Source organism: Desulfosporosinus youngiae DSM 17734, assembly GCF_000244895.1.
GTDB classification, from domain to species: Bacteria; Bacillota; Desulfitobacteriia; order Desulfitobacteriales; family Desulfitobacteriaceae; genus Desulfosporosinus; species Desulfosporosinus youngiae.
This window is the reverse complement of the sequence record NZ_CM001441.1, coordinates 2,439,478-2,497,148: the sequence shown is the minus strand read 5'-3', so window position 1 is coordinate 2,497,148 and position 57,671 is coordinate 2,439,478. Positions and strand designations below refer to the sequence as shown.

The following is a 57,671-nucleotide window of genomic DNA, read 5'->3' as shown; positions in this document are numbered from 1 at the left end:
TTAATGAACTGGTTGTTAAGAAATACAATGGTTCACTGAAAGCTGAACATGGAACCGGACGGAATATGGCTCCCTTCGTCGAACTGGAATGGGGAAGTAAAGCCTATCAGCTGATGAGACGGATTAAATCCGCCTTTGATCCCCATGGTCTGTTAAATCCCGGGGTTATTATCAATGACAACAAAAATGTTTATCTTGAAGACTTAAAAATGATGCCCCAGTCTCATGAAACTATCGACCGGTGTACCAACTGCGGCTTCTGCCAGGATATTTGTCCTTCCAAAAATCTGACCACAACCCCACGGATGCGGATTATTCTGCAGCGGGAAATTTCCTACCTAAAAAGAACGGGCAAAGATCTGCAGCGGTTAATGCGCTTGCTAAAAGATTATGACTATGCAGGAAATGCCACCTGTGCTACGGATGGACTCTGTGCCAAAGCCTGTCCCCTCTCCATTAATACCGGCGACAATTCCAAATATCTGCGTTCCCGGGCCATTACTCCCACCACTAACTTCCTTGCCCAACGTCTGGCCAAAAATATGAATGGGGTAACGACCTTTATGCGCTTTGGACTGGGGGCAGTGAATGCTGCTCATTCAGTCCTGGGTACCCGGGTGATGGATAAACTTGCTTCTAAGGCCCACCGGGTAACGAAGAACCAGATTCCCCTCTGGAACCCCTGGATGCCTGGCCGGGGGTCTGCTCCCCGGGCGAGATCCGGTTCCGCAGCGGGACCTTTGGCTTCGGAGAAAGCCCCTTCCCCAGGGACAGAACCCTTGAAGGTGGTCTATTTCCCCAGTTGTATCAGCCGCTCTATGGGACCTGCTCGTCAGGACAAGGATCAAAGGCCTCTCCATGAAGTGATGCTGTCCATCTTAGCCAAAGCCGGCTATGAAGTCATCGTCCCGCCGAACATGTCTAACTTATGTTGCGGTATGCCCTGGGAAAGTAAAGGCTTCTTTCAGATAGCCGATGAGAAAAGTGACGAACTGGAAAAGGTGCTCCTCAAGGCCAGCGACTATGGCAAATATCCTATCCTCTGCGATACCAGCCCTTGTCTCTATCGCATGAGGCGGGCCTTTAAGTCCGGAGTTAAGCTTTATGAACCCGTGGAGTTCACCCACGATTTCTTGATGGAACGTTTAAAGTTCAGACAGGTTCCGGAAACGGTGGCTGTGCACGTGACCTGCAGTTCCGTTAAGATGCAGATCAGCGATAAGTTTAAAGCTCTGGCCGAATCCTGTGCGGAAAAGGTGATTATGCCTGATGATGTCCACTGCTGCGGCTTTGCCGGGGATCGGGGCTTTTCCTTCCCTGAGCTAAATCATTCCGCCTTGGCCGGACTCAAACCCTCCCTCCCCAAGGAGTGCACTTCAGGTTATTCCAACAGCAGAACCTGTGAGATCGGACTTTCCCTCCACAGCGGAATCAGCTATCAGTCGCTGATGTATCTGGTGGATCGTGCTTCATCGGCGCTGCCGCTTTAGTAATAGCATTAGCCCGGAGACAAAATCTCCGGGCTAATGTACTTTTGACAGGATAAACAGCGCCGTGTTGCTCCAAGCGTTGCACGGCCACAAAAAGGGCTCTATGACTGTCATTAATGCTTGCCAAGATGTATTCTTTGGAGTTGATATTTCATGCTTCTCTCTATATAATAGTTTCCAAATAATGAAGAAAACACAATGATTAGCCAATAATTTGAAGCTAAATTTCTTCAGGAGGGGGAAACATTGAAGAAAGCCCTAGTGGTTGACGATACCAAATCAAATAGGCTATTTTTATCTAAATGCTTGGAATCTGAAGGCTATCTGGTCAAAAGCGCCGGAAACGGCAAACAGGCCATGGACCTACTGAAAGCTGAGAACTATCATATCATATTTTTAGATATAAAAATGCCTTATATGAGTGGGACAGAAGTCTTTAAATGGCTAACGCAACAGGGTATTAAGGCCCCCGTTGTCATAACTACAGCATATGCCACTGTAAAAAATGCAGTGGAATGTACTCAAATGGGTGCCGTCGCTTATCTTCAGAAGCCCTTCACCTTAGCTAGGTTTAGGGAACTAGTGCTTGAAATCGAGCAAAAAATATCCGGCAGCACGGTGAAAACAAACTTTATTCCTGACCCTGTTATTGAAAATCAAGAGGATTTTCAAGTCGTCAAAAGAGATTTGGAATGCGATAATCCAGCGGCAGCTTTAATATATCTGAAACAAGCACTTTCTGAGGATCCTGCGAACCCGGAAATATATCGATTATTAAGCGAGGCCTATTATTCAATCGGAAATAAAGACTACGCGGAAAAATTTATGCAAGCCTCTGAAGTTTTTAAGGTAAGGGATTTGATCTAAAAATGACTTATTTAATAAATGACAACCCTGAAACCCAATTTGCACCTGCTGCCCGTTTAGCTGATGACCTAATCTTGGGACAAGCAGAACAAATAAAACAACAAGCTTTGATTCCTGACCTCTTTAATATCCTTCCTTATATTATCCTTGTTTTGAACAAAGAACGACAAATCATCTATTCAAACCATGTTTTATTTGAGACCTTGGGAATTACATCACAAGAGAATCTAATAGGTCTGCGCCCCGGAGAGATCTTAAACTGTGTTCATTCTCACGAGACCCCAGGGGGCTGTGGAACCACGGAATGCTGCAGTGTTTGTGGAGCTGTCCTGGCAATCCTGGAATCACAGCAGACGAAAGCCCCTGTCGCCAAAGAATGCCTTCTTTCTGCAGGAAGCGCCGGCGATACAAAAAGCTTTGAACTGTCGGTTTATGCTGCTCCTGCCGGAGTTATCAATGGCGAGTATACACTCCTCATCGTCAGAGATATCAGCGAAGAGAAAAGACGACAGGTGTTCGAACAGGTATTCTTTCACGACCTGCTGAATACGTCGGGGGCTGTCAAAGGGTTTGTTCAGATAATGAAAGAATCACCAAACTTGAACGAAGTTCAGGAATTATCGACTCACGCCACTGAAGCCGTTGATATTCTCATTGATGAAATCAATAGTCAAAGAGATCTGATAGCCGCTGAAAATGGAGAACTCAAACTGAATCTGTCAAGTTTTTCGGCAAAAGGTTTGGTTGCCAAGCTGGTTGAGTTTTATCAAAACTATGACACAGCGCTTTGTCCCATAGAGATCGCCTGCTCTGAAGATGTCATCCTGGAAAGTGATATTATTTTGGTAAGACGTATTGTTAACAATATGTTAAAAAACGCCATTGAAGCTTCCGATGAGGATACCGATACGGTAACCATAGCAGTTGAAAAAAAGGACGACTATGTTGAATTCAGCGTGACTAATCCCCAAGCCATACCGCGAGAGGTTCAACTGCAAATTTTCAAACGCTCCTATTCCAACAAAGGTAGCGGGCGTGGAATCGGAACCTACAGCATGAAACTTCTCGGGGAAAAATATTTGCAAGGCTATGTTTATTTCTCTTCAAATCAAGGAACGACCTTTGTTTTTGGGGTACCCATCCGCAAACAATGAACTTAGATTGGATATAAATTCCAACGTAAAGAATAACCGTAAAAGATCCAGAGAATCTATGGAACCTGCAGATAAACTGATTCAGGTTATAGATGAACAACAGGATGATTCTTGATAATAACCCTTGTTCGATTTTCACCCTTCATCTCTGTGAGATATAATTAGCTTCGGCAAGGGGAAAATAAAATGGTATATTTCCATAGCAAATGCTGAGATTGCAAGAACTATAATCATAAATTTCTTACCACAAGCCTTAGAGGTTTTAAAGCATTATCCCCTGCCAACAATTAACTTATAATTGTTGGTTTTTTATTTTTGTACACGAATTGAATATAGCAGTTGGAGTTATTTCTCTCACTAGTTTTAGGCAATGAAGGACTGGAAAAAACAATCTGTGGCTGAAGGGGGAATTTTTATGACCTTGATGTTTGCCCGCCAACCGATTCTTAACCTTAATCATCAATTGTTTGGGTATGAGTTTCTATGCCGAGAAGAAGGGAAAGGCAACGCTTATAGCTGTGATAATGGTGATGTCGCTACTTCCAATGTGATGGCAGCCAGCTTCTTGTCGATGGGGGTCAGTGAACTATCGAATCAGAAAAAGGCCTTTATCAACTTTACGGAAACCATGCTTTTGCATGGAGTGGCAACCTTGTTTCCCAGGGAACAAATAGTTGTAGAGGTACTGGAAAACGTCGAGCCAAGTATGGACATCATAGCCGCTTGCCAACATCTTAAAGCAGAAGGATATACCATTGCTCTGGACGATTTTGTGTTCAATCTAAAGTATGAACCATTGATTGAATTAGCCGATATTATTAAAGTCGATTTTATGTTAACTAAAACGGATCATGATCGGAGCTATGTTGTCAAGCAATTGCAAAATAAGAGGGTCCGGTTCCTTGCCGAAAAAGTCGAAAGTTATGCCGATTTTCAGAGCGCGGTTAAAGCTGGCTATACACTCTTTCAAGGGTATTATTTTTCCAAACCTGTCATAACCTCTTCGACAAGAATCCCGCCGGCCAAGGTAAACCATCTCAAATTAATTAATTTGCTGGAAAGTAAAGATCCTAAATTTGAAGATATCTCGCGAATTATTGAAAAAGATGTCTCTTTTTCTTATGAAATTTTGCGAATTGCCAATACCGCTTATTATTATCGGGGCCAGAGCATCTCGTCAATTAGGCAGGCGGCGATTCGAATTGGTCTGGATGAACTAAAAAAATGGGCCTTTATAACGGTGCTCCGCAAAATTGGCGGCAACGGCCAGGATACGATTGTGAATCTTTCTGCCCAGCGTGCCAAAACTCTGGAACTTCTCTGCCGGAAGTTAAGCCTGACTGGGCAAGAAATGGAATTTTTTACTTTAGGTATTTTGTCCATGATTGATGTTTTAGCCGGCTGTCCAATGGAGCTCCTTCTGCCGGAATTGCCCGTATCGGATGAGGTGGTACGGGTACTTTCAGGGAACTATGCTGAAGGAAAAATGTCAGCCTGCTACAAATTAGTCTTAGCCTATGAAAAAGGCAAATGGGATACGATTTTTGATTATGCGGATAGGTATGCCATTAACGTTGAGGATGTTGCCGAAGCCTATTTTAAGGCGGTTGTTTGGACAAATAATGTTGAGCTGAATTAGGGGTTTTACTGCCCAACAATTATCTGTCATCACGCAACATCGGGAACTCAGGAAATTATAGACCCTGTCCCAACTGCCCCGGCAAATGCCGGGAGCCATATCACCCAGAGGAGGATGACTATACTTATGAATCTTAAAAGAAGCATTAAACGTGCAAACTTTCTCAATATCCGCTTAAAGATGTTTTTGCTGATAGTACTGCTCATCGTCTTATCAATTACAGCAATAAAAGTGTATGACTATACTATCAGAATACGGGAAATCGAAACAACCGCGCAGGAAGAACGCTTAAATATTGCTGTATTGACAGCCTCAAAATTAGAAACTGAAATAGTCCGAACTGTATCGGCCCTGGAGACAGCGGCAAATAACACGGCTTTTATATCTAGCGACAATGCCACAATAGTGAACGCACTTCTTTCAATCAAAGAACAAAACCAGATCTTTTCAACGGTTTTTCTTTGCGACGCATCTTTGAGCAGGCTTAATGAAAAAGGGGATATTACCTCCCTTGCCAGCAGAGAATATATGCAAGAGGTTAAAAAAATGAAGCAAACGGTCATTTCTCGGGAGATCCTGATCTCCCAATCTACCAATAAGCCATCCATCATGATTGCAACTCCCATCAAAGTTCCTGGTGCGCCAGAGAGATACCTGGGCATCTCTCTCAATGTCGATAAACTGCAAAGTATTATTGACGGCACGAAAAAGAACGACAGTAATTATTCCTTTGCTTTCGATGCTAAAGACGGGCTGGTGTTTGCTCATCCCATCACAGACTATGTAGGCTTACTAAAAATCATTAACCCCGATGAAAAAGACAAATCAAAAATCCCTCCTGAACAGCAAACAATGGCTAAAGAGGCCGTTTCAGGCCACTCAGGCACCCAAATCTATAGCTTTAATGGTCTAAAAACTATTGCTGCCTATACAAATGTTCCAGGGACTTCGTTTGGGGTTGTCAGCTCTCTGAACTATGACCAGGCAATGGAACCTATTAGAAAAGAACGGAATTCGACTCTTATTATCATCTTGATAACTTCATTTCTAAGTGCCATCATCGCCATGGCAACTGCCAAATTTATTGTCGATCCTATCCAAAACATTGCCAGGCAGGCTAATATTATTGCCTCCGGCGATTTTACCGAGGAAAAAAATATTATTGTGAAGGGGCAGGATGAGGTCGCTCAGCTTCAGAAAGCCTTTAAAAATATGGCAATAATGCTTAAATCGACCATGCAGCAAATCGGACAAGCCGCAACCAATATTGCCTCCTCAAGTGAGGTCCTCGAAATTAGTGCCGAGCAGTCTGCTCAAGGCGCAACTCAAATAGCTCAAACGGTCGCCGAAGTTGCCTCAGGAACAATGGCTCAGGCCAAAACTATCGATAATACTGTGGAAATAGTTAAGGAAATCGGCGATGAAATCAACGAGATCGCCAGCAAGGCTTCCGAGGTAGCCTTGCTGGCCAATGAATCAGCCGCAGTAGCAGCCGACGGCGGGAAGTCCATCCACAGCGCGGTGGATTCCATCACCAATATCAACACCATTGTTCAGGATACTGCTCAGGTTATTCGAGGCCTTGGCACTTATTCTGATCAAATCAGCCAGATAATTGAGACTATTTCCGGCATTGCTTCCCAGACTAATCTTCTTGCCCTGAATGCCGCCATCGAAGCTGCACGGGCAGGAGAGCAAGGACGTGGTTTCTCCGTCGTAGCGGATGAAGTCAGGAAACTTGCCGAGCAATCTAAAGAATCTACCAACACTATCGCCCGGATCATCGGAGATGTTCAATCCCAAACAAATTACGCCATTAAAAAAATGGATACGAGTGCCCAAGAGGTTTCCAGCGGACAGGAGGTTGTTTTAGCCGCCGGTGAATCGTTCAAAAGAATCCAAGGCCAGATAGACAATGTCAACCAAGCTGTTCAAGGAATTTCAGCAACCGTCCAGCGACTTTCAGCCTCCAGCAGCCATATGATTGTTTCTATGGAAGAAATACGAGGAATCTCCCGCGAAACTGCCGCCAGCAGTCAGAGTATCTCTGCCGCCACTGAAGAGCAATCGGCCGGCATGCAGGAAATCGCTTCCTCTATTGAATCTTTAGCTCAATTATCCAACCAGCTTGAGGGAAATCTTAAACAGTACCAGTTTTAATTTTCCGCCCCCAACCTCTGGCTAAAAGCTCATTCCAATTCAGAAAAAAAGAATTTCGAGTCCCATGGTCCCGGCAACGGCTCCTTCATTAATCATTAAAGGTTAAATCCTCCTCATATTCTATCACTACATCATGCCCTTTTTCTAATTGATGTCTTGCCTTGCGGTTTGCCACCGTATCAAAAATAATCGAAAAATCATAATCCTCAGGATAAAGTTCGCTTGCAGGAATAAAAAGCTTAATCCGCTTGTGATTGATAAGCTGCTTCTTATCTTTTATCTGCACTCCCAGCTCGCCTTTTTCATTGGTCCTCTTATAAATAATACCCAGGGTTTTTTGGGGGTAAACCCTTACACTGTCGCCTATATTAAAGCTTTCGCTCCGTGAGGGTGACTTTTTCTTGGGAACGTCTTTTTGAATTTTGCTGTTGTAAACAGTGTCTGCATTAGTGTTAACCTCCTCATTAATGTTATCCTCATCAAACAGCATAGCGGGTCTGTCTCCAGACACAGCGCATCTGCTGCCATAGGCTTCCTTTTCTGCTCTCTTCAGCATATGCCCCGGAAATCCTAATCTTTGGGCAATATATAAGGCACAGCTTTCTCCGGCCTCGCCAATTTGCAGCTTGTATAAAGGCTGTAAGTTTTCGCGGTCAAACTCCATTCGGGCATTCATAAGTCCTTTTGTGTTCTTGGCAAAATCCTTTATTTCCGGGTAATGGGTGGTGGCAACAAAAAGACAGCCCCTCTGATTTAATTCAGCTAAAATGGCAATTGCCAGTCCCATTCCCTCGGCAGGATCTGTACCGGAGCCTAATTCATCCAGCAAAACAAGACTTTCCTTTGATACGTGTTTTAGAATAGCTACAATAGTTTTGATATGGGATGAAAATGTGGATAGATTTTCGGAAATACTTTGCCCATCACCGATATCGCAGAAAATACTATTGTGCATACAAAATACGCTGCCAGGGGACACAGGAACATGAAGCCCGCTTTGGGCCATAAGTGACAGTAAGCCAATGGTTTTTAAGGCAACGGTTTTTCCGCCTGTATTTGGCCCGGTAATCACAACACCATTAATAGCGTCGTCACCTAGATCCCCTCTGATTTCAAAATCAAGCGGAACGCATAGGTCCGGCTTCAATAAAGGGTGTCTTCCCTGCTTGATGATGATTTTTCGTTCCGTTGTAATGGACACAGGAACTGCTTTCATCTCTATAGACAGTTTGGCCTTGGCAAATATAAAGTCCAAGGTTTCCATGCAGTCCTTGTTTATTCTCAACTCATTCATATGCTCATCGACAAGTGCGGTAAGGGTATACAAAACTTTTCTAATTTCATTATCTTCAGCAATTTGTAAAATCTCCAGTTCCTCCTGCAGCTTTCTCACGGCTGTAGGCTCCATAAAACAGGTCCCGCCTGTGCTTGAAGTATCAATAACTGTTCCGCTTAACTGATTTTTATAGCCCTTTTTAACCGGCAATACAAACCGGCCATTACGGATAGTGACATATCCATCTGTGAACCATTCCTTCTTACTGCGCAGTATATCATCAAGCTTCATTTTGACAGCAGATTTAGTGTTCTCTATTTTTCTGCGCAGATCACGCAGGACAGGAGAAGCACTATCGTCAACCGCTTCATTTCTGATACAGCGCTCAATTTCCTCAAAAAGCCTATCAAGCGAACTAAACGAATGACCATAAAAACCTATCTCCGCATTGAAGGCTTCAGCCTTTTTAAGATAGTTCTTCATTCTTTTGCAGGAAGAAATAAAACCACAGATACTTGTGAGCTGTTCAGGGGTCAGCATAGAGCCCTTCACAGTCAGATCCAAAATCTTATCAAGCTCTTTCATTGAGGCTAGGGGCGGTGTGCCTATACCCTCTAAAATTTTGCGCGCTTCCGTCGTTTCCTGCATTTTGGATTTGCACTCCCGCTCACTTAAAAATGGCTTTAGTGAGAGCAATTTTTCGGTTGCCTTTTGAGAAAGTGCGTGTTGGGCTAAAGTTTCAAGTATAGTATTAAATTCCAGTGTATTATTGGCGTTCATTAAAAATCCTCCTTATCACAATGAAAATGCCCACAAGAGAGATTACCTTATTTTTAGGATCATTTAATTCCCAAAAATACGCAGAATACTCCTGTGGGCATAACGCTATTGAGAAACGTAAATAGAGTGCAACAGGACATGCCTGTTACACTCTACAAAACTATACGATAATAATCGCCATAGTTTCAATGTCAGCTTTGTTGAGCTTATCGACAAAGGTTGACACTGCTATAACTCAAATGGTTATTGTAGGAAGTAATCTGTAAGGCGTTATCCAAAAGCGCAAACCCTGCGCTTTCAGAAAGGCACACTTAAAAAAGCAGGTTAAGACCCGCGTTTTAGAAAGCAACCTCTCTCAACTGTTTAGTTGAAAATCACCATTACAGACACATTTAACAAAAAAACCATCCTCTCATTTTGGGTATAACCTAGTTTATTACATTTCTATGGCAAATGTCAATTATCGTTGATATCAACGCGGGCAAACTTATTTTGTCTTTAATGGGTTAACTCTTTACGATCCGCCGTTTGGGGTGATTTATCCAGCCAGCCTAATTCAATGGCTAATTCTGCTCCGTTTTTAGCAAGGCTAAGAATTTCAGTAATAAATCTCATCATAGTTAACCCCAAATCTTTGCGGGCCACAGTAGAAATTGCCTCTCCGTAGGATGTGGCAATAAATGCTGTAACCGCTGTTGCCAAATTAAGTACCAAACGATCACTTATACCCGGTGTTGTGGAATCGGTCATTGGTATTTCAGATATTGCTGGACAGGGTACATCTTCTTCAGTCAGAATGCGTCCTAAGGCATCTAATTGTTTCTCCAGAGTATCCCCGGCTTTTAATAAGTATTGTCTGACATTATCAGATTTAACCGCCTGACTATAGCCTACGTAAAAGGTTCTGATCAGTTGTTCGATCTCCATTATCGAATAAATGTGCCCAATTTCCACCGCGGTTAATGGTCTTTGCTCCCCAAACACACTAAAGTAAGAACCCAAGAAATCTTTGTCGTGAACGATCTCCGCCTGTTCCGGCCGGACAATACTTGGATGCCTCTGAAGTATCCCTTTCGCCAATAAGATTTCAGTATATTTTCGATGACGGTCAGCCGCAGTTTTTATCTGGTTGTGAAAAAAGTCCTGGAAATCCCCTCGATAGGCTGAGGTTACGGCAGGAACCAGATGTTGAATTAACATACGCTGCATCATCCTCGTAAAAAGCAAACAAAAGCTTTGCGAAAATAAAGCCGGTGCATTGATGTCTATATCTTGTTCTCCAAATCCTGCAGGAGCCGGATAATCAATTGACTCAAAAAGAATCTTTATGTCTTTCCAGGCAGTTGCTGCCGCATCTAATTCCATCTGCAAGCATTCTTTTATGTCAGGGTCCGTTGCTTCCTTAGCCCATTTAGTCAGAAAACAAGTCGACATATTTGCTGCTATATAATTGTTCCATAAGAAACCTACCTCTGATGACACCGGCGGCAAATCAGCTAAGTTATGATGGATGGGCTGCTGAATGGATGGCTGATTGTCGTTCATGAATGCCCCTCCCTTTTGCTTTATATCAGGACATTCCTATTATTTCTAATTTAAGATAGAAGTATCCTTTTAATTGAATAAGATTTGAAATCTTCAACGGCAAAAACATCGATGTTCCTAATGAGCGGATATAATTTTCAATCCTATAATTCCTATTACTATAAATCCAACAAAAATTAACCTGCTTGGGTCAATCGGTTCTTTGAACAATATTATTCCCAAAATTACAGTACCGACTGTACCAATTCCTGTCCATATTGCATATGCCGTACCTAAGGGAAGATTTCTTAAAGCTAATGATAAAACATAGAAACTTGCTATCATTCCTAAGATGGTGAAAATACTTGGTACAAGCTTTGTAAAACCCTCCGAATACTTTAACCCTACAGCCCAGCCCACTTCAAAAAGTCCCGCTACAAGTAGCAATAACCATTTCATCATTTTCACTCCTCTTATAAAATTAAAAAAAGCCCAAGAGATTTGAATCTCCCAGGCTTTTATCCTTCCGTGAACACAGTTAAAACTGTGCGTTTTATCTCGGACCAGACCAGTTATTATAACTGCGGAACCCTATAAAACTTAAAACATATTTTAGCGACTCTAGCAATATTAACAAAAGACATCAAGATAGTCAATACCGCTTTTGGATCTTATCCTCATCGAAAGAGGGTAGTTAACTCTTGTCCCATGGTCCCCCTGCATATCCTTTATCATAAAAACTGTTTCTCATATCTCTTGAAAAATTCATAATAAGTACGCACGTTTTCCAGATTCGTCCATTTCTTCACATCAACCGGATTCTCATCAAGATCATATATTTTTGCTCCTCGCAAGGCTAGCAGAAACGGCGAATGGGTTGATATTATAAATTGACAGCTCCAAAACCGTGCGGCATCCTCAATAAATTTCATTAATTCCAGCTGACGTTTGGGAGAAAGACGTATATCCCGCCGCTATTCTAATCCTCATCCGGGGAAGATACTTCTTCTTGACTTTAGTCGGCTATCTTTCATGCGCCTTTATATCTCTCCATAGCTCGCTAAGAATCCCCTCCTGATATCCTGCTCGTTCGGCTCTCAGAATTTCCTCTGCCAAGGGCACCAGCTCCGAGGAAACCACCCGGTCAAGCTGTTTTAAACGCTGAGGACTTATAACCTGCTCCGATTGGGCAAGTTGGTAGTCAGCAACGGTGTAATGCCAGGGCTTTGCCTGGCTGGGATAACGCAATAGGAGACGTTCCATCATTAATAGTCCTTCCGGATCAAAGTCACCGGAGTAATAAATCATTGCCCCACTAGCGGCTAATTTATCCAATAAAAGCAAACTAGCCAGTTTAAATTGTCCGTGACTACATAGGAATGGCGGATTTGGGCTTTCCGCAAGCCCTTCATCCTCACTATATCCGCGGAAACGATCCAAAAGAGCCGAAAAGACACCCGAATTCTCGACTACAAAAACGACCTTGGCCGATTCATTGGGAGATCGTGCTCCAGCGTAAGCATTCCCCATGCGGACAACTTCTCTTAAAGGCAGATTTAAGGTGACCTGCTGCCGGTAAGCCTCTGCTAAATAGCTCAGGTCCTTGTTCTCATGATCCACTGCAGCAGCCGTTATCCCTGTGCAGGTGACAAAATTCCACAGGTCATCCCGCAAAAGACCAAAGGAGTAATAGAGCTCCGTCAATTCCTCGGTCCCGGTTAAGGGGAAGGTCAGAGGATCACGTCCACGTACCTCGCTGTCCAAAATCTTCATAGCCTGAATCAGAAGCCGGCCGGTGTCGCTGTTGGCGTCAAACCCGTGAGGGTCTTTGGTGATTCGCCGGGCAAAAATCGGCAAGCGCTCAATTTTGTCAGGGAGCTGCCGGTTCATATCCGATAAAGCCTTGAGGACGTGATCCATTTGAACCCTGAGCAGCTCCGGGTGAGTCTCATAGGCCGTATGAACCGGACGGGTTCCCGATTTCTTAGCGATAATTGCTTGAAGCCAGCGCTGACAGTAGGGTTGTGGGTATCGAGACAACAGATCGCCAAAAAATCCTGCCTTCATCCGCTCTTTGCCGGCTGTTCGTTCGGCATTAGAAATCAAAGATTCTCCTTGAATCTCTTCAAGCAAGCTGACAGGGGAGACACTGCTGAATTTTGTGAATTCTAAGGCCTTAGCAAAGCGTTCCAGAGAGATCGTAATTGACTTTTGGCGGGAAAAATCTGCTCGGAATAATGCAGAAAAAGCCTCTCGTTCCTCATCTTTGGGAGATGTCAGGGTTACAGATCCACCCCAGCGCCCCAAGCTCTGATATTTTTGAGCCATAGCCTTAAAAAGCCTGGCAAATCCCTTGGTCGAGGTAAAATATGCTTTAGCTTTTTCCAGTTCGTCGGACTGCAAAACATCTCTTCCTTTCCTCAAACGTCCAAGCACCTGACTTTCCCATCCCAGCGGTAGCGGATCACGGTCACGAAGGAGGCATTTTTAGGGCGAACCAGTTCTGCTATGGCCAATTTTGAGACTGTATCATAGTCACCCCAGAGGGCCTGAGAATTCATAATGTAGTTAAAGCCCAGCTTCTCCAGCAAATCAAACATATCCCGGATATTATTTTCATCCACTCCGGCAAAGGCTTCATCAAGAGAAATGATGCGCGGCGCATCGGGGCGGGCATCGGAATAGCGAGAGTAGGCCGCTGAAAAGAGCGGAATATACATGGCCATGGCTTTCTCTCCTCCACTGAACTGATAGAAGGCCCGATCCGTCAATTCACGCCAATTCTCCCCTTCTTTCTGGTAAAACAAGCGGAACTCAAACCAGTGGCGATAATCCAGCATCTCCTTAATGATTTGATGGAAGCTTTCTCCGAAGCCTTTTATTTCTAATTGCTGCTTGGCCCGCTCAATTTTGGCCCGGAAATGGTTGGTGATCCGCGACATATCCGTTTCCTTGAGGAGTCGCGGATCAGATTTCAGCAGCTCAACCAGGTCCTGAGTATCAATCTCATCCTCTTGCTCGGCGGTTCGCGGCTTCCAGCGGATACGAAAGCGAAGCCCGCTGGACGTATCCCGCTCGTCCATGAGCCGGTTCATTTCCTCGACCCAGTGTTCGGCACGCTGAATTCGCCCCCGAATAATCCGGCCAACACTATTCATAATAATTTCTTCATACAGTTCCCGGTCCTTCTCATTGAGAAGCTGACGCTGCAAGGTCATATTTTTCCCTAACTGAGCCTGTAAATAATAGGGATTCACCCGCTTGCCATCGTACTCCAGCATCAGCTGCAGGCGTCTGGCCTTCTGACGAAGTTCTTCCCAGAGCTTAAGCCACAACTCGGGACCTTCTTCCCTTTGCCGACTTAACTCATCAAGGGCTTCAAACAAGGTGTTCTGGGTCAAGCGGTATTCCACCAAATTACCCATTTCCTTGGTAAAGGCGTCATTAATCCGTTCACGCAAGGTTTCCCGATCCGGGGAATTGGAGTTCCTGGTATCTTGAGAACGCAGAAATTCTTCGGCACGTTGCCTGAGATCCCCTAAGTGACTTTCGTGCAGGGGGGCACTGCTCAGAGCGGGGACTTTGGCATGGGAATCGGGTTTCAACTCGCCCTCTAAATCATGGTAAAACGAAGTCTGAAGGGTTTCCTCCGCTTGAAACACCTTGGCCCAGCCTTGATGCAGATTTTCCGCCAGCGAACAATCCCGCTCCTGCTCCAGAATCTTCTGAGTGAAGTCCTCCAGATTCTTCGTGAGCATCGTGATTTGTTTGATACAGGTTTCTATTTCGCCGGGAAGATCACTGAGGCGGCGAATAACGATTTGAATGCGCCTACGAATCTCGTCGGCCCCCAGATCCTGCAGGCGCTGTTCTACCCGCCTCAATAAATCTCTCAAGGTCAGGGACTGGTCTTCGAGCTCGTTAATGTCGCCGCGAAGTTCGTCCACAGCCTCGGCAACATCCTGGTGATGAGATAGAACTGCACTCCGTTCCCTGCGCAGGGAATGCAGCTGCTGATGCCGAGATTCCAGGGTATTCAGCTCATCTTTGTAGCTTCCCACAGCCTCCAGAGCCTTTTCATAAGCAAGCTCATCCAAGGGCAGAGTCAAGGTCTTGCTCAGTTCTTTCACTTGAGCCTTGAGATTTCTCCAGGCCTCTAAGGTTTTAAGCAGGGTTTCATTTTTGCGCTGCACATCTTTTTCCAGCAGCGCCGCCTCTTTGCGAACCGTATAGATGATATCCCAGGCCTCCTGGATGGCTGTTTCCCCGGGAAATCCCCGGTATTCTGCTTCCAGGATTTCACTTCTCTGCTTTAAAGTCTGCAGACGACCTTCGAGTTCCTGAACTTGTTGATCAAGTACTTCACGCTCAGCCTCAAGCTGCTTAATTCTCCGCAGGCGCAGCTGCAGGCGAGCTTCCTTTCCTATATATAAGGCGGATTCCTCCTGAGGAGCATGTCCTTGCAGAGCACCAATCCGGTAAGAGCCGGCCGTGGTTAGAGTGGTGCTGCCATTCCCCTCTGCCCGGCCTTCTTCAACCAGGATCGTGCGCAGAAGGTTATCGATGTCCTCCGCCATCACCTGACTGCCCGCTGCAGGGGTTGGATAAAGATAATCCGCCAGGGTATGGGCAAGGATCTGAGGGTCCGGCTTGAGGACACGGTCATGTACCGGGGTGCTTTGCAGCACCTGCTTCTGTTCAGCCGTTTGGGGAGCAAAGAGTTCCGGGAGAATCAGGGCATCGAGAATGCCCATCTCTTTAAGGGCACTCTCCAGTCGTTCTCTAGTCTCCTGAGGAACCTGATCATGGAATTCCACGGCAGCGTAGAAAGGAACAAAGGGAATACCTGCCCCTTGCAGGCTTTGACGAGCCTGATTCGTCAGATCATGCCGTGACGGCTCGGGGTCCTTGCGCTGCCGCCAGCTCTCGATCTCCTGAATTTTCGCCTTCACGTCCCTTTGAAGTTGGTCCTGCTGGTGACGGGCTTGGAGTATCTCCGTACGAATCTTATCCCGAGCCCGATTGGCCGCATTCTGAAGGGGTTCACGCAAACTATTCGTGCTGACGGATTCCGGAAAGGATCGGGCACGCTGGGCCAAGGTCTGGAGCTCGATATCCTCTAACCATAATTCTTGATTCAAGGGCTGCCAGGCAAATAGATTCTCTACCCATTTGGACTGCTCCTCATGGAGGACATCGGCCCACTTCTTTTCCTGATGCTGAGCCTCATCCCAAGCTTTCTTACTCTCACCCAGCATCAGCTCCGCTTCTTGATATTTTTCCCGCCCTGCTGCCTCCTGGCGAAGGGCTTTGCTCACCCTCTCCAACAAACTCTGGTAGTCCCGAGCCTCTTTCTTCCAAAGTGCAAAGGAAAACAGTTGCTCCAAGTTCTTCTCGAATTCATGAGCCGCCACCTCATGGTTCAGAAAGTCGCTCTCCTCTGCCAAACCCTCGAGTTCTTCAAGCTCCTCATGGATCCTGTCTAAAGTCCGCTGCTCCTTAAGTTCCAGCCCACCGATTTGCTCCTTGAGCTTCCCTTCCTGAGAGACATTGCCGGCCAGCTGTTTCTGTTTAGCAACCAGATTTTCCTGGTTGATCCGTTGCTTTTGCTGAAGGTCTGACCTCTCTTTTTCTGCTTTAAAGACATCATGCTCTTCTAAGGCTTCACGTTCCTGACCCAAAACAAGTTGTTCCCGTTTGAGGGACATCTCGTCTTCCTTCCGTTTGCTTAGGGCGCTTTCTGTCTCTTCCCGCTCCAGGTGCAGACGTTTCAAAGTCTGAGCCGCCGCCAGCAGACGCTGATGAGCTTGCAGGAAGCCTTCCGCCTTTTCCCCTCGGACTTTATGATTGTATTGATCGTAGTAGCGAACCAAGCGTTTTAGCGCTTGTTCTTCCTTCTGAAGCTGATCCAGCTGGCTTTTGATCTGATCCATGGTTTCGATGGTGTCGGAAAGGGGCCGTAGCTCATCATCGGATAAGGAGGGCAATGCTGCGTTCAAGATCTCATAGACCACCGTCGGTCGAAAATCTTTCGAGAGTTTGGGGCTGCGCAATTGAATCAGCAGCTTAATGAGATCATCATAATCCTCAACAGCTTTAAACCCGAAGAGGTAACGGTTGACGCGTTCCATGTAGTCTTTCTGAGTCTTGACCACCTCACCGCCGTCAGCCAAACGATGCTCCAGTTCCCGGCGGGTCAAAGGGATTTTTTCTAAAGTCCCGTTTAAGGCCCGTTCTGTTTTAAAGAGTTGGAAATCCCGTCCAATCCGGCGATTATCCCAGAGGATAAATCCCCAAAAGTCCAGAGTGCCTTGGCGTTTGGCTTTTAAACCGATTCCCGTCGTCAGATATTCCTGAGTACCCGGTCGATGATATTCCAGGTAGAGGTATCCCGTCCGTTCATCGAGATCTGAAACATCTTTCTCTCCCAACAGGTAATCTTCCATGCGACGAGCGCGGGAGCCAAAGGGATCCAGCCGATCGGGAGATTTGCGGCCGTCCAGCAAGACGGGGATCAGACTTTGCATGGTGACAGATTTTCCTGAACCATTGGACCCGCGCAAAAGCAATTTGCCATCGGCAAAGTGAAATTCTTCTTCATCGTAATACCAAAAATTGAACAAGCCCGCTCGGTTTAGCTGCCAGCGCATGTATCGTGATCCTCCCTTAAATATCCTTAATTTCTTCGTGCTCTTCGTCCAAGCTCCCGGCTTTGGCTTGCTGTTTGTTCCTGAATTCCGGAGGATAATCTCCTGCTAAGCGGCCCAGAGCCGGTTGCAGGAGGATGACGTTGGCTTCCTCACTGCGCTGGGCAAAGGTCCAATCCAGGAGAAAGTCCAACAGTTCTTCAGCCGTATTTCGAATCAGACCTTCACGGAATTGCTTACTCCAGCCGAACCCGAACCCCTCTTTGCAAAGCTTCACAGTTTGCTCAAACTCAAGGAGAGTTAAGGCAACCCGGCCAAAGGAATCCAAGGAGTGGAGTCCTTCCTGCACTTGCGTCCTCAGGATGGAGCCAAACTGCAAAGCGATATCCGAGATCCCCTTCTGATTGGGGAAGAGAGTCAGGGCAGATTTGGGTTCCGGGGCAACCAGCAGAGCCGTGTTGCGATAGAGTTCCAACTGTAAGCCGGTGTGTTTTTCCAGGTCATCCTGCAGACGGGCACGATAGTTGCGCAAATAGAGAAAATCCCCATCCTCAGCAGTGCTGCGGTACATGGACGGTGAAAGCAAGAGCTGCCGATAAATCCTATAGCGTCGGCGCGCTCCCAGGAGTTCGTCTTCTCCCTCGAAGACCTCAGCCGCCAGAATATCTTCTTTGGATTGAAATTGGAAGAGGTCCTTGGGATAGGAACGCATGAAATAGCGCGCCACCACCGAAACCTCATAGAGAACCTCGTTCGATTCGTTCTGACCAAAGGTGGAGGTTTCTCCATCGACCACAGTCAGGATTCTTAACTCAATCATCAGCTGGAGAACTCGTACTAAAGATTTGCGATGCTCATAGCTGCGCCAATCAAGGGCCAGTTCTCCCGGATAGAGTGCTTGCACTTCAGTACAGAGATCCGAGAGCAGAAACTGCTCATATCCTGTGATACTCTCCAAGTAAGCCAGCACACAGCACAGCAGAGCATAATCTCTGGGTTGTTGGAAAAGCTCAATTCCCATCCACCCTTCGGGCTGGGCCGGGATTTTTTCCAGCTTGGCGAAATGCCGGTGAACGATCAGATGATAGCCCAGTTTATCCAGGACATAATCCTTGAGAGCGTTTTCCCGATCGCGTATGATTTGATAAGTCTCCGGGTCTTGCTCGCGGAGAATCCAAAAGTTCTCTAAAAGGGCGATCAATCCCTCTCTGGCTACCTCGTCAAAACCTTTCTTTTCACTCATCGGGCCGCCTCCGCTTTTTTTTCAAACACTAAAACGTAATCCGGCATTTCCAGCAGCCCATCCTCACAATTCAGTTGGATGGGACGATCACTGATACGTTTCAGGGAAAATAAGCGTCCGGTTTCCGTTTTTCCTTGACGATCCGGACTTGCCATACATTTACTGATCCAAGTAAGCAGGGTTTTACGGATAAAGGTCGTCAGCTCCGGCAGGCTGCGCAGGACAATCCGGTTATCCTGGATGAGATTTTCCAGAAGTTGTTGTTCAATCTCCTTTTCTTTGAGGTAGGCCTCCAAGGCAGCTTTTCTTCGTTCCGACTGATCCACCACGGCATTCGGCCGGCTTTTTTCCTTATAGCTGCGCACTTTGGGCCGAATCTGAAGTTCGGAGGGGGGTTCATCCCAAACTTCCACTTCAAAACTTTCTGTCTGCTTAGGAGAGTCAACCCATAAATGCCGGGTGTGAAAGACCCCAAACACACAGGCTGAGAGTTCGTGAGCCTCTTGAAGGGTCTCCAGAGAAGCAAACCACTTGGAGATATGTAAATAATCCAGACGGCGGTTGCGCAGGTTGTGATGAGTTTCCCCCAGACGTTGGGCAAAGCGGGTCAGACGCCGGATCGTCTCATTCGTGGCATTCTGGAGATAGATCAGATCACTTTCCCGCCCTCCATCGCCCAGAAACCAGGTTCTCAAGCTCTCCCATTCAGTTTGAAAGCGTTCCATCAATTGTTCCTGGGGAGGGCGCACATCCAAGCGTGGAATCGATAGCTCGTACTCCGCAACGCATTGGGTAAGTTTGCGGGAAAACAACTCCGGGATTTCCATAAGCAAGCCTTCGATCCGGAACGAGGTTTTCTGCAAACTGGTCATGAAATTGCGCAGGTACTCTGTTAAGGCCTCTTTATACACCAGAAAAGCCTCAGTCATCATTTGTTCCTCGACTTTTTCACTGTGCAGATGAGCCAAATAATCAGCGGCGTTATCCGTTAGTTTGTGAAAATTCTCGTATAAATCTTGCCAAAGGAGATACATTTCCTCATTGGTCTTATGAAAGATAGCTTCATTTGCTTCCCAGGCTTGGGTAAGGTCCTTGAGGTTGCCAAGCAGACGGTCAAAAATAGTTCGTTCCAAAGAGCCGCCGAACCCTTCTCCTAACTGCTCAAGACTCAAAACCATCCGTTCAATTTCAATGGTGTAGGGTGTCAACTGATAACGAAATTTCCGTTTCTTAAATTCGGCAATACTGGAGACGCGGCCGGTATCTTGACGGGGGATCAGGTTTTTCCAGGCCACGAGCTGATCCAGATCCTGCTGAAATTGCTCCTCTGTAAGCTCCCGGAAATGAGCGTCCTGCTGCAAATGCTGGAAAATCTCTTCAAGAACAATGTAGTGACGCAAGCGCTCGTGCTGTTGATAGACATAACGTAAAATTGAACGGTAGCGCCAGGCGTTCGGCACCGTCAAGTAGGTTGCTTCTTGAATCGGTTTAAAAAGTTGTTCGTTCATCGAAATTACCTCATAGATCAAAATAAGTAATGCTTCTCTTAATTTCGCCGAATTTTGCTGAAACCCTACTTTATTCACAAAAAAATTCACCGTGCCGGGTTTCCTTTCCGTGACAGAGTAGACCGAAACTTTCTTTGTCAAATAATCAATCATGCCATATTACCATTATTCCTTATCAACTAACCTTGTAAACCATTATTCTTTAAATGCCTTTTATGAAAAGAGCTTTTTGCTCAATAACCCGAGTTTAGTCCACGCATGATTTTCCCTGCTGTGTAGTAGGAGCCCGTCAAGAGATTATCGATACAAATCCTGCTATAACTGAAACTATTGTTGAAATGACGCACAAGGTTGCTGATTGGTGTAACGACAATAAAGATGAAGCAGCTACGATCACTGCCGAATGGATTGGTATTCCCGTAGAAGCTGCCAAAGCGTCTAATATCGTTTATACAACAGCCCCTTCTGAGAAATGGGTAGAGGGCGCTCGCAGGTACTTGGCGGGACTGCCGTACCTTTAACCAAAAATTGATATCTACTCAAAATTACGATACAATAGATGTATAAATATTGAGAGCAAGGAGTGAGGAAGATGCCAAATATTCGTCCCATCTCTGATTTGCGCAATAATGCTAACGAGATTTCTGAATTCTGCCATAACGAACGTGAGCCTGTGTTCATAACTAAGAACGGCAAAGGCGATATGGTAGTGATGAGTATAGAAACCTATGAGCGACAGCAGACATTAATTGAACTCTATAGCAAATTGGCTGAAGCTGAGGCTGAGATCTCAAACGGTGCAGAAGGAAAGGACTTCTTTGAAGTGGCAAAAAAGTTGAGGACTTATGTTCATGGAAAAGTATGAACTGAAGATATTTCCTTCAGCCGAGCAAGATCTAAAGGATATTACTGATTATCTAAATGAGCTTTCACCGCAGGCTGCTCTTAAAATCTATGATGAAATTGTCGATAGCATCGCTTCTCTTGAACAAGTGCCAATGCGCTGTCCACTGGCCAAGAATACTGTGCTGCGTGCGAAAGCATATCGTTTGCTGGTAGTACAGAATTATGTAGTGTTCTTTACTGTAAGCAGCAACACAGTGCAAATACGGCGAATACTTTATGGTCGAAGGCAATACGAATTCTTGTTATAAAAATTACCAGTTGTTTAATATGGACTACCAGAACAATAAAAGGAGCGAAGCCTAAGATTTCCTTAGGTTCACTCCTTCTATTTCCTCTAAAACCCCGGATTAATCCGGGGTTTTACTTTCAGTGCGCCACGCATGGCGATTAACTAGGTAGTGAAAGCCATCGCGAGGTGGAATCTGGTCCTCGACGACAAAATCGCTTTAACTGCTGTTCGCCGTCAATTACTGCTTTTCTGAGGAGATTCTCCGGATACTGCGTGTGATGATTACCAGGAGAGTGGCAACGACGATAACCAGAATTCCTTGCAGCAGCCAGGAATTCTTCTCGCTCCATGGCCGGGTATCTTTAAACCGATACTCGGTATTTTCCCCAGCCTGCCCCAGGAAGGCCTTAGGCGTTTTTGCGTAGTCCAGATTACTCTTAAACTTTTGGATATCATAGACCGGAGCTTTGCTTTGGCTGTCGCCCCAGTACAGAATCATCTCTTTCTCCCGCTCAGCCGGGAAAACCAACAGGGGATTGGAACCTTTAAGGTTCATTGACTTGATGTTCAAGGTTGGATTGTCCTGATTATAAATTTTCAGTTTAATATACCGGAACGGGGTATCAAACTTGAGGACGAGCTGCTTGGCGGTCATTTTATCGAGTTGGTATACGAAGAATTCTCCCTGAGTGATCAGGTTCCAATCCTTGTTGTTGTCACTGGCATAGAGCTCAACGGTCCGGTTGAAATTTACCTCATCCGTAATAATTCCCAATTCCCTGGAGGGCAGATGGGGCTGAAGTAAATCGAGGGTATATTCCTGAACCCCGTCCTTACTGCTTTGATTAAGCAAGGTATAGGGGCGTTCTTTTGTTCCTGAGGCAACTTCAAGTTGTTCTTGGGTAGAAAGGCTGACACCGTCAAAATTGAAAGCGCCTTTTCCTTCGTTATAAATTGTTATTCGCAAATAGGATAAATTAGTGGGTGCCAAATTGACTTCCAAGTGTCGGGCCTTTTGTTCATCGCTCAGATCAAATATTGTACTATCTTCGTTCAATGTCAGCCAATCCTGCTGATTTCGGCTGCCTTCAACCTTTACCCTGCGGATAAAGTTTTTGTCGGAACTGAGCACCGTTAATTGTTTGACCCACTGACTAGACGGAATAAGTATTTCAAATTGGAAGTTTCCGTGGGCATCCTTTCCTTGATTGAGGATTTCTGCCCCTTCGACTTTAGCGGTTGCAGTTAAATCCTGTTCAGTGACCATAGCAAAGGGAATCTCTTGATCACCACTGTAAATCCGCAAATCAGGAGAACCAGCCTGGGTCTGTCCGAGAACCTCATCTGTCAGTTCCAAAAGATTATAGAAGGCAACAGAATCATTGACTGTGACCGGGGCGTGATAGCGAAAGTCACTGACCGCAGCCAGGATCTGGCCCGGGGAAAGTACAGACAGAATCAAGGTACCTAGAAAAAGTCTGATCAGGAAATTGCTTAAAGACAGTTTTGATTGGGGTTTATTGGTTTGTAGGGTCTTCATAATCATCTTCTCCCCTAAGCTGATTTTTGTACCGATGATAGAGCCAAGACACTGTCAGCAGGATAATGCCTAAGGCCATGAACGAAAGGATCCGGTACGGAGGAGTGAGACTAGAAAGATCATAAACGAATACCTTGAAGATAACGATACCCAAGAAACTGAGCCCGAACCAACGGATCCCTTCCAGACGGCGCCAGAATCCCAGCGCAACCAGAACTGCGGCATGTAAACCCCAGATAATCGACAGCACCAGATCCTGAGAATGCTGCAAGAGTGCTAACCCTTGATAGTCAAGCATACGCCAGCGATACTCATAATAAGCATTAATCTCCTTAGTAAAGAAAATGATGATCAGCAGATTCAGCGCCAGCGGCAGACCGAAAATTAGGAAGTGATTCCCTTTGGCATCGGCATTGCGGCTTTGCTTATGATAGAGCCAGCTAATAATCGCCAGGGCTAAGATTACAATAAAATAACTAACCGCAGCCTTGTTCATGAAAATCCAAATTTCCTTTCCGGTGATTCTAAAGGGTTGCCTGAACAGGGATATGATGGACAACCCCAAGATTAGAAAACTAGCTAGTGGGACTTTTATGGGATTGATTTTAAGATTCAGATAAAAAATGATTACTGCTTCGACTGCCCAGACCATGGAAACCCAGTATCCATCTAACTGCAACGGCACCGCAAGCGTAATAAAGCCGGCAGCGACCGCCAAGAGTGTCAGACTCAGGTTTCTGGTTCCGGTATAACGTTGATAAATGAACGTGCCCAGCAGAAGATAGATCAGCCCAAGGAAAACCGGCCAAAACCCAATCCAATCCTTTAAATAATTCAATAATAGGCCATATGAAAAAGCGAAATAGATGACGGCATTAAGCACAATCAGGCTAATGTCCATTCTAAGGAAAGTTTCCTTCAGGCGGAGATTCCTTGTAAAGCTGATTCCCAGGTAGATCAGGAAAAACAAGGTCAAGTAGGAAAAAGAAACAGCGTCGTCGAAGCTTCGGATATTCTTCACAGTCGGGCTGTGGCCAAGTACAATGCCAAAGGTAAAATACGTAAATAGAAATGTAAGGTAATTAAATACCGGCCATTTTTTAAAGTAGGCAACCAGCAGCACCCCCGCATCGAGGATGGCGATATAGGTAAACAGAATAAGCTGGTTGTTCTGACCCGTGCTTAACAGGAACGGTGTGGCAAACCCGCCTACAATGCCGAAAATTCCTACGGCCGGAGAATCATAGCGGATTGCCAGTAAGGAAGCGGCCAGGGTGATCAACACCATCAGTACAAAGGCAATGGGCTGTGTAAGCAAATGGTAAAAAGTAAAAGCCGCAAAAATAGAGAAATATAGGATGGCTATCCCGCCACCAGTGAAACCCTGACCATAGGCTTGAAATTTTTTGCGTTGAAAATATTCGCCGGTTCCCAGGAATGCTAAGCCTAAGATGAGGCCAATGACAATGCGTCCCAGCTCCCCAACCAGATGGTTATCGAAGGACCATTTAAGGAAGAAAGCGACCGCCAATAAGATAGCCAGAATCCCCAAGCGATTAAACCAGGTTCCGGCCAGTTTTTCCTCGCTCATCCCCTCCGGGAAAAAGGGTCTTTTCCGGGGTATCGGTTTTGTCTCCGGAGGGCGAGGGCTTCGCGCCGGGATTTGTTGTTTTGAATCACTTGACTGAGAAAACCCGACTTGTTTTTCAAGAAAGGCAACCCGCTCATTTAATTGCAGGAGTTCGGTTTGTAATTTTTTCAATTGCTGTTCCATATCATTCCCCTATCTTTTATAACGGTATAAAATGCTATAGTTGAGTAATTACCCAAAGCCTTTTGCCTAATTTAGTCGATCTAACTTGCTTTAAAAGTCTCTTCACTAATTTAGGTTCTGTTCATGATACTTGTTAAAATTAAAAATTATCACTATTCTCCCGTTCTTACTTATTTACGATAATCTTAGCACGCCAGAGTGGTTTATTCTGTCGAAGCATAGAACCGTTGCTCGACTTCTTTTTAGAAATCAATCAGTATTCGGGACAGATGAAGGAAGTTAATGAACTGGTTGTTAAGAAATACAATGGCTCACTGAAAGCTGAACATGGAACCGGACGGAATATGGCCCCTTCGTCGAATTGGAATGGGGAATAGCATTAGCCCGGAGAGTTTAATCTCCGGGCTAATGTAACTTTTGACAGGATAATGACTGTTGGGCTATAAAAAAATTAACGTTTGTAAAACCCTCCGAATACTTTAAACTCTTTCAAGCATCTTTTGGTTTTGGTTTATATTGCGTTTTTCCTTCCATTTAGCCAGCACTGTATAGAAAGACGGAACAATGACCAAGGTCATGATCGTAGAATAGAAAAGTCCTGCAATGATAGTTATAGCTAAGGCTCTAAACATCAGCTCTTTACCTGTTGCCAGGGATAATAAGCCAGCTATAGCAGTGCCGGCAGTTAATAAGACTGGCTTCAAGCGTGCTCTGCCGGCATTAATGACAGCCTGCTCCAGAGTCACTCCGGCATGTCGTTCATTCTCGATGAATTCTATTAACACAATCCCATTCCTTACAACAATCCCTACGAGACATATTAAGCCCATGACTGAGCCAAAGCCAAAGGGCGTCCTCGTAATCAGTAGTCCAATCATACTTCCTGCAAAGGCCAGATAAACCGTACTCATCACCAGAATAGGAAGACTCAGTGAGTAAAATTGCATGGCGATGACAATGAGAATTAAGAAAATGGCCACAATCATTAGCCTGCCCATATCCGTAAATATGTCCGTCTGCTCGGAGGTTTCCCCGCCGAACTCCAACGTGTATCCCTCCGGAAGTTCAATGCCTTCCATCAGCGGTTTGATTTTCTCCATTGCCGCTGTTGCTGTAACCCCATCTAAGTCGCAAGTCACCTCTGCCAGTCTGCTCAAGTTTCTCCTTGGCACAGTGTTAAGGCTAAAGGACGTTTCCATCTGGGCAATTTCCTTTAAAGGGATCAGCTTTCCATTAGCATTCGGAACGTATAATCTGTCGAATACCAGCATCGGCTCTGCCTTCGACTTATCTGAATACATCATAATACTAATCAAATCCTGGCCATTGTCAAATTCACTGACCTCAATGCCTTCTGTAGCTAATCTTAAAGTTTTTGTAAGATCATCATATTTGACCAAGTTTTGATTCATCTGAGCCTTATTGATGGTCAATTCGATTCCTGTTGTATCTTGGCCGATAGAACCATTGATATTAACAGCTCCGGGATATTTCAGCAGACAATCTTTTACTTCATCTTCCAGAGTTTGAAGAACCTGCAGATCCTCTCCGTATATTCTGATATCAATGGGAGCGCCAATTGGCGGTCCAAACTTTATCTCTTTAGCTAAGATACGAATTCCCGGATACATTTCATTGAACTTGGCATTCCACTCCTGCACCAATTCTTCAGTGCATTTCTCTTCCGTATCAATTCTCACCACAATCTGAGCAATATTATTGCCTTTGCCTATGGACAAGTCCCCTCTAAACATTGACGGTGCACTATCCCCTGCATAAGTGTTCACGAGAATAATGCCTTCCTGTTTTTGAACCCAGTCAGCAATTTCCTGAACTTTTTGATTGGTACCCTTAAGACTTTCTCCTTTGGGCATTCTTACATCAATCAACATTTCCCCTCGAACAGAATTAGGAAAAAGCTGTACTGGAAGCAAGGGAAATAGGCCATAGGCCAGGGTACTGATCAGCACAGCTATTAAACCAACCTTCATGGGCTTTTTCAAAATTTGAGGCATGAGTTTATCTGCATACCAAACGGCTAGTCTGTCAAGCTGATTTCCCAAAAAGCCATTGCTTTGGGTGAGTCGGGATGGAAACTCAGTCAGCTTTTCAGCTCTCCAGTGCCTAAAGATAGGAACAATCGTCAGAGACATGGCCATTGAAGAAATCATAGATAGGCTAATAATTATCGGAAGGGGCCTGATAAATTGACCGACATTGCCCTGCAAAAAGGCAATGGGGCCAAAGGCAAAGATGGTTGCAGTAGTGGCGGTAAGGATTGAAATAAACACTTCATTTGTTCCTTTGACAACGGCCAGTAAAGGGGGCTCCCCCAGCTCCACAAGTCTTCTCTCAATATTGTCATTAACGACAACTGCATCATCAACTAATATCCCCAAGACGATGATTAAAGCGGCAATGGATACTAAATTCAAGGTAATATTCAGGTTTGGTGTTAACATCAATCCCATGGATAAGGAGATCGGAATTGCCAAGGCAATGATGAAGGAAGTAACCAAGTTCAATCCTAAAGAGCAAACCAGCAGGACAGCTGCTACAGCAAGCAATACCTCTATAGTAAGATCTGAGAAGAGATCATCAATCCGTTCGTTTTGAGAATAGACATGATTAAGCAGAGCCCCCGGAGGCAGTTGTTTCTCTAATCTCTTCATCATTTCATCCACATTTTTTCGCATGCTGGGAACGTCACTGCCAATTTCCCCCTGAACACTGATGGAAATTGCCGGTTTGCCGTTAAAGCTGACTAACGACTCCTCTTTTTCATGAGCTAAAGTAATAGTTGCAACATCCCTGAGGTATACGGGAATACCCTCCTTATTCATAGCGACAACTGTATCATAGAGGGCTTCGGGGTCGTGGTTATCTTTGACTTTGAGCTGATAAAGCCTGTCTTCCTGCTCAATATCTCCTAACGGAGTTCTTTCAATTTCCTTTTTCACTGCACCTGCCACTTGAGTCCAAGGAATTTCCAGCTGATTAATTTTGTGGGTATCAACATCGATTCTAATTTCCTGATCCGGAAGGCCCATTATGCTTACATCTGCCACATTGGGAAGAGTTCTAAGTTGATCCTTCCAGATTTTCAGGGTATCTCTCAAATCATAGACATCTGGATAGGAGCCGGCAGTCACTGCAAAGGTTTCAATAAACGTTTTGCTTAAATCATCGTTTATTTCCGGTTGCTTACAGTCAGACGGAAGGCTGCTTTCTACATCTTTAACTTTATTGCGCAGCTCGTTCCATTTTTCCTTTGGATCCACCCCTTCTTGGAGTTCAACAACGATTTTTGAGTATTGAGGATTGGACTGTGAAGTTATTGACTTTAGTCCCTGTATTTCATTAATTTTCTCTTCAATCTTTTTGGTAACCGTCTGCTCGACTTTCTCCGGTGATGCGCCCGGATATACCGTAAGAACCATTGCAGTGTCAACGACAATATCCGGTTGTTCTTGATGAGCTAGCTGAAAAAAAGTTGTCAATCCATAGACAACCAGCATTACAAAGAACAGCAGGGTGATCTTGCGTTTCTTGATCAAATACTCAATCACAGATCCCCACCCCCGGTTACCTTAACCTGAGCTCCATCAAAAAGGTCATCCACCCCACTGACGATCACTTCTGTCCCTTCATCGAGGGGAGAGAGAATCTGAATCTTATTATCTTTCATCTCTCCAATCGTTACTTCTTGCTTAATGCTTTTTCCATTTCTAACAATATATACATAAGGATTTTTTCCGTTTAAGCTTCGCAGGGATTCCACAGGCAAGAATATTGATTTGCGAGCCTGAGTGACATGGCTGCAAACTGCCACCTGACCGGGAAGCCAATCATGTTCCATATTTTCTATGGTAACTTCAACCCCGATAGTTCCTGTCATGACATTGGTTGCCGATAAAATATTAGTTACCGTGCCTTGTTTCTCTTTGCCATACAGGCTAACCGTAACTGTATCCCCTTTTTTCCAATCCCTAATACTATTGTCAGGAACCGGGAGTGTAAGCTTAAGTAAATCGATATTTCCAAAACGAAAAACCGGAGTTCCTGCTGCTACAAGTTGACCATTTGCAGCTAATTTATTTAACACAGTACCCGGAAAGGGTGCCTTAAGTACAGTTCTTTCTAAAGCGAGCTTTGCTTGGTTGCCATTTTCTTCTGCCAGCTTATACCCCGCTTGTGCCACTTCCTTTAGTTCATCCCGAGCACCCTCAATGGCCATTTCATAGGCCGCTTTTGCTGTCCTCAAGTCACTTTCCGACACACTTAGGCCCATTTGGGCATTTTCATAATCACTTTGCGAAACTGCACCCGCTTTTAATAAAGCTTCCACTCTTTTGGAATCATCCAGAGCTTTTTGATAGACAACACTCGCTTTGTCATAGGCTGCTTTGGCAGTTTCCTTTTCCTGGTCTCTTGAACCATTTACAGCCTGGTTAAAATTTGCCCTGGCCTGGTCAAGGGAAGCTTTGGCAATTTCCGCGTTAATTTCATATTGACTGGAGTCCAATCTGGCAATAACATCCCCGCTTTCCAGGTTGTCGCTCTCCTGTTTTTCCAAAGCGATAATTTTTCCCGGCACTTCAAAGGACAGAACCGCCTCTTCTATCGGTTGCAGCATAGCAGAAAGCTCAAGCTTATCCTCAACCTCAACCAATTTCGCCAATTCAGTTTTCACGATCTTCACACTTGAATCGGTTTCAAATTCGCGATTTTGAAAATCTGCGCATCCTCCAGTCATAACAAGTAAGGAAATAATTAAAACACTGAAGCAAACCACCTTTTTCACAAAATCCACCTCTTTTAATGATGAGATTGCAGACAACTCACTGAACAAAGCAGTTGACGGTAAAAACAACTCTGGTTTCCCGGAGATAGCAAAAAAGGGCAGTTAAAACAACGTTATGTAGCTTTAGCGTTCCAATAATAATCCGTCTAAAAAAATCTTTGAAGCACTTCTGCATAATCTCTCAATATCAACAGGAATCATCTCTCCTTCAAGTCTGCTCTGAACCACAAACAGCCCGATGAGAGATTCCACATACATCAGTGCGGCAATGAAAAAGTCATTTTCTTTAAGTTTTCCCTCGTGATATAAATCAGTTAGTTTTTCCTCTAGAATCTCGATCATTGTTTTAAAGGTTTTAGTTACATTTTTGCTTAATTCAGATCTCTTTTTTGATTCGATGATAGCGACGATTAATACACCTTTACTTTCCACAATACGTTGATAGAGTTCCATTCCAAATTGAAAGAACATTTCTTCCGGCGAAAGATTACTTCGAACAATACTCTTAAGTTTTGAGTGACTATAATTCGTAATCTCCTTAGATATTTCCAGAAAGATTCCTTCTTTGCTTTTGAAATGCCTAAATAGAGTTACCTCATTAACTCCTGCTGTTTGAGCAATCATTTTTGTAGTGGTCCCTTTAAAACCATTCTCCATAAATAATTGTCTGGCTGCTTCAACTATTTTCGCGCTTAGGTTATTGTCTAAAGGATTTTTTAGCTCAAAATTTTCCACCGAAAAACCTCCCCAAAGGTGTTAGCATGGATGCAAGTACATACTTGCATCCATGCTAACACCTTTCCCTTTATATTTCAAGTGCAAAAAGCAAATTCCACATTCTATTACTGCTTATCTGTACCAACTATTTATGACGCGAATACTTTGATCACTTGGATAATAATTCTTGAACTCATCGTCTTTCCCGATAGCGAAAACTGAAAAACCTAAAATCCAACTCTCTTTCTCAAATACTTCTTTGTATGCCTGAAAACCATTGGCCTGTTCTTGCTCATTGACTAGATTAGAAGGCTCAGGGTCCCAAGGATGAATCGTCCCTTTATTTCGCTTTGGAAAGCCCAGTTCCCCGAAAAACACCGGCTTATCCCATTTCATGGATAAACTCTTTAGTTCAGCATAGACATTTTGATGTCGATTAAAAATTTGAGTACTATAAAGCGCGCTCACCAAATTTTCAACCGTGTTGATATCCTGATTCGTCAGTTCAAAATACGCCGCAACTGAAATAAAATCCACTTTTTCCAGGACAGGATTATTCAATTTTGCAGTATAGGTATTATGTAAGCCGTTCTTTTGGGTATCCCACTCTGCGGTATACCACCAGTTGGTTTTATACGTTATTCGTCCAGGATAAACCGCTCTGACGAAATCAACCATATTCGTCCAATAATTCGATTCCTGTTCAAACTTATCAAAATTAGATCCTATACATAATGCATAAACTTTATATGGCTTAGCTATATCATGGATTAGGGGGGAAAGAACCCCTTCCTGCCAATTCGTGAACCATTCATTTTTGTTACTGGGATCTAATTGGGTTTCGTACAGTTCGCCATTTCTTATATAGGGATAGGGTTCTAAAATAATATTGATTCCACGCAGTCTTAACTTTTTAATCAGCTCAATTGCCTTCTTTTGGCTTTCTTCATTGATGACTGCCGCATTAGCAGTCAACGAAGGAATATCGATCTGAACCGGTACGTTAACTGTGTTTAAGCCGAGACGCTCAATATCTGTCAATGCCTGTTCTATGGAGTAATCCACAGAAAGATTGCCCGATTTTATCTTTTCGCCCCAAGGGGTGATAATTCTATTTTTCTCATATTGCTTTTCAATATAAACGATATCGATCAGAACTTCTTTTGCAAAAATTATGGCGCTCACCAAAACCGCCAAGGTAATGTACTTAAACTTATATCGCTTCAAATGAAGCCAAAGCTTGCTAAGCATCCATTTAACCCCCCGAAGTTCTTCATGGTTAATTCAATCTTTATAATCCAACAAATTAAATCGTTTTATATCCGTATCACTAGCTTCTATGATTAATTCAGCATCATATAAAGAAGCCTTAATCTCTTCCAAAACCTCTGGAGGAGGCGGGAGAATATTAGCATTATTTCCTTCCGGGTCAATGGAACCAATGATATAAGTGAGGGTTATCTCTGTCTCGTTACCACTGCGACTAAACCCGCGTCCATCCGGTTGCTTAAAGATATCCTCCGCCAATAAACTGGCCAATTCCTCTTTAGGTTCAATCTTTATCTTCAGATCATCGCCGGATTGGCGAATCAATCGGAGAGGCATATTCTTGAACTTCAAACAATAATTGAGCTCTGTTTGTATAAAGTAAACTGTATCCTTGCCATCGTTTACTAAATACCCGGATTGGTTATCATTTTTTACGACATCTGCCTGAACATCCACAAGCTTCAAAGGACGAAGGAATCCACTTAAGGAACTATAAAGCAGAGTTGACCCCAATATAAGCAGGACAAAGATTTTGGCAATACGAGAATTGACAGCCGGGACAGCGTCCGGTTCAATCTCTTTTCTGGCAATTGAATTTAATAACGTGTATCCGCAAACTACTCCAATTAAAGTAATACCCGTCATATTATACTTGACGTATACTTGTCCAAATAGTGAATTAAGCGGATATGAAAGGAAATAATGAGATAGAATACCCGAAGCGCTGATTAACAAGGTGGGGATTCCGATAATCAAGATCTGTAACCAGTCAACGGATAACCCGCCTTTCCTTCTCAACCTGCTTATAAACCTCGGCAAGGCTATATATGCGCCAATCATGAGAGGATAAACCTGACTGAATTGCATTAATGGAAACGGATCAAAGGTTCTGCCAGCTAAGATGCGCAGTTCTTCCTGATAATTTATACCATAATAAACCAAAAGCATCAGACCCAATACATAACCTAAATAGGCAATAATTTTCCTCATCCAACCCCTCCCTCTTAACTATTTTTGTTCTATTTCGGTAACACATTCGCTTTTGATCTTTTCAACCAGAAATTGCAGGGCATCCACAACATGAGGTCTAATGTCGCCGCCTATCAGCACATACATTATGTCGTCGCCAAGTTCAAGCCGGCCTTCATTAAGCCAAACCCTGACCTGGAAAATACCATCCCTCTTATAAGTTTCAGCAATCGCCGTCTCAACCTTTGCTGCATCATAGGCAAATTCCATTCCGGTTACCAGAGAACCGTCATCAATTCCTTGGCGCACCTTGGCTTTAGGGGTTTGGCGCACAACACCATTATGTACTAAAAACATCCCTTCCTGTAACGCCGCCGGGTCAGTTTTTGCTTCTTTGAGCCATTTATCCATTGATGGGGACAGCTTTTTAAGTTTTCCATTCATCATAAAACACACTCCCATTCTGCCTGCTCTTCAACTTGCTTCATAATTTCGGGCACTGCCTTGAATTCACCCGTAATGCCTCTAATGCGCAAAATAAGAATGAAGTTCATTAGTCTCTTTAGTTAGACTAATACCCAAATAACAATGAAGATGACGACAGCCATTATTCTGTTAATCATTAAATACAGTTCACTCGGCTCGGCATTTTTAAATTTCCAACCTTCAGAAATCATCCATGTAATTCTAGGATTTATTATGGTAATAAGTAGAAATACACTTGCGATTATTTTTATAAATATAAATCCAAGCACTTCAGATTCCTCCCCACTTTTTCATTCCTTAGTACCCAACTGATATTAAATGCCTATATGTTCTTGTTCTTATATTTTAAATTCTTTATTGCACCCCAATATAGCAGCAAACCTAAAAAAGCATCCAGCCTGTCCTCAAAGTTCTTAAACCCTTGCTTTGACATAGCTTGAATGCTCAATACACTGTCTTATGCACTCACTTAAATAACTCTTCAAGGTTCATACAGAATCCTTTCAAAACCTCCGAATAGGCTACCCCTGTTTCCTTCAATACCTCTACCTGCTGATACTGTTCTTCCTCATTTAAACCATAAATCTGTACAGTATTTAAAAGAGGATTAACAATCCAATATTCTTTAACCCCAGCTTGCATATATAAATTAAGTTTCTTAACGAGATCATGAGCTTGATTTGAAGGAGATAGAATTTCAATGATAAGTTCAGGTGAACCGACATATTTATTTTCGCCGAGTTTCGTTTTATCGCAGATAACCGATAAATCCGGAATGACCACCTTGGTCTTTTCAGTCTGATCTCCTTGGTCATCATCGGCCATCCTAAGCTCAATGTCAAAGGGTGCAGGGAAAACTTCACATTCTTTTCCTTCAAGGAAATTGAATAACTTTGCCTGCAATCGGCTGGAAATTCTTTGATGCTTAGTCGAAGGAGATGGGGTCATATACACTATCCCATCAATATATTCTAATCGACTCTCGGAATTCTCCCTGAGTTTATTATATTCAGCGATTGTAATGACTTGAGGTTCAGTTAAACCCACTATAAACACCCCTCATTGGCCAAGACTGATGCATTTACCATATTATAACACAATTGAATTGTACATTCATTAATATCCTCTTTAAAAGAAAATCGCTTCAAAGAATTTGTCTTACGGATTGACAAACTAAAAAACTCTAATTATAATTTCATTATACCCCCTATAGGTATATCTTCACTCGGTAAGATGGCGAAACATTCCGCGCATACGCATATGGGAAAGGAGTATGTTTCTATGAAGAACGTCATCATGTTCACCACCCAAACTTGACCACATTGTTTTACAGCGAAGAAGTTTCTTTCGCAGCATAAGATTCATTTTGTTGAAAAGGATATCAACCGTGATGAGCAAGCCCGCGCGGAGTTAATCCGCAGAAACGTTAAGGGAGTACCTTCTTTTCTGATCGGGGACGACTTAATTGTCGGTTTTGATCAGCAGCGGATTCTCCAGCTCGTCGATCATAGGGTCATGGAATGCGAGAAATGCAAAGGCAAGATGCGAGTGCCCATCAATAAAGGCACACTCCAGGTGACTTGCCCGAAGTGTGCACATAAGTTTAATATTACGCCCGGTTAAAATTATTATAATGAAAGTATTAAGTGTCGGAGATCAACACAAGTAAGTAAATTATAGGAGACGATATCTAATGGTCAAAGTACTTTCTGTCAACGGCGGTCCGCGCAAAAATTGGAATACGGATACTTTATTGCAAAAAGCCCTTGAAGGAGCTGAATCCGTGGGGGCTCAAACAGAAGCAGTTCATTTGTACGACTTAAATTATAAAGGCTGCACCAGCTGCTTCGCCTGTAAGAGGAAGAATTCGAAGTATGTCGGGCACTGTGCTATGAAGGATGACTTAAGCGGGGTGCTGGAAAAGGTTCTGGAATCCGATGTGCTCTTCTTAGGCTCACCCATCTATTTTGGCAACGTTACCGGTTTAATGCGTTCTTTCCTGGAACGGCTGCTCTTTTCCAACCTTTCCTATAATGAGGGGCATCGCTCGGTTTATCCGGGGAAGTTGACCTCCGGTTTTATCTATACCATGAATGTTCCTAAGGAGTTTCTCCAGCGGGTTAATTATGAAGCTCTATTTGAACAAACTAAAAATAGCCTGCAATTACTCAACGGAACCTCTGAATTTATGATTTCCGCCGATACTTACCAATTTGATGACTATTCCAAGTATGAAGCATCCATGTTCGATGAAAAACACAAATCCCAAGTGAAAGCAGAACAATTCCCACTGGATTGTCAAAAAGCCTTTGATATGGGAGCCAGACTGGCAAGATCTTAACCCCTTTTAGCATAAGCCGCCGTTTCATTGTGAACGGCGGCTTGCTCTTTACTTATAAGAGTCTCAGACTTTCACAGGGCAGAACAAATGTGATAACATAATAATAACCAGTTAATGAGCTGCAGGTAATTTATAGTTTATAAGGAGCGATTTAAATGAGTTATAAACTATTACTATTTGATTTAGATGATACATTATTAGATTTCAGTGCTAACGAAATTGATTCGTTAAATAAATTGTTTCAACAAAATGGTTATACTTTTTCAGATGAACTTTTTCGACTATATAATTCCGTAAACAAACAACTGTGGACTGATTATGAAAATGGAACCATTGCCTTAGACGAGGTATTAAACTCAAGGTTTTCAAAAACCATGTTGAAATTGGACAAAATCGTGGATGGGATGGAGTGGGAAAATCAATATCGGGAACTTTTGGGTAATGGATATCAGCTGATTGACGGAGCTTTGGAAGTGTGTCAGAGCTTATCTGTATCCCATAGACTGTTTGCGATCACAAATGGTATAACCAAAACTCAGCTAAAACGATTAAAGCAGGCAGGCTTATATGATTTTTTTGAAGACATATTTGATTCTCAAAGCATTGGATTTCAAAAGCCTTCAAAAGCATTCTTTGATTATGTGATGAGTCATATTAAGGATTTTGATGCAAGGGATGCGCTTATAATCGGGGATTCCTTAAACACGGATATTAAAGGCGGCCTGATGTCGGGAATTGATACCTGTTGGTTCAATAGAACATCGCAAGAATGCCCTCCGGAAATTCAAAGCACTTACACGATTACAGATTTAGCACAATTATCTCACATTTGCACCCGCTAAAATGAACCTATGTTCTCTTTGGAGAACTTTAGTTGTTCAATTTTCCATTGGCATTGCCAAACCACATTTAAGATGGCTAAGGCGATGGCTCCCAGGATAACGGTAAACACCCCCAACACGAAATTGCCGGTGCGAATTGCCGCTGTCAGTTCCATAAAAAAGCAAATGGCTTCAATGACTAAAAATATCTTAAAGAAGTTGATAATTTTCCTATACAAATTAATTTTGGACTCGGCATCGGTATACATTTCAAAGGGACCATCGGCTGCCTTTTTCCTTAGGTAGACCCATCTCCACCATTGGTCGATAACTTCTACTCCCAGGTCCTCCATAAAGGCTGCATAATCGGATTTATCCCCTCTCCAGTTATCAAGAAAATCGATCTGATAATTATAATCTCCCGGTTCACAGGGCTTAAAAATGTAAAACCCCAGAAAGAATCGTTTGAAAGCCCAGCCTTGTAACGACATTTCTCTTAACCAAACTTCTTCGGCATCTTTATCATAATAGAGTTTGAACTTTAACATTGCTTCATCTCCCTTCGTTCATCCATCTTCTTGGCATTCTCTACAAGCTCATTTAGCCTGTTAACTTCCTGCTCAAATATTTCCCTGCCAATTTTAGTGAGCAAATATTCCTTTTTCTTTCTGGACTCTTTATCCTCACTGAATAAACTGATCCAACCTTTGCCAAGCATAGAGTTAATGGCACCATACAAAGTGCCAGGGCCTAATACCACCCTGCCGCCTGTCATTTCATTAATATCCTGAATGATGCCATAACCGTGGTTTGGTGTGCGCACCGCCAACAATATATAAAATAAGGCTTCGGTCAAAGGGGAACTATTATCCAAATTAATCAACCTCCAATATATCGTTTGCCGATATATTATATATATCACCGTCCGATATATCTGTCAACGATCTATTTAACTCAAAGGCCTTTAAATGAAAAGCACCCGGAAGTTCACATCTGTGAGCTTCCGGGTGAATGGATCTATTCTTCTACTGGACGTATTCGATTACAGGATGTCTACATACCCTTCTGTTCCATGCACGCGAATTCGCTGCCCATCTTTGATCAGTTTAGTGGCATTTTCCACTCCGACAACTGCCGGTAAGCCATATTCCCGGGCGATAACCGCTCCATGGGTCATCAGTCCGCCGACTTCGGTGACTAAGCCTTTTATGGATACAAACAAGGGTGTCCAGCTAGGGTCAGTAAAGGAGGTGACTAAGATATCCCCATCTTCCAGATCAGCATCTTCCATGGTTAAGATGACCCGTGCTCGTCCCTCTACAACTCCGGAAGAAACAGGCAGACCTGCAATAGCTTCCGCTGGAAGATTTTCTCGTTGGTATTCACCGGAGAGCGTTTCACCATCAGAGGTGATAACACGTGGGGGAGTTAGTTTTTCATAGAAGTTGTACTCGTCTTTTCGTTTGCTTACGATCTGGTAATCCAGTTTATTTGTGCGTACGACTTCGCGAAGTTCTTCAAACGTGAGATAGTAGATATCCTCTTTGTCATGAATAACGCCCATTTGTACGAGTTGTTCGGCTTCTTTCAGTAAAGCCTGTTTATAAAGGCCGTAGCGATTGACCATGCCGTATTTTGGATATTCACGATAACCGATGTAATTCCGCATTAGGTGGATCATTCGTTTTGTTTCTTTGGCTTTTTGTTCACCATCCGGTAATTGCTGCAATCGATCTAATAACTCTTGTTCTTCTTGCAAAGCTTCCAGTTGCCCTTGCTCAAATTTCCGCTGGCCGGCCTTATGTTCAAAGTTTTTGATGTTATTGAGAATCAAGGGGACAAGCGTCGTTGGCTTTTCGCTCCAACGGGTTTTCGTAATATCGATTTCTCCGGCACAGCGCATTCCATATTGGTTGAGATAAGCCGAGATAGCATCCTGGGCAACTTGCCCGCCGTCAACCTTAACCAGTTCAGCCCAAAAGTTATCATCGTTTACATGGTGCAAATAATCAATGACTTCCGGATAAGGGCTAATCACATCTGCCACATCCAAGAGCGCCAGACCCATTTCCGAGGTAATATTGTTGGGTACAGATTGAGAAAGGGTGTCTGCTACATTTTTTTCACCTAACCACTGGTTCATTTTTTCATTGATCCAGGCGTAAGCATCCATAGCAGCCATATATACAGCCGAACTTTGTGGGTCAAATAAAATCTTCTTTAACTCCTGGATGTCTTCCAGGATAAAATCCAATAAATCCAACCCTGATTTCCTTTGGATGGCTTGTTTTAACTCTTCTATGGATGTTTGACTACGCTTAATCAAATCAGAAACGATGGTCGGATTGTTTTCAATTTGTACTTGAGAATCCGCGGACGACACACGCTTATTGCTTTTACCGGAACTCGGTTCTTGCTTATCATTTGGCAACGATTTTATAAAATCTCCTCGCTTTATAACGGTCATGAGTGCGTCTTTCATGAGCGGATCGTGTTGTCCCATGGTATCCAATAACGTTTCTCTGCTGTCAGGTGAAGCCAGCAGATGTGTAACATCAACAAACAACCTTCCGCCGGCTTTAAACCTGGGTCCAAAGGATGTTAACTGGAATATCGACATTCCCAATGGTTTCATGGGGTCAATCATCATTTGCTGATGCCCTACAGATACGTAAACGTGATTTTCTTCATCGTTCGCTTCAGGGATCGGGTATAACGTAGTGATTGGCCGGCTCTGGACAATATAAAATGTATCAACAAGCAAACACCATTCGATGTCCTGAGGGCAGCCGAAATGTGCTTCGATCTGTCTTCCCAGGCGTGCCAGTTGTAAAATTTGCCGGTCAGTAAGTGTTTGAGTCTTTTGCTGATCAGGATCGATGGGCTGGGTCTTTGTTCCGCCTTCTTTTACTCCATAGACAGCCAATTTTTTAGTTGCTATCAGCTTATGGACGATTTCCCCTTCCCGTACTTTATAACAATCGGCAGATACCAAGCCGGAGACCAGTGCTTCTCCAAGTCCAAAACCGGCATCGATCGATAGCAGCTTTCGGTTAGATGTAAGGGGATCGGCGGTAAATAAAATCCCTGAAGCCTGTGGGAAAACCATCCTTTGAACAATAACGGATATATAAACTTGTCTGTGGTCAAATCTGTTTTGCATTCGGTAGATTACCGCACGATCCGTAAAGAGGGAAGCCCAACATTTGCTGATATGCTTTAGGATTGCTTCTTTTCCGATGATATTTAAATAGGTGTCTTGCTGACCGGCAAAAGAGGCCTGGGGTAAATCTTCAGCCGTCGCACTGGAACGCACTGCATAAGCATGTTCATCACCAAACCGGGAGAGATAGTGAGCAACTGCTTTCACAACATCGGAAGGAATTTCTACTTCCCTAATGATTTGTCGGATCTTCCTGCTGATTTCACTGATTTGATCCCGATTCTCTGCTTTTAGCAGGGTTAGTTGATCCAACAAGGTTTGAAACCTTTCGTTTTGTTCGATGGCTTTTTGATATCCCACGGTTGTAACACAAAATCCTTCCGGTACTTGTATTCCTTGAATTTTTGATAATTCCCCTAAATTCAACCCTTTTCCGCCAACGAGCAAAAGCTGTGTCTTTTCCATTTCCTGAAAACCTAGAACCAAAGAACTCATTCCATATCTCTCCTAACCATTACATTTCTTTTGGTTTCTTTGGCGTGCTCTTGCATTATAGCAGCAACAAATGGGAAGAAATAGTCTACATTTACAATTTTTTGTATGTTATAATTAAAGTAGGAAGAATTCAATGAAACCAGTTATTTAGCGAGCTGAAATAGTTCAAATAATGTAAGGAAGGGTCAGAAACCCTTCCTTTTGTTATATCATTGTTATGGCACATAGCGAAGGATCGAAGACCAGAGGGATTTCACGGCCTCCACAATCTTGATCCAATCAATAATTATTAAATTTGGACCAGTTGACTCTTAGTCTATAGAGAATACTATGTAATATAACGCTGAACACAATAGGAGAATAATTGGAATATGGGTTCATTCATCAATAAAAGAGTAAAAGGATTCGAAATTATTGCCCATCGCGGTTATCAACTTCTTTTCCCAGAAAACACATTAGCGGCATTCCGTAAAGCTTTGGATTTGGGTGCCGATGGTATAGAGCTTGATGTTCAAATGAGTTACGACAAAGTTCCCATCGTAATTCATGATGAGACCGTTGACCGGACTACTAACGGCCATGGCCCAGTCACTTCCATGACTCTTAAAGAACTAAGGGAACTTGACGCCGGAGCTAAATTTTCACATTTCTATCGTGGACAGAAAGTCCCTTCACTTCATGAAGCACTTCTTACCGTAAGACAAAAAGGGAAAATGTACATTGAGTTAAAGAAAACGGTTACCTCTTCTGACCTTGAGTGTATTCTTTATGAAATCTATAAATGTGAAATGGAAAACTACGTAACGGTTATTTCCTTCAATTTTGAACAATTGGAGAATTTCCGACATCTAAATTCATCTATTCCTTTAGGAAAACTGCTTTTACCTGGCGACTTCAATATTGAACGGATGAAAGAGGCTAACATTACTTTGGCTTGTGCACCATATCAAGCATTTATTGAAATACCCCAATTGCTTCCTTTGTTAAAGTTTAATGGGCTTGTACCAAATGCCAATGGAATTACTAACCGTCGTACAGCCAGATATTTGCTTCAAAGTGGTATCAATATTCTTGGCAGTGATATGGCCTTATAAATAATCAGCCCCTTGGAGCATAATTGCAGACGTCTGCCCTAATTGCACTGATGCTTCATAAAGTTTTCATCCAGACAGTCTTCATTTCTGTATATTGCCGGCTGGCCCACAGAGACTTATCTCTGCCAATAAATCCTGATTGTTTAAATCCGCCGAAGGGAGTTCCCATATCTCCTTCAGAAAAGCAGTTAACTGAAATTGTGCCTGCTTGAATTGCTTTGGATAGTCTATGAACTTCATTGACATCATTTGACCAGATTGAGGCATGCAGACCATATTCTGTATCGTTGGCCATCCGGATGGCTTCTTCTTCGTCTCCGAAGGTCATCACTCCTAAAACCGGTCCAAAGATTTCTTCTTTAGCAATGGTCATGCCGGCAGTAACGTTGTCAAAAATTGTGGGTTCGATAAAGCAGCCCCCCGTTTCCTGCAAGATTTGGCGTCCTCCATAGATGAGATCTGCACCCTCAGCCTTCGCCGTTTCAATATAGTCCAGAACTTTTTCCATATGAGGTCTCTCGATCATGGAACCTAAGCGGAATTGAGGATCTAAGGGATCTCCCACGGTCCAATCCTTGGTTTTCTCGATAACCGCCTTTAATAAGGCATCCTTAATGTCTTTATGCACAATCAGTCGGGAGTTGGCGCTGCAATTTTCACCCATATTCCAAAAGGCAGCCTGAGCAATTCCCTCGGCGGCAGCATCCAGATCGGTAATATTGGGCATGACGACGCAGGGATTCTTACCGCCTAACTCCAGGAGAACACGTTTTAGATTTGATTTGCCTGAGTACTCCAGTAAAGTACGGCCAACCGCCGTTGAACCGGTGAAGGTTATCAGATTGACATCCGGATGCAAGGCGATGGCTTCTCCCACCAATGCTCCGGAGCCGGTAACCACATTCAGGACTCCTTGGGGTATGCCTGCTTCCAAGGCTAATTCAGCGATCCTCAGCATAGTCATAGTGGTAAGCTTTGAGGGTTTTACAACCACGCTGTTGCCGGCGGCCAAAATAGGCCCCAGCTTCCAGGCCGCCATCAGCATGGGGAAATTCCAGGGAAGTACCGCCCCCACAACACCGATAGGTTCTCGTACAATCATACTTAAAATATCCGGACCGGATGCCGTGATCTGATCTTCAAGCTTATCCGCAGCCTCTGCATGCCAGGCAATACACTCAGCAGTCTCAACCACATCACTTTGAGCAATATCATAGACAGGTCTCCCGCTGTCCAAGGATTCCAGGACAGCCAGTTCATCCTTGTGTTCAAGGATAAGGCTGCTCATTTTCAGGAGAATCCTTTTCCTCTCGGCAGGTGCCAAGCCTGCCCACCGCTTGTCATTGAAAGCTCGGCGGGCGGCCTTAACGGCCAGCTCAACATCTTCGCCATTGCAAGCGGTAATCTCCGCTAATTTTTCGCCGGTAGCCGGGTTTTCTGTTATAAAGGTTTTGCCGGATAATGACTTTACCATTTTCCCATCGATCAGGGCATCCGTACAATATCGAATAGTTTGAGCAATTTTTTTATACTCAGATTTGCTTAATAATCCCATATATAACACTCCATTTCTCGTTAGAATCAATTTCTTTCTGATCAGCAATACCTGCTGTTTAAGCGGATTCAGACACGGTTTAATCCTTAGGCCTTAAAAAAATTAAATGCTGACCTTACCTGTAATTCCACAGCGTATTTCAACATCGCTTCATCAATATCAAAGGAGGAATTATGATGGGGATAATCCGTCTTCTTTTCCGCATTGCTGATCCCCACAAAGGTCATCACTGAAGGAACTCGCTGGCTGAATTCGGCAAAATCATCTCCTGCTAAACTGCGAAAGACTTCCAGATTATTGCCGGAAGAATAGGTATCCACAGCCGCCTTCTTAACCAGAGCCACCAAGTCCCCGTCATTAACCAGGGACGGGTTGCTCGGAATAAAGCTTAGTTCATAGCCTAAATTCAAAGAATCACAGGTTCCCTTAACTATTCTCTCAAAACCCTTCAAGACCCCAGGCTTAGCCACCCTTTCCTCATCGAAAAGAAATCGGATAGTACCGCCTAATTCCACACAATCAGGAATACTATTTCTGACCTTCCCACCTTGAATTTTCCCGAACATGATGACGATTGGCAGCAGAGGGTCAAATTCCCTGCTAGTGAGTAATTGAACGGCATCAATAACTTTTGCTGCCCCTAAAATTGGGTCTAAAGCAGTATGGGGCGCAGATGTATGGCCTGATTTACCAATAATTTTTAACTCAAATTCTTCGGTAGTTCCTAAGACAGGCCCTGCACTCAAGCCGATTTTGCCACTGGAAATGGGACTCCAAAGATGAATAGCTAAAGCGGCGTCAACTTTAGGATTTTCCAAAACCCCAGCCTTAATCATGTCCAGAGCGCCTGCCACTTCTTCATTGGGCTGGAAGATAAACTTAACGCATCCCTTAATTTCATCCTTATGGTTTGCTAATACCTTGGCGACAATAAGTTGAACAGCACAGTGACCATCATGTCCGCAAGCATGCATGACTCCTGAAATCCGGGACTTGAATGCTAAATCTGTTTTTTCTTCTACAGGGAGCGCATCCATATCAGCCCGGATTAATAAGGTCTTACCCGTTCCCCCTTTGCCCCTTAATAAGCCTACAACTCCAGTCCCGGCCACCCTGGTTACTTCTAAGCCAAGGTTTGCCAGATAGTCTGCTATAATGCCTGAGGTGCGGAATTCCTGATATCCCAACTCAGGATATTGATGAAAATCACGTCGCAGGGAAATGAGCTCTTCTTCTAGCAAGGCAATTTCATGTTTGATATTATCCATAATTCCTTTTACTCCCTTAACTAAACTTCACTTAACCAGCAATTGGCGGGAGAAGTCAACGAATAATTCGCACCCTTGCTCTGTAACCCGAAAAGGCTCACTGATCTCCACCCCATAATCCTCCTGCCAAATGCCGGGGATCATATGAAAGGTCATATTGGGCTGCAGGACGGTCTTGTCCCCGGGCCGGATACTGGCAGTATGTTCACCCCAGTCAGGCGGATAATTCAGACCCATGGAATAGCCGATCCGGGAATCTTTGATAAAGCCGCTTTTTTCAATGCTCTTTTTCCATACTCTTTCAATCTCCGCGCAGGTCACACCAGGTTTAATAAAATCAAGAGCAGCACTGATCCCCTCAATGACCACCCTGGACAAATCTTTGACTTTTTGGGGTGCTTCGCCCAGAATCATGGTTCTGGCCAAAGGAGCATGATAACGTTTATAACAACCGGCCAGCTCCAGAATGACTAAGTCTCCATGTTTATATCGTCTATCCGTCCAAGTCAAATGGGGAGTTGAGGTTCTCTCTCCCGAAGGCATCAAGGGCACAATAGCCGGATAATCTCCTCCGAAATCCTCCGTTCCGGTCATCTGGGCATGATAAACCTTAGCGGCAACGTCACATTCTCTAACTCCAATTTGAACGGCATTCATAGCTGTCTGCATGACGTTTTTGACAATTTGGGTAGCCTTTTTCATATATTCGATTTCCTGATTGGATTTGACTAATCTTACCCAATTGACAAGCAGGTTGGCATCTTGGAAAGCCGCCTTAGGCAGATCATGCTTCAAGCTTTCCAAGCATTTTGCGGTAAAGTAGTAGGAATCCATTTCCACGCCTATCGAGGCTTCTCCATAACCGTTTTCCTGTAAAATAGTTGCCACGTAGTCCATAGGATGCTTAAGAGTGGAGTGAACATAATCATCGGTATAGGCTCGAATATGGTCTGAGTCTAACCAGGTCGTAACTTTGGCACCATTAGCATCCTGCCCTCTGCCCACCCATATGGGCTGTTCTTGATCAATGAGGACAATAACTAATTGGTGAACATAAAATGACCAGCCATCATAACCCGTCAGATAATTCATATTGGCGGGATCTGTCACCAGCAAGACCCGTATTCCCAGCTCATTCATCCTTTCCTTCACTTTTTGCAGGCGAGTTTGATACTCAGACTCTTCGAAATTTAACATCCCGCTCATCCTTTCCTAACTATAAAAATTCAGAATTGCCGATTGTGACATAGGGAAATCTAATCCAGGACAAAAGGAAATGGCGCTTTGAATTACTCTTACAAGTAACCCTAAGCGCCATTGCTTTGCTTATTCAGCTTACCGAACTGGTTGGGTCAGTGTATCTATGATTGATTGACAGCTTCTTCTATCTTATAAGTAATAATATGGTTTTTCAGAGCCTTTTTACAGTTTTCCAAATCAGCCAGCTTCAAATATCTGATAATCTCATAATGATCTTTGGCCGTTACATCAAGATCACCTGTAAGCTGAGTATCTATAACCATAGCCATTTGGAGTTGGACATAAAGATCGTGCAAAACCTTTTCCCTTCGTTTGCTGCCGGATTTTTCCCATAAATAGCTGTGAAACTCCATATCTTTTTGGTTCACTCTAACGATTTTTTCAGCCTCTTCACCCTGACCTTCTGCAATTCTTTCCATTTCCATGACGATCTCAGTTAAATTACAAAAGTCCCCCTCAGACAATTTATTTTCCCTAACGATAATTTCCAGAACACTATTTTCCAAAAGAATCCTTATATCAAAAATTTCCCTTACATCTTCCAAACCCATCCTGACAACAAAGTTGCCTTTCCGGGGTACTGATTTCATCAGACCCTGGTTTTGCAACTCCCTGATTCCCTCCCGTACGGGGGCTCGACTGATCCCCAGCTCTGCAGCTATATTGACCTCAGTAACATGATCCCCCTCTTTAAAATGTCCGGACAGGATCTTATTTTTAAGGTAATCTACAACCAAAGAGCTTAGATTCCCAGGCACCAATCTTTTTTCTTCTCTCATAACAGCCTCCCCTGGATCTTACCCGCGTAGTAGGCAATATTAATCAGCGCAATTTGCAGCTTCACAGCATATATCGATAATCACGATAATTCTTAGTAAAACAACCAATATCCTCGGCTACTCCGGAGGGGTCTTCCTTTTTTACGATAATTCTCTGGAAACAATCTGCAATAAACTGCATATCTCCTTCTTGCATTCCATTTCTGGTAACCTCAGCAGTCCCTATCCGTATTTCCTTGTCCAGTTGGCCAAAGTCATCGGAGCATAGGATATGGGCTTTCTCCAATAATTTAGAGATTTCCAGCCCACTGCCGAATTCGCTGACATCGGCCAGAATCAGATGGGTTTGGGAATAGCCCTTACCGGAGCCAATAACCTTGAAGCCATTTTTCTCCATGTACATACCCAGGGCTTGAGAATTTTTAATCACTTGGGTACCATAATCTTTTCCAAAGGTCTTCATTTCTAACATTGATACAGCCAAAGCCGGAAGACGATGTAAATGATGACTGGTAACCAATGAAGCTCCTAAGGTATTGCCCATTTTCTCATACATCTCAAACTTATTGGTGAGAATAAAGCCGCCCTGGGGTCCGGGAAATGATTTATGAGTACTGCCGAACATTACGTCAACGCCCTCTTCCAGAGGGTTAGGAAATACTCCCCCTGCAATGAGTCCATTGACATGAGAGGAATCATGAACTAAGATAATTCCTTCCTTAGCAGCTATATCCTTGATCTCAGCAATGGGCTCCGGCCAGAGCATACCCGATCCTCCGAAAATCAGCATCTTTGGTTTCAACTCACAAAGCATTTTTCTTAGTTTGGGAAGATCCACAGCCCTATCTTCATCGAAAGGTATGAAATCGGTTCTAATGCTTTGATTTAAGTGAGACGCTTCGCGCATCAAAGTAACTAAACCATGACCCCAATCTTTAAGCTCTATTTCCAGGACCAAATCATTGGGGGAGAGCAGGCCGAGCACTGCTGCCACACCGGCGATATGCCCCCCAATCGGTCTTAAATCTGCATAGGCGGCACCAAATACGTCCTTTACCAGGTTTTGAGTCTTTGTTTCAAATTCATGAATGTATTTATTGCCCCGGTATTCTCTCGCTGCAGGATTTGCCGTCGAGTAACAACCGTAGCGGTTGCCAAAGTCAGAGGTCAAATGATTGCGCACTGTCGGACTGGAGTAGTTTTCTGAAGCGATTAAATTTAAACAACTCTGTCGGTATTGAACATGTTTGTTAACCAGATCGTCTATTTCCTCGATGTTATTAAACATTCTGCTCTCTCCTTTAATTATCGGACCTCTGATAAAAGGGCTTTTAAACTAAACCGTAAAATCACCTTCGGAATCGGCTTAAGAAGGTAATTGTCCGCGGGTTTTGCGGGTTTCCAAACAATTGTTCAGGAGGGCCCTGTTCAATAATTTTGCCATCCATAAAAATAACCCGATCAGCGACTTCGCTGGCAAACGCCATTTCATGGGTAATCAGGAGCATCGTCATGTTGCCTTCTTCGGCAATCTCTTTTAGAACGGCAAGCACTTCTCCCACCATTTCCGGGTCAAGGGCTGAGGTCACTTCATCAAAAACCATAACTTTGGGACGCATCACCAAGGCCCGGGCAATAGCCACCCGTTGTTGCTGTCCTCCTGAAAGCTGTCTCGGGTAATTATCCAGCTTTTGACCCAAACCAACTTTATCCAACATAGCTGCAGCCTGCTCTTTAGCTTCTTGCTTAGCGATGCCAAGCACATGAACAGGAGCTTCCATAACGTTTTTTAGAATTGACATGTGGGGAAAGAGGTTAAACTGCTGAAAAACCATCCCTACATGACCACGTACTTTGTGCAGATGCTTGTCATCGGCAAGGACCAGTTGGCCATTGACGGTTTTATGCCATAGTTGTTCTCCATTAACCTCTATGGTACCGGCTGTCGGCTTTTCCAGGGTCACCAGCATACGCCCTAAAGTGGTCTTCCCTGAACCGCTCGGACCAATCACGGCAACCTTTTCGCCGGGGGCAATATCCAAGTCGATTTCATTTAATACTTGGAGACTGCCAAAAGACTTGGCTATTCCCCGGTAACGAACCATAGGCTCAGACTTTACTTCTGCTTCATATTTCATTGATCCGCCCCTCCTTTTTCTGTTTGAACGTTAAACTGCTGATGTTTGGATCAATTAGAGATTTATAAATTCTGGTTTAATTGGGCATTCAGTTGTTGAACAAGCAGCGACAACAGGTAACTCAACCCTAAAAATATGAGACCAGCCATAGTAATTGGTTCTAAGTAGCGAAAGGAGTCTGCTCCAATAATTTTGGCAGTTCCCAACAATTCAATCAGGGTAATCGCTGAAAGCAAAGGAGTGTCCTTGAGTAAGGCAATTAAATAGTTGCCCAAAACCGGGATCATCGGTGGAATCGCTTGAGGAATAATAATTCTCAGCCAGATATAAGTCCGGGAAAAATTCAACACGCCGGCAGCTTCCCACTGACCCCTGGGAATCGACTCAATCCCTGCTCGGTAGACTTCAGATAGATAAGTACTGTAATGAATCCCCAAAGTAAGTACACCCGCTAAAAATGGGGATAAGGCAAAGCCGAACTTAGGCAGTACATAAAAGACGAAAAATACTTGGGCCAGCAAAGGGGTGCTCCTGACAAATTCAACCAGTCCCCCTACAAGCCAAACCAGAGGCTTGATCCTGGACCTCTTGAGGATCGCTATAATTAAACCCAAGACACAGCTTAAAAGGAACGCCACAAAGGTGGCACCGAGGGTTATCTGTAAAGCCTTCAGTAATTTCGGCAAAATTGAAACTGAAAAACTCCAATCCCACATTTCCCACATTATTAAGCCCTCCCCACAGAAATTTTTCGTTCAACCCAACGAACTCCCAGGGTAAGGGGATAGGCCAGGCAGAAATAAATGAGCAGCACCATCCCAAACACTTCTGTTGTCCGAAGGGTCGTATTCTGCAGCATACTGGCCTGGAACATCAAATCATTCAAGGTGATCAGAGAAACGATAGCCGTGGCCTTTAACAATTCAATCAGGTAATTGCCAAAGGTCGGAATCATGATCAGAAAAGCCTGAGGCAAAATAATTCGCCAGAGAATCTGTCTGGGCTTCATATTTAAAACAATTCCTGTCTCTGTCTGTCCTTTGGGTACTGCAAGAATTGAACTGCGCACAACTTCCGAACCATAGGCACCGAAGTGTAAGCCAAGAATCAAGATCCCTGCTTGCATTGCCGTTAGATTCACGTTGAAAAGAGGCAAAACAAAATACACCCAGAATAGTTGGACAAGCAAAGAGGTTCCCCGAAAGAACTCCGTATAAACCCCTGCGATAATCCTAATTAGCTTGAATTTGGCCAAACGTCCAAAGCCCACAAGAAAAGAGACGCCAAAGGCTAACACAGCTGATACTAAGGTAAGTTCAATGGTTATTCCTGCCCCTCGTAAAAGGATCGGCAAAATATCAAATGGCTGGCTCATGGCACACGCTCCTTGTTTCAGATGTCTTAGGAAAAAACCAGAGATTGGAAGGAGTGAGGGGCTGAGGTTCGTTTTCCTGGCTCCGAACCTCTTGCCGCCTAAAATCCCCCACTTCCTTGAGGAGATGATTTTTAAGTAAGCCTAAACCTGAACGAGTTTACTTTGCCAGCACTTGTTCTACCGTAATTCCTTGAGGCAGGTTGTCTTCTGTAAAACCAAAGGGCTTTATTATGGCCAGCAGTTCACCGGACTTCTCCATATCGGCCAGCTCCTTATTATAGGCGTCCCGAAAATCGTTGTCAGTCTTTCTGAAGACCGCGGCTCCATAACCCACAATGCTCTTGCCGTCTATGACGGGCTGGGTAAATTCCCTGACCCTCTCAAGGCTGGAATCTTTGGCCGTATCTAAGACGGATTGCAGGGCCGGCCCTGACATGGTGATCACATCCACCCGACCGGCCTGCAGGGCTGCCAGGGCAGAAGGCTGATCCGGAACCGAGACGATCTGCGCTTCCGCAACCCCTGATCCAATGAGCGCTTTAATTTCTGCCGAACCGGACATAGCCCCCACTTTAACCTTAGAATCAGCACCGATATCTGCATAACTGTGCAGGTTCAGGGGATTTCCGGCCTTGACAGCGATGCCTTCCCCGATTTGATAATCGGGATTGGCAAAACCAACCTGCTTGGCCCGGTCCGCGTTAATCCACATGCCGGCGGTGATCATATCGAAACGGTTGGCATTTAAACCGGGGATCAGGGAGCCAAACTCGGTCAACACCCCGTTCATCTCCTTAATTCCTAATTTCTGAAGGATGACCCGGGAGACTTCCACGGCTTCGCCGGTTAATTTTCCCTCCGGTGTAGCATAAGCATAGGGTGCTTCATTGGCAAAACCTACGGTGATATACCCTTGCCGCTTTGCTTTTTCTAAGACAGTTTCTTCTTTTGGAGCCGGATTATCAGTCTTTGCCCCGGAACTGCACCCCACTAAACTTGCTCCTAAAATGAAAACACTGAGGATGGCCAGAATCACTGATCTTCTCTTCATTTTTTCTTCCTCCTTTGTTCTGCCTTTTGTCTGCTCGATTGCTCAATACTCAGGTTCTTTTGATGCTCACCCTTGGTTAACAATGGATAACCTCTTTCATTCTGCTCACTATTGTCGATTGTCGACAATTCTTGATAAAAAATAAACTTGATGGTTGTATTCTCTCCCCCTTTTTTGCTTTAGTCACTTTCTCAACAAGCACAGATGCTAACTTATGCAATACAAAATGGTGCTTCGAGCTACTCTTGCGAGTATCCTCAAAGCACCATTGCTTGCATAATTTAATTCTCCCAGGTTGTTTCGGCTGTGCACACCTTATGACTGTCATTCTAATCCATTGTTAATTATATTGCAACACCTTTTCCGGATGAATCCTGTATACCTGATTTAAATCCTTCCTATTGTTTCCATTAACTCCCGCTCCTCTTCCATGATCCTAAAAGGATGAGCGCCTGGGTGCAGGTCAAATTCGTCACCGGTGACGAATTTGGATGGCCGACCTGCTGCCCTAAAGGGACTGCTCACCCTTAGTCATTAAAACCCAGCCAATAGCCAGGGTAATAAACAAACCTAGGATCATGGGTAGCAGGATCACTATAACTCCATAATAGCTCTTACGCAAATTTTGCCGATCATTAAGCCCCGCTGTATTTTCCGGGGCTGGAGTGGCCGTGAATTTAGCTGTTTGCTTGATTTCCCCCTCGTCCCCCGGCAAGGAGACAGTCAGGTTCGCCTGCAGGTTTAGGGGTTTAAAGTAATCACAGCTCAGCTTAAGGACGCAGACATTTTCCTGGGAGGCCTTGAACTGAGCGAAAAGTTCAGTTCCACTCCTGCCGGCAAAGGCCTGGCCGCCCGACTTCTGAGCAATTTGATCAGCTGCGTTCTTAAAGTCCTCATCCGCCGAAGCTTGCTGGTTTAAAATCAAGGTATAAACGGGCAATCTGTCAACATCAAGATAGTTTTTCAGGTCATCACAACTGAGACAATCTCCTTCGACTCCCCCGTCGGTAATAAGCACAATAACCCGCCGGGAGGGAATATCTGAAGCTGCCCTTCCTTGGTCATAAGCTTCGCGGATCCCCGAATATAAATAAATCCCTGTCCTGGCATCCAAAGATAGGGCATTTCCAAGAGTTTTAGTTACCATGTCTGAAGAAGCATTGCTCATAAAATCCTTAACCGGCTGCAGCTTGCTGCTCACACTGAAGACAGCCACTTTGTCCTTTGCACTGACAAAGCCAAATAATCCTTCTAATATACTCCGGACTTCACTGGAATAGTTTGGCACAGATGCCGATGTATCGACCAGGAACAGGTAGGCTGTATTTTCAATAACTTTGTTTCCTTTCCTGACCGGCTGAATATCTGTTATTTGGACGGGAGTATCATTGATTTTAATGCTCAAATTCTTTTCAAGTTTGCTATTATTCATATTGACATTATCCAATTGCAGAAATAGCCTCAAGTCCGGTAAGTTCGACTCTACTTGAGTAATTCTCAGCTTTGAATCACCGGCTGCCCTGCTGACGCCGGCAGCTATGAGGACTGTCAGAATTAACAGCATTAGTCCAAAAAGGGTCCCTCCTTTTACCGTCCCAATTGCACTCCCCCTTCCATCTGAAATGACATTGTTATACTATGCTGGGGAGGAGTCGATTTAGATTAACAAATACTGACATAAATAAGGAGAATCTCCAGGTCAAGCCGTCAGTTTTACTCCCCCGGCCGCGTCTATTAAATATGGAGTTGTTATTGGTGTATTGAGGAGGGTTTTAAAAATGAAAAAGGCTCGGTTTTTAGTAGTTTTGCTCATGGTGTTTGTCTTTCTTACTTTGCCTGAGCTAGGCAAAGCAACCGACGAAGAGGTAACGGTAACCCAGGAACATAGTCTGCCCACAGTGGAAACCGCCGAAAATTTGCGCAATCTCTTGAAAGAATCGCAAAGTTCCAGAACATTGCTGGGACAAGGGAGAGTCTATGCCGTTGACGTAACGCTGGGATCCGTCAATAAATCCGCACAAACAGTCGATGAGGCAGCACCCTCTTCAGCCAATTTTGATATGACGACGGGAAATTCCGGTCATTCAACCACTAATCTGCAAGTGGCCGGTGTGGATGAAGCCGATATTATTAAAAACGATGGTCAATACATCTATCAGGTAAACCAGCAGGAACTCATTGTCACTCAGGCTTATCCCGCCAATCAGATGCACATACTCAGCCGTATAGGCTTTAAAGAGGGAGAATTCACTCCCCGGGAGCTCTATGTGGATGATCATTATCTGGTCTTAATCGGCAATACTTATTACCCGGAAACTTCCCCTTCCTATGCTCCAAAGGTTCAGCCTCAAGTTAAGGGTGCTTCCCAAGTACAAATATATCCCCCCGTATGGACTCCTTTCACCACCAAGGCCATCGTCTATGACCTGGCCGATAAAAGCAATCTGCAGAAGCTGCGGGAAGTAGAGCTGGACGGGGACTATGTGTCTTCCCGCAAAATCGGTTCCAACCTTTATTTAATCGCCAACAAGTATTTGGACACTTATCGTATTATGGAACAAGGTGAGGAACCACCCCTCCCCAGTTATCGGGATACTGCCGGCCAAGGGGATTTTTCAGCCATAGGCTACCAAGACATCCGCTACTTTCCCCAATCCATTGAAGCCAATTATTTGCTGATAGCTGCTCTTGATCTGGATCAAAAGGATAAAGAAATGCAGGTGGCGGCTTATCTGGGTTCCGGTCAGGCTGTCTATGCTTCTGCCTCCAATCTCTATGTGGCGGTAACCCAATACCAGCAGGTTCATCAATCCGACCCTGCTCAGCCTTCACCTGAATCTGCAGCAGAAGCGCAGCCGGCCTCTAATAGCTCTTCTAAATTAATTCCCGGTTCCTTAACAACCACAACGGCTCTCTATAAATTCGGACTGGCTCAAGGGGGAACCACCTATAAAGCTAAAGGGGAAGTTCCCGGCACCATTCTTAATCAGTTTGCCCTGGACGAAGATAAGGGCTGCTTAAGGATTGCGACAACGACCGGTCAAATTTGGCGAACGGATGAGTTTACCTCAAAAAATAATGTCTATGTCCTGGATGAAAACCTCCAACTGACAGGCCGGATCGAAGATATTGCGCCCGGTGAGAAAATCTATTCCGTTCGCTTTATGGGAGATCGCGGCTACTTGGTAACCTTTAAAAAAGTCGATCCCTTCTTTGTCCTGGACCTTAAAGATCCCACGGCTCCGACAATTTTAGGGGCTTTGAAAATCCCGGGCTACAGTGATTACCTCCACCCTTATGATGAGAACCATATCATTGGTTTCGGCAAAGACACCATCGAAGTAAGCCAAAACAGCGGTCCGGGCAGCCTGACCGTTGAAGCCGGGGACTCGACGGCCTTTTACCAGGGTCTTAAGCTTGCCGTCTTTGATGTAACGGATGTTGCTCATCCTGTAGAGATGTTTAAGACAACGATCGGGGACCGGGGAACGGATTCCGAACTGCTTCACAACCACAAAGCCTTGCTGTTTGATAAAGAACGAGGGATTTTATCCTTCCCTGTTACCCTTATGGAAGTTGCCAATTCAAGCACCGCCAACTCAAGAAACGGCTTCCCTGACTATGGGCAATTCACCTATCAGGGTGCTTATGTTTATCATTTTGATCTGGTCAAGGGCTTCACCTTAAGAGGAAGAATAACCCATCTTAAGGATGAGGACATTTTGAAATCCGGTCAAGTTTATCTGAACAGCTCTAAGGCCATAGAGCGGATCATTTACATCCAAGACACACTCTATACCATTTCTCCGGAAATGATTAAGGCCAATGATCTTAGGTCACTGCAAGAGAAGAACAGCTTAATTCTAAAATAGGTCTTGAGGTTAAGGTGATTTGAATTGAACAGAAAAGAATTCTCAAATAAAGTTTATGAGATCGTTAAAGATATTCCTTGCGGTAATGTCGCCACTTATGGAATGATTGCCTTTTTATGCGGTTACCCCAGACATTCCAGAATGGTTGGGCAAGCACTCCATCATGTCCCGGACTTCCTCAATATCCCTTGTCATAGGGTCGTAAACGTTCAGGGTCGTTTAGTTCCGGGATGGACCGGGCAAAAACAACTTTTAGTCAATGAAGGTATCCGCTTCAAGGAAAACGGGTGCGTGGATTTGAAAAAGTATCTGTGGCAGGTAAATTCAGGAATAGTATAAGCGGTGAAAGGGACCAGGTTCTTGACCTGGTCCCTTCGCTATTGAAATCAATAAATATTTATTGATTTACGATAAATAATATATTACAATCAACTCAAGAAAAATCAGTGAGGTGCTTTTTATGAAACGAGAAACACTGTTTTTAAAGGTCGTTGTTTTTCTCATGGGAATTCCGGTTCTTGCCTTGTGTCTCTTTGGGTTGCCCCCGATAGCTAAAGAAGCAGCGGAACATTTTCCGACTTATTGGGTGTATCCCTCTATAATCGGCATGTATGGCGCAACGATACCTTTTTACGTTGTATTGTATCAGGCTTTTAAACTTTTAACCTATATTGACAAAAACATAGCTTTCTCGGAATTATCGGTAAACAGTTTAAAGACGATAAAATACTGTGCGATCTCAGTCGGTGTTTTGTTTTCGGCAAGTATGCCGCTCTTTTATCTCGTCGCGGATGCAGACGATGCCCCGGGTCTCTTATTACTCGGATTGGTCATTGCTTTTGCTCCAATTGTCATTGCCGTCTTTGCTGCTGTTCTTGAAAAGCTTTTAAAAGATGCTATTGATATTAAATCCGAAAATGATCTGACGATTTGAGGTGAGTAATATGGCAATTATTATCAATCTTGATGTGATGTTGGCCAAACGAAAAATGAGCCTCACAGAACTTTCGGAGAGAGTCGGAATTACGATTGCTAATCTTTCCGTCTTAAAAACCGGTAAGGCAAAAGCGATTCGGTTATCTACTTTAGAGGCTATCTGTGCAGCTTTAGACTGTCAACCGGGGGATATTCTCGAATACAGAAAGAATAATTAAAGGTTTGGAGGTTATTATGGAAAATCTCATTTTTAAAAATCTAGAGCAACCGTCCGAGTTAGAAAGACTTTATCGTCAGGAGCCTGAGAAATTTATTAGAGCCTTTCCCGAGGTATTTAAAGAAAATCAGAATCTAACCATCCTGAAAGTTTGGCATGAACGACTAAATTTTGATCTGACAAGGGATGAAAGGATGGAACCCGATGCTAAGCGGAAAGACCTTCTGTTAATTATTGTGATTTCGTTGCTGGCCGGAACCATTGCCAGGTTTTTGTTTCCATCCATTGATAAAGGATTAATTAATCCGGCCAATATTGTTTTTTCCGTTCTCCCTTTGCTTTCCTTCTATTTCCTTTTAAAAAACAACCCTTCGAAAAAGCTTATTCTGTCAATTAGCCTATCCTACCTGGCGGTATTGATTTACCTGAACTTTCTGCCTGTAAATAACTCAGACACTATTATTTTGGCTAATCTGCATTTACCCTTTTTCTTATGGTCGTTAGTTGCAATATCCTTTATGGGAGACTATCGCCTGCAGCCAGGAAAAGTATTGGAATACCTGAAGTACAACGGTGAGCTTTTAATTAGCGCTGGTCTGTTACTCATTTGCGGTGTCGTTTTAACAGCTTTGACCATTAATTTATTTGCGGCAATTCAAGTCAAAATAGACAATTTCTATATGAACAAAATTGCGATATATGGAGTTGCCGCTTCACCATTTGTCGGTACTTATTTAGCGAAAACCAGGGGCCTGACTAAAAATATTGCACCTTATTTAGCCAAGGTCTTTAGTCCTTTAGTTTTAATAACCTTAGCTGTCTATTTAGCTACAATCATTGTTATGCAGAAGAATCCTTATACCGATCGGGAGTTCTTATTAATTTTCAACTTAATGCTGATCTTAGTCTTAGCCATCACGATTTTTTCCGTCGCAGGAAGAGAAACCGGCTCAAAAATTGCTTTCAATGATCGAATAATCTTCGCCTTGCTAACAGTTGCTATACTGATTGACTGCGTGGCATTATCAGCTATTTTGTTCCGATTAACGTCTTATGGCATAACTCCAAACCGGTTGGCAGTTTTGGGTATGAACCTTATTGTATTCGTCCACTTAGTAAGGATTACGGTTAATTATTTCCGGTTTCTATTGGGTAACGTTAAAGTGGAGAGGATTGAGGCTGCCATTACGCGATATTTGCCTGTTTATTCACTTTGGACGCTTATGGTTACCATTGTCTTTCCGATAATTTTCACGTTCAAGTAAGATTCAAGTTAGTGAATTAAAAGGAGAATACCCCTTTTTCCAAAAACGTTTAAAACGTTATGAAAAAAGGGGTATTTCGCCTTTTCTTCTGGTTGCTTGTGAAGTGAGAGCCTTGTTTAATGAAGTTGATAGTTAACTCAAGAGTCTGCCGGCAATGACCATCCTTTGTACTTGCTGGGTTCCTTCATAGATTTGCAGGATCTTAGCATCCCTCATCAGCTTTTCCACGGGGTAATCCTTCATGTACCCATAACCGCCATGAATTTGCACGGCATCCACCGTTACTTCCATAGCGATATCCGCTGCATAAAGCTTGCACATAGCGCCGAATTTAGGGTCTATTCTTTTAGCGTCTATCTCTGAGGCAGCCAGGAACACCAAACTTCGAGCCGCTTCTACTTTGGTAGCCATATCCGCCAGCATAAAACCAATTCCTTGGTGCTGGCCAATAGGCTTGCCAAACTGGGTTCTAACCTTAGCGTATTCAATGGACTCTTCCAGGGCCCTGCGCGCCACCCCGACTGCTGCTGCCCCTATACTCATCCTGGTCCGGTCCAGGGTCTGCATGGCAATTTTAAAGCCATCCCCTTCTTGCCCCAGCAGATCTTTGGCCGGAACCCGTACATCTTCGAAAATCACTTCTGCTATATGGGAAGCCCTGTCCCCCAGTTTATCTTCCACCTTTCCCATGGAAACACCGGGATTATCACCGGATACCAGAAAGGCGCTGATCTTTTTGCTCCCTTTAACCTTGGCAAAAACTGTGTACATACTTGCTATACCACCATGGGTAATAAAACACTTGGTACCGTTAATAATGTAGTCGTCACCAACTTTTTCCGCCCGGGTGACCATGGATTTTGCATCAGAGCCGGCACCGGGTTCGGTGAGACAAAAGGACCCCAAAAGGGGTTTTTCGGCAAATTGCGGCAGCCACCTGTCTTGCTGTTCTTCCGTCCCTGCAATCAGGATTGGCGTAAGGGCCAGGGTATTTCCGTCCCATGCTCCGCTGATTCCCAAACATCCGTAAGCCAGTTCTTCAATGAGGATGGCTTCAGT

At 44.0% G+C, this 57,671-nt stretch carries 47 protein-coding genes, 3 pseudogenes and 1 riboswitch (2 of these 51 only partly in view); of the genes and pseudogenes, 18 read left to right on the top strand and 32 right to left on the bottom strand.

What is annotated here, in order from left to right:
* From DESYODRAFT_RS11575 to DESYODRAFT_RS26635, 5 genes are all read left to right on the top strand, one after another.
* Window positions 1-1,490, top strand: the 3' portion of a protein-coding gene (locus tag DESYODRAFT_RS11575; protein WP_007783190.1) for an FAD-binding and (Fe-S)-binding domain-containing protein. The gene continues 1,474 nt to the left of window position 1, outside the view; only the last 1,490 of its 2,964 coding nucleotides appear in the window; its start codon lies off the left edge, out of view; the stop codon is at window positions 1,488-1,490.
* A 246-nt stretch (window positions 1,491-1,736) separates the two neighbouring features.
* Window positions 1,737-2,357, top strand: coding sequence for a response regulator (locus DESYODRAFT_RS11570; protein WP_007783188.1), 621 nt, complete (start codon window positions 1,737-1,739; stop codon window positions 2,355-2,357).
* 2 nt (window positions 2,358-2,359) lie between these two features.
* Window positions 2,360-3,511 (top strand): sensor histidine kinase, encoded by a 1,152-nt coding sequence (locus DESYODRAFT_RS11565; RefSeq protein ID WP_007783186.1) that lies wholly within the window; start codon window positions 2,360-2,362, stop codon window positions 3,509-3,511.
* A gap of 415 nt (window positions 3,512-3,926) precedes the next feature.
* Window positions 3,927-5,150, top strand: a complete 1,224-nt coding sequence (locus DESYODRAFT_RS11560; protein WP_007783185.1) for an EAL and HDOD domain-containing protein — start codon at window positions 3,927-3,929, stop codon at window positions 5,148-5,150.
* A gap of 126 nt (window positions 5,151-5,276) precedes the next feature.
* The gene (locus DESYODRAFT_RS26635) at window positions 5,277-7,310 is read left to right on the top strand and encodes a methyl-accepting chemotaxis protein (protein WP_007783183.1); all 2,034 of its coding nucleotides are present in this window, start codon (window positions 5,277-5,279) and stop codon (window positions 7,308-7,310) included.
* An 88-nt stretch (window positions 7,311-7,398) separates the two neighbouring features.
* Here DESYODRAFT_RS26635 and DESYODRAFT_RS11550 read toward each other — a convergent pair whose 3' ends face one another.
* From DESYODRAFT_RS11550 to DESYODRAFT_RS11515, 8 genes and pseudogenes are all read right to left on the bottom strand, one after another.
* Window positions 7,399-9,366 (bottom strand): endonuclease MutS2, encoded by a 1,968-nt coding sequence (locus DESYODRAFT_RS11550; protein ID WP_007783181.1) that lies wholly within the window; start codon window positions 9,364-9,366, stop codon window positions 7,399-7,401.
* Window positions 9,367-9,864: 498 nt separating this feature from the next.
* Complete coding sequence (locus tag DESYODRAFT_RS11545) at window positions 9,865-10,911, bottom strand: DUF3231 family protein (protein ID WP_007783180.1); 1,047 nt, start codon at window positions 10,909-10,911, stop codon at window positions 9,865-9,867.
* Between the two features lie 117 nt (window positions 10,912-11,028).
* Window positions 11,029-11,349, bottom strand: a complete 321-nt coding sequence (sugE, locus tag DESYODRAFT_RS11540; RefSeq protein ID WP_007783179.1) for a quaternary ammonium compound efflux SMR transporter SugE — start codon at window positions 11,347-11,349, stop codon at window positions 11,029-11,031.
* 46 nt (window positions 11,350-11,395) lie between these two features.
* Window positions 11,396-11,496, bottom strand: a riboswitch (guanidine-I (ykkC/yxkD leader).
* Window positions 11,497-11,621: 125 nt separating this feature from the next.
* Window positions 11,622-11,849: pseudogene (locus tag DESYODRAFT_RS11535) on the bottom strand (AAA family ATPase); the annotation flags it as partial.
* Window positions 11,850-11,913: 64 nt separating this feature from the next.
* The gene (locus DESYODRAFT_RS11530; protein ID WP_157137167.1) at window positions 11,914-13,314 is read right to left on the bottom strand and encodes a TIGR02679 family protein; all 1,401 of its coding nucleotides are present in this window, start codon (window positions 13,312-13,314) and stop codon (window positions 11,914-11,916) included.
* The gene (locus DESYODRAFT_RS11525) at window positions 13,311-17,540 is read right to left on the bottom strand and encodes a TIGR02680 family protein (protein WP_007783176.1); all 4,230 of its coding nucleotides are present in this window, start codon (window positions 17,538-17,540) and stop codon (window positions 13,311-13,313) included. The genes DESYODRAFT_RS11530 and DESYODRAFT_RS11525 overlap by 4 nt, the downstream gene beginning before the upstream one ends.
* Before the next feature lie 16 nt (window positions 17,541-17,556).
* Window positions 17,557-18,780, bottom strand: a complete 1,224-nt coding sequence (locus DESYODRAFT_RS11520) for a TIGR02678 family protein (protein WP_007783175.1) — start codon at window positions 18,778-18,780, stop codon at window positions 17,557-17,559.
* Window positions 18,777-20,288 (bottom strand): TIGR02677 family protein, encoded by a 1,512-nt coding sequence (locus DESYODRAFT_RS11515; RefSeq protein WP_042339642.1) that lies wholly within the window; start codon window positions 20,286-20,288, stop codon window positions 18,777-18,779. Before DESYODRAFT_RS11515 ends, DESYODRAFT_RS11520 begins: the two co-directional genes overlap by 4 nt.
* Before the next feature lie 269 nt (window positions 20,289-20,557).
* Here DESYODRAFT_RS11515 and DESYODRAFT_RS27320 point away from each other — a divergent pair.
* The 3 genes and pseudogenes from DESYODRAFT_RS27320 to DESYODRAFT_RS11505 form a co-directional block, all read left to right on the top strand.
* A pseudogene (locus DESYODRAFT_RS27320) lies at window positions 20,558-20,809 on the top strand (hypothetical protein); the annotation flags it as partial.
* A 71-nt stretch (window positions 20,810-20,880) separates the two neighbouring features.
* A complete protein-coding gene (locus DESYODRAFT_RS11510; RefSeq protein WP_007783171.1) occupies window positions 20,881-21,153 on the top strand; it encodes a type II toxin-antitoxin system Phd/YefM family antitoxin in 273 nt (90 codons plus the stop codon).
* Window positions 21,140-21,442 carry a type II toxin-antitoxin system RelE/ParE family toxin gene (locus DESYODRAFT_RS11505; RefSeq protein ID WP_007783169.1) on the top strand — a complete coding sequence of 101 codons (303 nt, stop codon included), beginning with the start codon at window positions 21,140-21,142 and terminating at the stop codon, window positions 21,440-21,442. The genes DESYODRAFT_RS11510 and DESYODRAFT_RS11505 overlap by 14 nt, the downstream gene beginning before the upstream one ends.
* Before the next feature lie 219 nt (window positions 21,443-21,661).
* Here the strand turns inward: DESYODRAFT_RS11505 and DESYODRAFT_RS11500 are convergent, their stop codons facing one another.
* Together DESYODRAFT_RS11500 and DESYODRAFT_RS11495 are read right to left on the bottom strand one after the other, a co-directional pair.
* Window positions 21,662-22,963 (bottom strand): DUF3999 family protein, encoded by a 1,302-nt coding sequence (locus DESYODRAFT_RS11500; protein WP_007783168.1) that lies wholly within the window; start codon window positions 22,961-22,963, stop codon window positions 21,662-21,664.
* Window positions 22,941-24,737, bottom strand: a complete 1,797-nt coding sequence (locus DESYODRAFT_RS11495) for a DUF2339 domain-containing protein (RefSeq protein WP_007783167.1) — start codon at window positions 24,735-24,737, stop codon at window positions 22,941-22,943. The genes DESYODRAFT_RS11500 and DESYODRAFT_RS11495 overlap by 23 nt, the downstream gene beginning before the upstream one ends.
* A gap of 245 nt (window positions 24,738-24,982) precedes the next feature.
* Between DESYODRAFT_RS11495 and DESYODRAFT_RS29955 the strand changes: the two are divergent.
* Window positions 24,983-25,110, top strand: a pseudogene (locus DESYODRAFT_RS29955) (FAD-linked oxidase C-terminal domain-containing protein); the annotation flags it as partial.
* Window positions 25,111-25,216: 106 nt separating this feature from the next.
* On the opposite strand, the gene DESYODRAFT_RS11490 reads toward DESYODRAFT_RS29955, so the two are convergent.
* The 8 genes from DESYODRAFT_RS11490 to DESYODRAFT_RS11455 form a co-directional block, all read right to left on the bottom strand.
* A complete protein-coding gene (locus DESYODRAFT_RS11490; RefSeq protein WP_007783165.1) occupies window positions 25,217-28,306 on the bottom strand; it encodes an efflux RND transporter permease subunit in 3,090 nt (1,029 codons plus the stop codon).
* Window positions 28,303-29,541, bottom strand: coding sequence for an efflux RND transporter periplasmic adaptor subunit (locus DESYODRAFT_RS11485; protein ID WP_007783163.1), 1,239 nt, complete (start codon window positions 29,539-29,541; stop codon window positions 28,303-28,305). The genes DESYODRAFT_RS11490 and DESYODRAFT_RS11485 overlap by 4 nt, the downstream gene beginning before the upstream one ends.
* A gap of 123 nt (window positions 29,542-29,664) precedes the next feature.
* The gene (locus DESYODRAFT_RS11480) at window positions 29,665-30,276 is read right to left on the bottom strand and encodes a TetR/AcrR family transcriptional regulator (RefSeq protein ID WP_007783160.1); all 612 of its coding nucleotides are present in this window, start codon (window positions 30,274-30,276) and stop codon (window positions 29,665-29,667) included.
* Window positions 30,277-30,390: 114 nt separating this feature from the next.
* Window positions 30,391-31,509, bottom strand: coding sequence for a glycoside hydrolase family 113 (locus DESYODRAFT_RS11475; protein WP_007783159.1), 1,119 nt, complete (start codon window positions 31,507-31,509; stop codon window positions 30,391-30,393).
* A 33-nt stretch (window positions 31,510-31,542) separates the two neighbouring features.
* Entirely contained in the window at window positions 31,543-32,517 is a 975-nt protein-coding gene (locus DESYODRAFT_RS11470; protein ID WP_007783156.1) for a hypothetical protein, read from the bottom strand.
* An 18-nt stretch (window positions 32,518-32,535) separates the two neighbouring features.
* The gene (locus tag DESYODRAFT_RS11465; RefSeq protein ID WP_007783155.1) at window positions 32,536-32,943 is read right to left on the bottom strand and encodes a molybdenum cofactor biosynthesis protein MoaE; all 408 of its coding nucleotides are present in this window, start codon (window positions 32,941-32,943) and stop codon (window positions 32,536-32,538) included.
* A 119-nt stretch (window positions 32,944-33,062) separates the two neighbouring features.
* On the bottom strand, window positions 33,063-33,251 hold the full coding sequence (locus tag DESYODRAFT_RS29775; RefSeq protein ID WP_007783154.1) for a DUF6199 family natural product biosynthesis protein: 189 nt from the start codon (window positions 33,249-33,251) through the stop codon (window positions 33,063-33,065).
* Between the two features lie 196 nt (window positions 33,252-33,447).
* The gene (locus DESYODRAFT_RS11455) at window positions 33,448-34,029 is read right to left on the bottom strand and encodes a Uma2 family endonuclease (RefSeq protein ID WP_007783152.1); all 582 of its coding nucleotides are present in this window, start codon (window positions 34,027-34,029) and stop codon (window positions 33,448-33,450) included.
* A 234-nt stretch (window positions 34,030-34,263) separates the two neighbouring features.
* Between DESYODRAFT_RS11455 and DESYODRAFT_RS27315 the strand changes: the two genes are divergently transcribed.
* The 3 genes from DESYODRAFT_RS27315 to DESYODRAFT_RS11445 all read left to right on the top strand — a co-directional run bounded on the left by DESYODRAFT_RS27315 (window position 34,264) and on the right by DESYODRAFT_RS11445 (window position 36,165).
* Window positions 34,264-34,605, top strand: coding sequence for a glutaredoxin family protein (locus tag DESYODRAFT_RS27315; RefSeq protein WP_007783151.1), 342 nt, complete (start codon window positions 34,264-34,266; stop codon window positions 34,603-34,605).
* A gap of 70 nt (window positions 34,606-34,675) precedes the next feature.
* Window positions 34,676-35,323, top strand: coding sequence for a flavodoxin family protein (locus DESYODRAFT_RS11450; RefSeq protein WP_007783149.1), 648 nt, complete (start codon window positions 34,676-34,678; stop codon window positions 35,321-35,323).
* 155 nt (window positions 35,324-35,478) lie between these two features.
* Complete coding sequence (locus DESYODRAFT_RS11445; RefSeq protein ID WP_007783148.1) at window positions 35,479-36,165, top strand: YjjG family noncanonical pyrimidine nucleotidase; 687 nt, start codon at window positions 35,479-35,481, stop codon at window positions 36,163-36,165.
* Here the strand turns inward: DESYODRAFT_RS11445 and DESYODRAFT_RS11440 are convergent.
* The 3 genes from DESYODRAFT_RS11440 to ppsA form a co-directional block, all read right to left on the bottom strand.
* A complete protein-coding gene (locus DESYODRAFT_RS11440) occupies window positions 36,162-36,692 on the bottom strand; it encodes a DUF2812 domain-containing protein (RefSeq protein ID WP_007783146.1) in 531 nt (176 codons plus the stop codon). The two genes, DESYODRAFT_RS11445 and DESYODRAFT_RS11440, sit on opposite strands and share 4 nt — an antisense overlap.
* Entirely contained in the window at window positions 36,686-37,018 is a 333-nt protein-coding gene (locus DESYODRAFT_RS11435) for a PadR family transcriptional regulator (protein ID WP_007783144.1), read from the bottom strand. Before DESYODRAFT_RS11435 ends, DESYODRAFT_RS11440 begins: the two co-directional genes overlap by 7 nt.
* Window positions 37,019-37,186: 168 nt before the next feature.
* Window positions 37,187-39,802, bottom strand: a complete 2,616-nt coding sequence (ppsA, locus tag DESYODRAFT_RS11430) for a phosphoenolpyruvate synthase (RefSeq protein ID WP_007783143.1) — start codon at window positions 39,800-39,802, stop codon at window positions 37,187-37,189.
* Window positions 39,803-40,173: 371 nt separating this feature from the next.
* Between ppsA and DESYODRAFT_RS11425 the strand changes: the two genes are divergently transcribed.
* Window positions 40,174-40,896, top strand: a complete 723-nt coding sequence (locus DESYODRAFT_RS11425; RefSeq protein ID WP_007783141.1) for a glycerophosphodiester phosphodiesterase — start codon at window positions 40,174-40,176, stop codon at window positions 40,894-40,896.
* 55 nt (window positions 40,897-40,951) lie between these two features.
* On the opposite strand, the gene DESYODRAFT_RS11420 is transcribed toward DESYODRAFT_RS11425, so the two are convergent.
* The 10 genes from DESYODRAFT_RS11420 to DESYODRAFT_RS11375 all read right to left on the bottom strand — a co-directional run bounded on the left by DESYODRAFT_RS11420 (window position 40,952) and on the right by DESYODRAFT_RS11375 (window position 51,886).
* Entirely contained in the window at window positions 40,952-42,451 is a 1,500-nt protein-coding gene (locus DESYODRAFT_RS11420; protein ID WP_007783139.1) for an aldehyde dehydrogenase, read from the bottom strand.
* A gap of 86 nt (window positions 42,452-42,537) precedes the next feature.
* Entirely contained in the window at window positions 42,538-43,719 is a 1,182-nt protein-coding gene (locus DESYODRAFT_RS11415) for a M20 metallopeptidase family protein (protein WP_007783138.1), read from the bottom strand.
* Window positions 43,720-43,746: 27 nt separating this feature from the next.
* Entirely contained in the window at window positions 43,747-44,916 is a 1,170-nt protein-coding gene (locus DESYODRAFT_RS11410) for a M24 family metallopeptidase (RefSeq protein WP_007783135.1), read from the bottom strand.
* A gap of 164 nt (window positions 44,917-45,080) precedes the next feature.
* On the bottom strand, window positions 45,081-45,758 hold the full coding sequence (locus tag DESYODRAFT_RS11405) for a GntR family transcriptional regulator (protein WP_007783133.1): 678 nt from the start codon (window positions 45,756-45,758) through the stop codon (window positions 45,081-45,083).
* A 61-nt stretch (window positions 45,759-45,819) separates the two neighbouring features.
* Window positions 45,820-47,046: a serine hydroxymethyltransferase gene (locus DESYODRAFT_RS11400; RefSeq protein ID WP_007783132.1), complete on the bottom strand. Its 1,227-nt coding sequence runs from the start codon at window positions 47,044-47,046 to the stop codon at window positions 45,820-45,822.
* A gap of 61 nt (window positions 47,047-47,107) precedes the next feature.
* Window positions 47,108-47,896, bottom strand: coding sequence for an ectoine/hydroxyectoine ABC transporter ATP-binding protein EhuA (gene ehuA / locus DESYODRAFT_RS11395; protein ID WP_007783129.1), 789 nt, complete (start codon window positions 47,894-47,896; stop codon window positions 47,108-47,110).
* Between the two features lie 62 nt (window positions 47,897-47,958).
* Complete coding sequence (gene ehuD, locus DESYODRAFT_RS11390; RefSeq protein ID WP_042339634.1) at window positions 47,959-48,612, bottom strand: ectoine/hydroxyectoine ABC transporter permease subunit EhuD; 654 nt, start codon at window positions 48,610-48,612, stop codon at window positions 47,959-47,961.
* Between the two features lie 11 nt (window positions 48,613-48,623).
* On the bottom strand, window positions 48,624-49,271 hold the full coding sequence (gene ehuC / locus DESYODRAFT_RS11385) for an ectoine/hydroxyectoine ABC transporter permease subunit EhuC (protein ID WP_007783127.1): 648 nt from the start codon (window positions 49,269-49,271) through the stop codon (window positions 48,624-48,626).
* A gap of 157 nt (window positions 49,272-49,428) precedes the next feature.
* Complete coding sequence (gene ehuB / locus DESYODRAFT_RS11380) at window positions 49,429-50,322, bottom strand: ectoine/hydroxyectoine ABC transporter substrate-binding protein EhuB (RefSeq protein WP_007783125.1); 894 nt, start codon at window positions 50,320-50,322, stop codon at window positions 49,429-49,431.
* Window positions 50,323-50,830: 508 nt separating this feature from the next.
* The gene (locus DESYODRAFT_RS11375) at window positions 50,831-51,886 is read right to left on the bottom strand and encodes a vWA domain-containing protein (protein ID WP_007783123.1); all 1,056 of its coding nucleotides are present in this window, start codon (window positions 51,884-51,886) and stop codon (window positions 50,831-50,833) included.
* A gap of 214 nt (window positions 51,887-52,100) precedes the next feature.
* On the opposite strand from DESYODRAFT_RS11375, the gene DESYODRAFT_RS11370 reads away from it, so the two are divergent.
* The 5 genes from DESYODRAFT_RS11370 (at window position 52,101) to DESYODRAFT_RS11350 (ending at window position 56,612) form a co-directional block, all read left to right on the top strand.
* Window positions 52,101-54,194 carry a beta-propeller domain-containing protein gene (locus tag DESYODRAFT_RS11370; RefSeq protein ID WP_007783122.1) on the top strand — a complete coding sequence of 698 codons (2,094 nt, stop codon included), beginning with the start codon at window positions 52,101-52,103 and terminating at the stop codon, window positions 54,192-54,194.
* Between the two features lie 24 nt (window positions 54,195-54,218).
* Window positions 54,219-54,533 carry an MGMT family protein gene (locus tag DESYODRAFT_RS11365; protein ID WP_007783119.1) on the top strand — a complete coding sequence of 105 codons (315 nt, stop codon included), beginning with the start codon at window positions 54,219-54,221 and terminating at the stop codon, window positions 54,531-54,533.
* Between the two features lie 121 nt (window positions 54,534-54,654).
* Window positions 54,655-55,128 (top strand): DUF2975 domain-containing protein, encoded by a 474-nt coding sequence (locus DESYODRAFT_RS11360; protein ID WP_007783118.1) that lies wholly within the window; start codon window positions 54,655-54,657, stop codon window positions 55,126-55,128.
* Window positions 55,129-55,138: 10 nt separating this feature from the next.
* Window positions 55,139-55,348, top strand: a complete 210-nt coding sequence (locus DESYODRAFT_RS11355; protein WP_007783116.1) for a helix-turn-helix domain-containing protein — start codon at window positions 55,139-55,141, stop codon at window positions 55,346-55,348.
* A 16-nt stretch (window positions 55,349-55,364) separates the two neighbouring features.
* Complete coding sequence (locus tag DESYODRAFT_RS11350; RefSeq protein WP_007783114.1) at window positions 55,365-56,612, top strand: hypothetical protein; 1,248 nt, start codon at window positions 55,365-55,367, stop codon at window positions 56,610-56,612.
* Window positions 56,613-56,744: 132 nt separating this feature from the next.
* Here DESYODRAFT_RS11350 and DESYODRAFT_RS11345 read toward each other — a convergent pair whose 3' ends face one another.
* On the bottom strand, window positions 56,745-57,671 hold the 3' portion of the coding sequence (locus tag DESYODRAFT_RS11345) for an acyl-CoA dehydrogenase family protein (protein WP_007783112.1). 204 nt of this gene lie beyond the right edge of the window; 927 of the gene's 1,131 nt are visible here — the last part of the coding sequence; the start codon falls outside the window, past its right edge; it ends in the stop codon at window positions 56,745-56,747.

Excerpts from the sequence above, each read along its gene's own strand:
- DESYODRAFT_RS11425 (WP_007783141.1), top strand. The coding sequence starts at position 40,174 with ATGGGTTCATTCATCAATAAAAGAGTAAAAGGATTCGAAATTATTGCC.
- DESYODRAFT_RS11405 (WP_007783133.1), bottom strand. The coding sequence starts at position 45,758 with ATGAGAGAAGAAAAAAGATTGGTGCCTGGGAATCTAAGCTCTTTGGTT.
- DESYODRAFT_RS11525 (WP_007783176.1), bottom strand. The coding sequence starts at position 17,540 with ATGCGCTGGCAGCTAAACCGAGCGGGCTTGTTCAATTTTTGGTATTAC.
- DESYODRAFT_RS11375 (WP_007783123.1), bottom strand. The coding sequence starts at position 51,886 with ATGCTGTTAATTCTGACAGTCCTCATAGCTGCCGGCGTCAGCAGGGCA.
- ehuB (WP_007783125.1), bottom strand. The coding sequence starts at position 50,322 with ATGAAGAGAAGATCAGTGATTCTGGCCATCCTCAGTGTTTTCATTTTA.
- DESYODRAFT_RS11420 (WP_007783139.1), bottom strand. The coding sequence starts at position 42,451 with ATGGGATTATTAAGCAAATCTGAGTATAAAAAAATTGCTCAAACTATT.
- DESYODRAFT_RS11355 (WP_007783116.1), top strand. The coding sequence starts at position 55,139 with ATGGCAATTATTATCAATCTTGATGTGATGTTGGCCAAACGAAAAATG.
- ehuC (WP_007783127.1), bottom strand. The coding sequence starts at position 49,271 with ATGAGCCAGCCATTTGATATTTTGCCGATCCTTTTACGAGGGGCAGGA.
- DESYODRAFT_RS26635 (WP_007783183.1), top strand. The coding sequence starts at position 5,277 with ATGAATCTTAAAAGAAGCATTAAACGTGCAAACTTTCTCAATATCCGC.
- DESYODRAFT_RS11470 (WP_007783156.1), bottom strand. The coding sequence starts at position 32,517 with ATGAGGAAAATTATTGCCTATTTAGGTTATGTATTGGGTCTGATGCTT.
- DESYODRAFT_RS11565 (WP_007783186.1), top strand. The coding sequence starts at position 2,360 with ATGACTTATTTAATAAATGACAACCCTGAAACCCAATTTGCACCTGCT.
- ehuA (WP_007783129.1), bottom strand. The coding sequence starts at position 47,896 with ATGAAATATGAAGCAGAAGTAAAGTCTGAGCCTATGGTTCGTTACCGG.
- ehuD (WP_042339634.1), bottom strand. The coding sequence starts at position 48,612 with ATGTGGGATTGGAGTTTTTCAGTTTCAATTTTGCCGAAATTACTGAAG.
- DESYODRAFT_RS11550 (WP_007783181.1), bottom strand. The coding sequence starts at position 9,366 with ATGAACGCCAATAATACACTGGAATTTAATACTATACTTGAAACTTTA.
- DESYODRAFT_RS11415 (WP_007783138.1), bottom strand. The coding sequence starts at position 43,719 with ATGGATAATATCAAACATGAAATTGCCTTGCTAGAAGAAGAGCTCATT.
- DESYODRAFT_RS11410 (WP_007783135.1), bottom strand. The coding sequence starts at position 44,916 with ATGTTAAATTTCGAAGAGTCTGAGTATCAAACTCGCCTGCAAAAAGTG.
- DESYODRAFT_RS11360 (WP_007783118.1), top strand. The coding sequence starts at position 54,655 with ATGAAACGAGAAACACTGTTTTTAAAGGTCGTTGTTTTTCTCATGGGA.
- DESYODRAFT_RS11400 (WP_007783132.1), bottom strand. The coding sequence starts at position 47,046 with ATGTTTAATAACATCGAGGAAATAGACGATCTGGTTAACAAACATGTT.
- DESYODRAFT_RS11450 (WP_007783149.1), top strand. The coding sequence starts at position 34,676 with ATGGTCAAAGTACTTTCTGTCAACGGCGGTCCGCGCAAAAATTGGAAT.
- DESYODRAFT_RS11445 (WP_007783148.1), top strand. The coding sequence starts at position 35,479 with ATGAGTTATAAACTATTACTATTTGATTTAGATGATACATTATTAGAT.
- sugE (WP_007783179.1), bottom strand. The coding sequence starts at position 11,349 with ATGAAATGGTTATTGCTACTTGTAGCGGGACTTTTTGAAGTGGGCTGG.
- DESYODRAFT_RS11465 (WP_007783155.1), bottom strand. The coding sequence starts at position 32,943 with ATGATGAATGGAAAACTTAAAAAGCTGTCCCCATCAATGGATAAATGG.
- DESYODRAFT_RS11545 (WP_007783180.1), bottom strand. The coding sequence starts at position 10,911 with ATGAACGACAATCAGCCATCCATTCAGCAGCCCATCCATCATAACTTA.
- DESYODRAFT_RS11370 (WP_007783122.1), top strand. The coding sequence starts at position 52,101 with ATGAAAAAGGCTCGGTTTTTAGTAGTTTTGCTCATGGTGTTTGTCTTT.
- ppsA (WP_007783143.1), bottom strand. The coding sequence starts at position 39,802 with ATGAGTTCTTTGGTTCTAGGTTTTCAGGAAATGGAAAAGACACAGCTT.
- DESYODRAFT_RS11440 (WP_007783146.1), bottom strand. The coding sequence starts at position 36,692 with ATGTTAAAGTTCAAACTCTATTATGATAAAGATGCCGAAGAAGTTTGG.
- DESYODRAFT_RS11505 (WP_007783169.1), top strand. The coding sequence starts at position 21,140 with ATGGAAAAGTATGAACTGAAGATATTTCCTTCAGCCGAGCAAGATCTA.
- DESYODRAFT_RS11560 (WP_007783185.1), top strand. The coding sequence starts at position 3,927 with ATGACCTTGATGTTTGCCCGCCAACCGATTCTTAACCTTAATCATCAA.
- DESYODRAFT_RS11495 (WP_007783167.1), bottom strand. The coding sequence starts at position 24,737 with ATGGAACAGCAATTGAAAAAATTACAAACCGAACTCCTGCAATTAAAT.
- DESYODRAFT_RS11500 (WP_007783168.1), bottom strand. The coding sequence starts at position 22,963 with ATGAAGACCCTACAAACCAATAAACCCCAATCAAAACTGTCTTTAAGC.
- DESYODRAFT_RS11520 (WP_007783175.1), bottom strand. The coding sequence starts at position 18,780 with ATGAGTGAAAAGAAAGGTTTTGACGAGGTAGCCAGAGAGGGATTGATC.
- DESYODRAFT_RS11475 (WP_007783159.1), bottom strand. The coding sequence starts at position 31,509 with ATGCTTAGCAAGCTTTGGCTTCATTTGAAGCGATATAAGTTTAAGTAC.
- DESYODRAFT_RS11515 (WP_042339642.1), bottom strand. The coding sequence starts at position 20,288 with ATGAACGAACAACTTTTTAAACCGATTCAAGAAGCAACCTACTTGACG.
- DESYODRAFT_RS11350 (WP_007783114.1), top strand. The coding sequence starts at position 55,365 with ATGGAAAATCTCATTTTTAAAAATCTAGAGCAACCGTCCGAGTTAGAA.
- DESYODRAFT_RS11510 (WP_007783171.1), top strand. The coding sequence starts at position 20,881 with ATGCCAAATATTCGTCCCATCTCTGATTTGCGCAATAATGCTAACGAG.